Source organism: Actinoalloteichus caeruleus DSM 43889 (assembly GCF_000429185.2).
In the GTDB taxonomy this organism is placed as follows: Bacteria; Actinomycetota; Actinomycetes; order Mycobacteriales; family Pseudonocardiaceae; genus Actinoalloteichus_B; species Actinoalloteichus_B caeruleus.
This window is the reverse complement of record NZ_AUBJ02000001.1, coordinates 2,478,762-2,536,432: the sequence shown is the minus strand read 5'-3', so window position 1 is coordinate 2,536,432 and position 57,671 is coordinate 2,478,762. Positions and strand designations below refer to the sequence as shown.

Below are 57,671 nucleotides of genomic sequence, written 5' to 3'. Positions count from 1 at the left end.
CCACGTCGTGCAGAGCCACGACTCGGTGGTCCGCCGGCAGCTCACCTTCGGCTACACGGAGGAGGAGCTGCGGGTGCTGCTGACCCCGATGGCGGTGTCCGGCGCGGAGCCCCTCGGCTCGATGGGGTCCGACACGCCCGTCGCCGGCCTCTCGCAGCGCTCCCGGATGCTCTACGACTACTTCGTGCAGCACTTCGCGCAGGTGACCAACCCGCCGTTGGACGCCATCCGAGAGGAGGTCGTCACCTCCGTCGCCCGGGTGATGGGACCCGAGCACAACCTGCTCGACCCCTCGCCGGCCTCCTGCCGCCACGTGGTGCTGCCGCACCCGGTCATCGACAACGACGAGCTCGCCAAGCTCATCCACATCAACGACGACGGTGACCTGCCCGGCTTCTCCTGCACCGTCCTCTCCGGGCTGTACGAGGTCACCGGCGGCGGGCAGGCCCTCGCCGCCGCCGTCGAGCGGGTGCGGAAGGAGGCGTCCGAGGCGATCGCCGCCGGGGCCCGCGTCCTGGTCCTCTCCGACCGGGACTCCGACCACGACCACGCGCCGATCCCCGCGCTGCTGCTCGTCTCCGCCGTCCACCACCACCTGGTGCGGACCAAGGAGCGGCTCAAGGTCGCCCTGGTCGTGGAGACCGGCGACGCCCGCGAGGTCCACCACATCGCCCTGCTGCTCGGCTTCGGTGCCGCCGCGGTGAACCCCTACCTGGCCTTCGAGACGATCGAGGACATGGTGGGCACCGGGGAGATCACCGGCATCGAGGCGCACCGGGCGGTCACCAACTACGTCAGGGCGCTGGTCAAGGGCGTGCTGAAGGTGATGTCGAAGATGGGCATCTCCACCGTCGGCGCTTACACTGCGGCGCAGGTCTTCGAGGCGGTCGGCCTGGACCGGGAGGTCGTCTCGGAGTACTTCAGCGGCACCGAGTCCCGGCTCGGCGGGGTCGACCTGGACGTGCTGGCCGAGGAGGTCGCCGTCCGCCACCGCCGTGCCTACCCGGACAACCCGACCGACCGGGCCCACCGGCGGCTCGAGGTGGGCGGCGAGTACGCGTACCGGCGGGAGGGCGAACTGCACCTGTTCTCCCCGGAGACGGTGTTCCTGCTCCAACACGCCACCCGCACCCGGCAGGCCGAGGTGTACCGCAGGTACACCGAGGAGGTGGACCGGCTCAGCCGGGCCGGCGGCACGCTGCGCGGCCTGTTCCGGTTCCGCTCCGAGGAGCGCCCGCCGGTGCCGCTCGACGAGGTCGAGCCCGCCTCGGAGATCGTGAAGCGGTTCAACACCGGCGCGATGTCCTACGGCTCCATCTCCAAGGAGTCCCACGAGACCCTCGCGATCGCGATGAACCGCCTGGGTGGCCGGTCCAACAGCGGTGAGGGCGGGGAGGACCCCGAGCGGTTGTACGACCCGGAGCGCCGGTCGGCGATCAAGCAGGTCGCCTCGGGCCGGTTCGGCGTCACGAGCGAGTACCTGGTCAACGCCAGCGACATCCAGATCAAGATGGCGCAGGGCGCGAAGCCGGGGGAGGGTGGGCAGCTCCCCGGGTACAAGGTGTACCCGTGGATCGCCCGCACCCGGCACTCCACGCCGGGGGTCGGCCTGATCTCCCCACCGCCGCACCACGACATCTACTCGATCGAGGATCTCGCCCAGCTGATCCACGACCTGAAGAACGCCAACGAACGGGCCAGGATCCACGTCAAGCTCGTCAGCGAGGTCGGCGTGGGTACCGTCGCCGCCGGGGTCGCCAAGGCCCACGCCGACGTGGTGCTGATCTCCGGCCACGACGGGGGAACGGGCGCCGCCGCCCTGACCTCCCTCAAGCACGCGGGCACGCCCTGGGAGATCGGCCTGGCGGAGGCGCAGCAGACGCTGCTGCTCAACGGGCTGCGCGACCGGATCACCGTGCAGGTCGACGGCGCGATGAAGACCGGACGTGACGTGGTCGTCGCCGCGTTGCTGGGGGCCGAGGAGTACGGGTTCGCCACCGCTCCGCTGGTGGTCGCCGGCTGCGTCATGATGCGGGTGTGCCACCTCGACACCTGCCCGGTCGGCATCGCGACCCAGAACCCGGAGCTGCGCCGCAGGTACACCGGCAAGCCCGAGTTCGTGGAGAACTTCTTCCACTTCGTCGCCGAGGAGGTGCGTGAGCACCTGGCCGCCCTCGGCTTCCGGACCCTCGACGAGGCGATCGGCCACGCGGAGGTGCTCGACACCGACGAGGCCGTCGAGCACTGGAAGAGCCGGGGCCTGGACCTCTCGCCGGTGCTCACCGTGCCCGCCGGGGTGCGGGACGGCACGGCCCCCTACGGCGTCGTGCGCCGCCGGGTCCGCGCGCAGGACCACGGGCTGGAGCACGCGCTGGACCGCACTCTCATCCAGCTCGCCGAGGCGGCGCTGGAGGACGCCCACGCGGTGCGCCTCGAACTGCCGGTGCGCAACGTCAACCGGACGGTGGGCACGCTGCTGGGCTCGGAGGTGACCCGCCGCTACGGCAGCGACGGGCTGCCGGACGGCACGATCTCGGTGACCCTCACCGGGTCCGCCGGGCAGTCGCTTGGCGCCTTCCTCCCGCGCGGGGTCGCGCTGGAGATGGTCGGCGACGCCAACGACTACGTGGGCAAGGGGCTCTCGGGCGGGCGGATCGTCGTCCGTCCGCACCCCGACGCGCCGTTCGTCGCCGAGGACCAGGTGATCGCCGGGAACGTGATCGGCTACGGCGCCACCGGCGGCGAGATCTTCCTGCGCGGCCAGGTCGGTGAGCGGTTCTGCGTCCGCAACTCCGGTGCGGTCGCGGTGGCCGAGGGGGTGGGCGACCACGCCTTCGAGTACATGACCGGGGGCCGCGCCGTCGTGCTCGGCCCGACCGGGCGGAACCTGGCCGCCGGCATGTCCGGGGGCATCGCCTACGTCCTCGACCTCGACCCGGTGCGGGTCAACCAGGACATGGTGCGGCTCCAACGCCCGGACGCCGAGGACCTGCGGTGGTTGCGCCGCACCGTGGAACGCCACCACGAGCTGACCGGGTCCCGCCTGGCCTCCTCGCTGCTGGGCGACTGGCCACGGCGCTCCACCGGGTTCACCAAGGTGATGCCAGCCGACTACCAGCGGGTGATGGAGGCGGTGCGGATAGCGCGGTCGGAGGGCCGTGACGAGGACGAGGCGATCATGGAGGCATCCCGTGGCTGACCCGCATGGTTTCCTCAAGCACGCCAGGCAGGAGCCGGCGAAGCGACCGGTGGACGAGCGCCTCGGCGACTGGGACGAGGTCTACGCGGCGCTCGACGGCGGGGAACGCGAGCAGCAGGTGCGGACGCAGGCGGCGCGCTGCATGGACTGCGGTGTGCCCTTCTGCCACTCCAGCAGCGCGGGCTGCCCGCTGGGCAACCTGATCCCGGAGTGGAACGACCTCGTGCGGCGGGGGCGCTGGGACGAGGCGGGTGAACGCCTGCACGCCACGAACAACTTCCCGGAGTTCACCGGCCGGCTCTGCCCGGCCCCGTGCGAGGCCGGTTGCGTCGTCGCGCTCTCCCCGAGGGCGGGTGGCGCCGTCGCGATCAAGCGGGTGGAGCAGACCATCGCCGACATCGGCTGGGAACGGGGCAGCGTGGTGCCGGTGACGGCCACCGCCCCCACCGGTCGCTCGGTGGCCGTGGTCGGGTCGGGTCCGGCGGGGCTCGCGGCGGCCCAACAGCTCACCCGGGCGGGGCACGAGGTCACCGTCTACGAACGGGACGACCGGCTCGGCGGCCTGCTCCGGTACGGGATCCCCGAGTTCAAAATGGAGAAGAAGGTCCTCGACCGGCGGCTCGTGCAGATGCGTGCCGAGGGGACCCGGTTCGTGACCGGCTGCGAGGTCGGCGTGGACCTCACCGTCGATGAGCTGCGGTCCCGGCACGACGCGGTGGTGCTGGCGGTCGGCGCCCTGCGCGGCCGTGACGCCGACGTCCCCGGGCGGGAGCTGACCGGGGTGCACCTGGCGATGGAGCACCTGGTGCAGGCCAACCGCGAGTGCGAGGGCGACGGCCCGGCCGTGATCACCGCCGCCGGGAAGCACGTGGTCATCATCGGCGGTGGCGACACCGGTGCCGACTGCCTCGGCACCGCGCACCGGCAGGGCGCCGCGAGCGTCCTCCAGCTCGACCAGTACCCGGAGCCGCCGGGCGAGCGGGACGAGGCCAGGTCTCCCTGGCCGACCTGGCCGTTGATCCTGCGCACCTACCCGGCGCACGACGAGGGCGGCGAGCGCCGTTACGAGGTCGCGGTCGAGGAGTTCGTCGGGGACGAGGACGGGCACGTGCGGGCGGTCCGCCTGCGCCGGGTCCAGGTCGGACGCGACGCGGACGGCCGGCGCCAGGTGGTCCCGGTCGGTGACGAGGTCGAGGAGTTCCCCTGCGACCTCGCGCTGTTCGCCATCGGTTTCGAGGGGGTCGAGCGGATGCCCCTGCTCGACGGTCTCGGCCTGACCCTGTCCCCGCGCGGGAGCATCGGCTGTGGTGCGGACTGGCAGACCAGCCAGCCGGGCGTGTTCGTCTGCGGTGACGCCCACCGGGGTGCCTCGCTGGTGGTGTGGGCGATCGCGGAGGGGCGCTCGGTGGCCGCTGCCGTCGACGCCCACCTCACGGGCGGCTCGCAGCTGCCCGCCCCGGTCCACCCGACGGCCCTGCCGCTCGCGGTGGTCTGACCGGCCCGCACCGGGCGCGGTGGTCCGTCGCCGGACCACTCGACTTCTGGCCGGGGCACAACGGCGTGCCGCCGGCCGGGGCGACAGGGGGACGGCTCCCACGGGAGCCGTCCCCCTTACTTGTCCCGGTCCGTTGCCCCGTTCCTGACATCGAGGTCGCGGTCCGCCGCCGTCGGGCAGATACCGCCGAGGTGGGCGGCCGAACGCCGTGGGGGCCGACGACCCGGGGGCGCTTGCCGCTCGCTGGTCGGCGGTCCCCGGCACCTGCCGGGCGGACCACGGAACCGGATCGGTCCGGGCCGGTCGCGGGGCAGCGGGTGCGGGGAGGCTCACGGCGGGGACGGTCCGGCTGAACGGTGCCGACGGTGCTGGTCCTTCGGCGCCGGAACGCGTCGCTCCCGGACTGGTGGGCCCGAACTCCGGGTGCACCCGGTCCCGAACGCCGACCGGTGGCTCCCTGACGCGCCGAGGTACCAGGGAGCACCGCTCGCGGTGACCAAGGCTGGTTCGAGGTCCCCCGTGACCCGAGGACGGGTGGCGGTCGGCCGTTCGCGTCGGACGGGGCGAGCGGCCTCTTCCGGCCAGCGCACCCGGTCGCGACGCGAGTTCCCGCGCCGACGGCTCCCGCCACACCTGGGGTGCCGGCTCGTGCGGAGGGGCGGATGAGGCGAGCCGTGCCCGAGGTCGGCCGGGTCGGGGTTGCCGGTGCGGTCCGGGTGGCCGCGCGCCCGGGACGGGCCACCGTGCCCGGGGGAGCCGGCGCCCGGGTTCCCTGTTCCGCCTTTCGTCCCGGTCCCTGGCCCTGTCCGGCTTCCTGACCGGCGGGAACCGTCATCCGATGTCGGGCGGCGGCTCGGGGGGCGAACGCGGCGGGGTGGTCGACCGCGCATCCGGTTCCCGCCCCCGTCCTCGGTGGAAGCGGCCGCCCTCCGGCCGTGTCTTCCGGCTGGGTTCACCGTGGGACCCCGTAGGTGGATCGCCTCCACACTGGATCACCCGACAGGGGACGCGAAGGACACCGATCGGGAATCATTTCGAGATCTCTGCCACTTGTTCATCACAGAAACCACACGTAATCTCCGGAATCAGCGAAGCGCGCTTCACACGTTGTGGTGAATCAGTTACGGAACGAAATCGCCGTGTTCCGTTGCTGCCCTGGACAAAGGAGTGGCTGGATGTCCGCGTTCAAGCGCCGTGATCTGTTGGGTGGAGCCCTCGCGCTCGCCGCCTTCGCCTCGGTCGGGCTGTCATCGCAGGCGATGGCCGCCACCAACCGGCACCGGACCGGCGCCCCGGGCGCGCCCAACCTGACCCCGGGGGACAAGGCCATCGCCGCGCGGGTGGACGCCCGGCGCGCGCTCGAGCACATCCGCCACCTCAGCGAGGACATCGGTCCCAGGATCGGCGGCACCGAGTCCGAGCACAGGGCCGCGAACTACGCCGCGCGGGTGTTCGAGGACCTCGGCTACCAGGTCACCCAACAGCCCTTCGCGGTGGCGGACAAGTACCTGGCCGACGTGGTCCTGCCCGACGGGGAGCGCTGGCAGACCAGCGCCTCGGCGCAGGGACCGCTGGACGTCGAGGTCGAGGGGGGCGTCGTCGACGTCGGTGCGGGCACCGAGGCCGACTACCCCGCCGGGTTCACCGGCGGCCTGGTCCTCGTGGACCACACCACGGCCAACCGGGAGGCCCAGGTCCGGACCGCCGTGGAGCGGGGCGCGACCGGTGTGTTGCTGGTGGCGGCCTCGGCCACGCCCGACCGCAAGGCCGGCTGCTTCGTGCCCAGCCTCGCCAACCAGGTGCCCATCCCGGTGCTGGGACTCGCCCAGGCCCACGGCGAGTGGTTGCGGCAGCGGCTGGCGGCGGGCCCGGTGCGGCTGCGCGCGGTGTTGACCCGGCACTCCGACCTCACCTCGTACAACGTCCTCGCCGAGCGGCCGGCGACGATCGGTTCTCCCGCCACCGCGCCGGTGGTGATGGTCACCGCCCACTACGACAGCGTGCCCGGATCGCCGGGCGCCAACGACGACGGCAGCGGTACCGCGCTCTGCCTGGAACTCGCCAGGGTCTTCCGCAGCCTGCCCACTCAGCACACCGTCCGGTTCGCGCTCTGGGGCTCCGAGGAGCAGGGGCTCATCGGTTCCCGCTACTACGTCAACCAGCTCAGCGACGCCGAGGCGGCCAGGATCAGCGGGTGCTTCCAGAACGACATGGTGGCCACCAGCCACGACCCGGCCAACCGCTACTGGTTGCTGTCAGTCGACGGTGAGGACAACCTGACGACCCAGGGGGTCGCCGAGGCGGCCGCCCGCCTCGGCTACGTCCCCCACGTGTCCGGGCCCACCGCGCGCGGATCGAGCGACCACGTGCCGTTCCACGAGCGGGGCATCGCGGCGGCGAACTTCAGCTGGCGAGGCGAGGCGGGGCCGGCGCTGCTGGAGCCCATCTACCACACGCCCGAGGACACCATCGACCGCAACATCTCGCTGGAGCGGTTGCGGGTGTCCCTGGAGCTGGTCGGCGCCGCCACCTACGAGGTGGCCCGCTACCGGCGCTGACACACCGACCCGGGCGGCCCCCGAGGAGGGGGCCGCCCGGGATCCGTGTCGTTCAGGCGCGGTCGGCGCCGGCACCGTCCTCCGCCGGGTGCGCGGCCGCCAGGTCCCCACCCGCCGGCCTCCTCGGGCCGAACAGGAGGAACACCCCCGCCCCGAGCGCGATACCGGCGAGGTTGGCCAGCGCGTCCGCCCAGTCCGCGCTCCGCCCCAGGGGCAACAGCCCCTGGAGGACCTCCGCGACGAAGGCGTAGCAGAGGAGACCGAGCAGGAGCAGGCGGCGCGGGCCGCGCCCCCGGTGGGTGGGGGACGCGTCCCGCCGGTCCGGCGCGGGCCGAGGACTCCGCGCCCCGGCCACCATCAGGAGCCCCGTGACGGTGAGCAGCACGAACACCCCCACGTGGACCACCTTGTCGGTTCCCGGGGGCGCTGAGGGGACGCCGGAGGCCGGCGTGAGGAACACCACGAGGCTGACCAGGACGGCCAGCGGGAAGGGGATCGCGGACGGGCGCACGGCGTGGAACCTCCGGAAGGGGGTGGGACGGACGTCCATCGTCCCGTGCCGGCCATCCCCACCGCCGACGGCCGGAACCGGACAGCGTCGGTGGCACGGGCCCGTGCCACGACCGGCGGTCGCCGGGGTGCGGTCTCCGAGGGGCCTCGACCCGCTGTTCGCAGCACACCTCGCGTAGTCCCCGGACGGGGGGTGATCCCGGCTCCACCGGAAATCCACCTAGCGGGGAGTAGGCACAGCGGCGCGACAACCGGGCGAATCGCCCCGATCGAGCGACACGCCCCGCAAATCTGCTTCCGCCGTGCGGAATCGTGCCCACCAGCGGGATAGGCTGCGCAGACGTGAGCAGACGAGCGAAGATCGTATGCACGATGGGACCGGCGACGGCGAGTCCCGACAGGATCAGGCAGCTGGTGGGCGCCGGCATGGACGTGGCGCGGATGAACTTCAGCCACGGCGACCACGCCGACCACAAGCGCATCTACGAGCTGGTCCGCCAGGAGGCGGAGGCGAGCGGTCGCGCGGTCGGCATCCTCGCCGACCTCCAGGGACCCAAGATCAGGCTGGGGCGGTTCGCCAGCGGCCCGGTGCAGTGGGACACCGGGGAGACGGTCCGGGTGACCGTCGAGGACGTGCCCGGCACCCACGACCGGGTCTCGACCACCTACCGGGGGCTGGCCGAGGACGCCAAGGTCGGTGACCGCGTCCTCGTCGACGACGGCAAGGTCGGCCTGGTGGTCACGGCCATCGAGGGCTCGGACGTGGTGTGCGAGGTCACCGAGGGAGGCCCGGTCAGTGACAACAAGGGGCTGTCGCTGCCGGGGATGAACGTGAGCGTCCCGGCCCTGTCCGAGAAGGACATCCGCGACCTGGAGTTCGCCCTCAGCCTCGGTGTGGACTTCATCGCGATGTCCTTCGTCCGGTCTCCCGCCGACATCGACCAGGCGCACCAGGTCATGGACCGGGTCGGTTCCGGCCGGCTTCCGGTGGTGGCCAAGCTGGAGAAGCCGGAGGCGGTCGACAACCTGGAGGCGATCGTCCTCGCCTTCGACGGCGTGATGGTCGCCCGGGGCGACCTCGGCGTCGAACTGCCGTTGGAGCAGGTCCCCCTCGTGCAGAAGCGGGCCATCCAGATCGCCAGGGAGAACGCCAAGCCGGTCATCGTGGCGACCCAGATGCTGGACTCGATGATCAGCAACTCCCGGCCCACCCGGGCGGAGACCTCGGACGTCGCCAACGCCGTGCTCGACGGCACCGATGCGGTGATGCTCTCGGGCGAGACCAGCGTGGGGCGCTACCCGGTCCAGACGGTCGAGACGATGGCCAGGATCGTCCGCGCGGTGGAACACGAGTCGACCGCCGTGCCGCCGCTGTCGCACGTGCCCAGGACCAAGCGGGGCGTCATCTCCTACGCGGCTCGGGACATCGGTGAGCGGCTCAACGCCAAGGCGCTTGTCGCCTTCACCCAGTCCGGTGACACGGTGCGCCGGCTGGCCCGGTTGCACACCCACCTCCCGCTGCTCGCCTTCACCCCGGAGGAGGCCGTGCGTCGGCAGCTGAGCATGACCTGGGGCACCGAGACCTTCCTGGTGCCGAAGGTGGACTCGACCGACCGGATGGTGAAGCAGGTCGACCAGGCGATGCTGTCGCTCGGTCGGTATCAGCGGGGCGACCTGGTCGTGATCGTCGCCGGCTCCCCTCCCGGCACGGTCGGTTCGACGAACCTGATTCGAGTCCACCGACTGGGCGAGGAAGACCATGCGTGAGTAGGCTCACTGGTAGCTGAGTGTGCTCAGAATCCTTGTCGCTGCCCGCGTCATCGTAGGGTTGGTGGATGACCGAGATGGCGCGCGCAGCGGCGGAGGACCCCGCCGGTACCACCGCGGGGGCGGTGCCCCTCGATCCGGACGGGGTGCCCTACGGGCAGCCCGTCCTCGACCGGGTGGTGGCGTTGCTGGACCTGGAGCGCATCGAGGAGAACCTGTTCCGGGGCGTGAGCCCGGCCGAGTCACCCGTCCGGGTCTTCGGGGGCCAGGTCGCCGGGCAGGCCCTCGTCGCGGCCAGCAGGACCGTGCCCGCCGATCGCGGGGTGCACTCGCTGCACGCCTACTTCATCCGGGGCGGCGATCCCCGCGTTCCGATCGTCTACGAGGTGGACCGCATCCGGGACGGCCGCTCGTTCACCACCCGCCGGGTGGTCGCCATCCAGCACGGCAAGGCGATCTTCTCGCTGTCGGCCTCCTTCCAGGTCCGGGAGGACGGGATCGAGCACGCCGACGAGATGCCGGCTGGCGTCCCGGAGCCGGAGTCGCTGCCGACCCTCGCCGAGCGGGTGGCGCCCTACCGGGGCCGCATCGGCATCCACGGCCAGGCTCCCCGGCCCTTCGACATCCGCTACGTCACCGACCCGCCCTGGGTGTCGCGGGAGACCGGACCGCGCACCGCCGACAACCGGGTGTGGATGCGGGCGCACGGTCAGCTGCCCGACGACCAGGTGCTGCACGTCTGCCTGCTGGCCTACGTGTCCGACCTCACCCTGTTGGACTCGGTACTGGCCCGCCACGGCGTGTACTGGAGCCTGGACGAGGTCGCGGGGGCCAGCCTGGACCACGCCATGTGGTTCCACCGCCCCTTCCGGGCGGATGACTGGCTGCTGTACGACTGCGCCTCCCCGAGCGCCTCCGGCGCTCGGGGCCTGGCCACCGGGCGGTTCTTCGACCGGTCGGGCAACCTCGTGTGCACGGTCGTGCAGGAGGGGCTGCTGCGGGTCGCCGAGTAACCCGGACGTGGAGGTGGGCGGATTCCGCGCGGTGATCCGGCACGCGGAGTGACGAAAGTCCCGCGAACGAGCCGGTTCGGGGTGTTCCGCACCGGCTCGACGTCGCGATGATCGTCCTACCGGGTGTCTGGAGTGTCCAGGGAACCGTTACCGTTTCAGACGTGTCCGCACACAGCTGGAAGCAGACCCCGCTCAACCTCGCCCGCGGTGCCGCCATCGGAACGGTGGAGGTGGTGCCAGGGGTCAGCGGCGGGACGGTGGCGCTGGTCGTCGGTGTCTACGAACGCCTCATCGACGCCGCCGGCCACCTCATGAGCGCGGTCAAGCTCGCGGCCAGCGATCTTCCCCGGGGGCGGGGTGGGCAACGGGCCAAGGAGGAGGCGGCGCGCATCGACGTGCCGCTGGTCGTCGGCATCCTCGCCGGCATGGTCCTCGCGCTGCTCACCGCGGCTCGGGTCGTGCCCGGGCTGATCGAGGACTACCCGGTGGGGGCCAGGGCGCTGTTCATCGGGATGGTCGGGGCCTCGGTGGCGATCCCGATCCTCGCGATGGGCGGTATCCGCCGCCCGCTGGACTGGGCGCTGCTGCCGCTGGGGATCGCCGTCGGGTGGATCGTCACGGGGCTGCCCGCCGGCACCCAGACGTCCCCCCCGCTGTGGCTGGTCGGACTGGCCGCGGCGATCGCGATCTGCGGCCTGGTGATGCCCGGCCTCTCCGGTGCCTTCCTGCTGATGATCTTCGGGCTCTACGAGCCGACGCTCGAGGCGTTGAACGCCCGGGACCTGCCCTACGTCGGGACCTTCATGCTGGGCGCGATCCTGGGCCTCGGGGTCTTCGTGAAGACGCTCCAGTACCTGTTGAAGCACCGCCACCAGGCCACCCTCGCCGTGATGACCGGCGTGATGATCGGGGCGCTGCGGGCGCTGTGGCCGTGGCAGGACGAGGACCGCGCCATGCTGGCACCCGACGCCGACTGGTTGGGGGTGGTACCGGTCACCCTCCTCGGTGCCGGGATGGTCGTCGCGCTGATCCTGGTCGACCGGCACTTCACGAAGAAGCGTCAGGAGCGGGAGGGCTCGACGCCCGACGGCGGCCCCGACGGCGGGAACCCCGAGGACGCCGAGACCGTGGTGATGAACCGGGTCACCGACGACACCATCCGCATCCGCTGACCCTGGCCACGGCGGTCCGTCAGGTCGGCGCCGCCTCCGCCCCCGACTCCGCCTCCGCGGCGGCGATCGGCTCGGCCCACCTGGTGTCGATGTGGGCGTGCTCGGTCAGCTCCCCACCGATCGCCACGCGGATCAGGTAGCGCCCCCTCCGGTGGCGCGCGTGACGATGGCGCGCCGCGGCGCCCACCCCGAACACCTCGTCGAGGCCCCTCGACGTGATGTGACTCGGCGGATCACGCGAAGGGCCGGGTGGAGTCGGTACGGTAACGCGCTCGGCGGCCGGGTCGGACCGCTCGCCCCGACCCCGGAGGTGGTCCAGTGGCCCGCCGGTCGACCGTCGCTCCGCCGCCATGCGGGTCGGAGCGACCACCCCCCATCCGACCCGCCCCCGGACCCGACGCCCGCCTGACCCGGGTGATCGTCGTCGCTGGTGTCCCGGACCCTCGGGGGCAGCGGGACGGCGATGCGGGGTCAGGTGCTGGAGTCGTCCCGGAGGGTCGTCCTCTGGCGCGGGACGCTCGTCGCCGCCGTCCGCACCGAGCGACCCCACGCCGCGACGCCCTGGGTCGGGCCACGCACCTCCGTCCGCCTGGCCGTGGATCCCGTGACGCCGAGGCGTGCCCCGAGCTCTCGAGCGACGTCGAAGCCCGGCCCCGACAGGCTCGTCCGCTCCACGTGCGACGCGCGCACCACGCCCGCGCCATCCACGGCGGCTCTCGGCTCACCGGACTCGTGACGTGACGGGGGCCCGCTGACGACGCGAGCCCACCGGGGCGATCAACCACCTCACCCGACTGGAGACCCCATGACCACCACGCCCGACGACGCTGTGATGAGGCTGGCCCGCGAAGAACTCGCCGACGCCAACCGGGCGCCGTACGACGCCGCCACCCGTGCCGCGAAGCTGCGGAGGACCCACCTCGCCCTGTCCGCTGCGGCCGCCGGCGCATCCTGGCTGTCCCTCGACCACGCGCCCACCGCGCCGCTCGCCACCCTCACCCTCGTCGCCGCGTCCGCCGTCGGCGTCCTCGTCTACGCGGGGCTCCTGTGGATCACCGCGCCCCGCCTGCGCACCACCGCGCCCGTTGGTTGGTTACGGCTGGTGCGGGAGACGCCGGAGGAGACGATCGCTCGCTGGCAGGCCACGGTGAGCGATCCGGTGCGGCATATCGCCGAGAAGGCCGCCGTCCGCGCCCGCATCGGCGTCGCCAGGTACCGCCTGCTCCGCGCGGCGACGGTCGCCGTCGCCGTGCAGCTGGCCCTCATCGTCACCGGCACCGCGCTCGCCACCCTCTGACCAGGGGCCGGTCGCTCTCGGCGGCCGGGCCGATCCGCCCATCGAATGGCCTCCTCCCCGAGCCCTCCACCGTGCCCCACTGCCCGACCGCCTCCACGCGGTCCTACGAAGCCGTCCTGGACCAGTTCACGACCGTCCCCAGCGTCGGAGCATCAGGCGTCGAGGTCTCCTCGTGGTGGGGCACCACCACAGCACACCAGCACGGTCACCTGGGCGATGCCGATGCCAGCGGCCGACCACGGCGTCCCCACGTGGTCGGCCCGGCGCTGCCGGCGGGCGCACCACCACCATCAGCGTCCCCGCCGAGGCCCTGACCGTGCCCGGCCCTCTCACCGTCGCAGTCATCGAGTGGAGCTGCCCGTCCGCGCCGACACGTTCCCGGAGCGCCGCACGCGGCGGGCCGCACCGGTCCCCGCCGGGCCTGGGCTCGGGCCCTGCGCTCCGCGTGTTCTCGACGGGGTCACCCCGCGCGGTCGTGGGCGTCCTGGTCGTGGGGTGGGCCCGGGTGTCAGGGTGTGCGCACCCACTCCACCCGCAGTTCGTCCTGGGTGGCGAACCGGACGAGATGATCGCCGACGACGCGTTCGACGGTCGCGAGCCCGTCGGCGCCGGGGGCGGTGGCCACCATGCGCAGCCCACCCTCCTCCGCGGTGAGGACCGCGACGCCGCCCTCGCCGAAACGCACCGTCCCCACCGGTTCGTTCCACTCCGCGTCGACCCGGTGGCCGAAGTGGTTGGTGAGTTGTTTGGCGTACCGGGCGGCGCGGTGGGTGGGCACGAACGCCCGCGACTCGCGCCCGCCGTGGTCCGAGGTCTGTTCCGTCATGAGGTGAGGCTAACCTTCCCCGCTGGCGGTGTGGTGCGTTCGGGGGTGTGAGCTTCGCCCACCCGCGCGCTCCCAGCGGGCGGGACGGCCGCAACGTGCCGTTGGCGTGGTCGCACGGCTGCGTGCGGGCGGACGAGGGTGCAGGCTGGTGGGCATGGCAGACGACACTCGCGGGACCGCGGCCATCGGAGTGACCGGGCTGGCGACAATGGGCGGCAACCTCGCGCGCAACCTGGCGCGCAACGGGTACCCGGTCGCCGTGCACAACCGGACCTCGGCCCGGACGGAGGCGCTGGTCTCCGAACACGGCGACGAGGGGGTGTTCGTGCCCGCCGGCACCCTGGCGGAACTGGTGGACAGCCTCCAGCGACCGCGCCAGGTGATCATCATGGTGAAGGCGGGAGGCGCCACCGACGCGGTGATCGACGAACTCGCCGGGCTCCTCGAACCCGGTGACATCATCCTCGACGGGGGGAACGCGCACTTCGCGGACACCCGGCGCCGGGAGGCGGCCCTGCGGGAACGGGGCCTCCACTTCGTCGGCACGGGCATCTCCGGCGGGGAGGAGGGCGCCCTGCTCGGCCCCAGCATCATGCCCGGCGGTTCCGTCGAGGCCTACCGGCAGGTCGGCCCGGTCCTGGAGAACATCGCGGCCGAGGTCGACGGTGCCCCCTGCTGCGTGCACGTGGGGCCGGACGGCGCGGGGCACTTCGTCAAGATGGTGCACAACGGCATCGAGTACGCCGACATGCAGCTGATCGCCGAGTCCTACGACCTGCTCCGCGCCGTCGCGGGGCTCGCTCCGGCCGAGATCGCCGAGGTGTTCCGGACCTGGAACCAGGGCGACCTGGAGTCCTACCTGATCGAGATCACCGCCGAGGTGCTCGGGCACACCGACCCGGAGACCGGCGCGCCCTTCGTCGACGTGGTCGCCGACCGGGCCGAGCAGAAGGGCACCGGCCGGTGGACGGTGCGGGAGGCCCTCGAACTCGGAGACCCGGTTCCCGGTATCGCCGAGGCCGTCTTCGCCCGTGCCCTGTCCGGCGCGGTGCGCCAGCGCGAGGTGTGCGCGTCCCTCCCCGGGCCCACCGAGCCGCCGGGTGAGGTCCGGTCGGGGTTCGTCGACGACCTGCGGGAGGCGCTCTACGGGGCCAAGCTCGCCGCGTACGCCCAGGGCTTCAGCATGATCTCCGCGGCGAGCGAGCAGTACGGGTGGAACGTCGACCTCGCCGGCACCGCGCGCATCTGGCGGGGCGGCTGCATCATCCGGGCCCGTTTCCTCGACAGGATCGCCGAGGCGTACCGGACGCGGCCCGAGCTGCTGAACCTGCTCGCGGACGACTACTTCGCCGAGCAGGTCAGCCGTTCCCAGCAGGCGTGGCGACGGGTCGTGGGGACGGCCGCCGCCGCCGGTGTCCCCGCTCCCGGGCTGTCCTCAGGACTGGCCTACTACGACACGCTGCGGGCCAGCCGGCTGCCGGCGGCCCTGGTCCAGGGCCTGCGGGACTACTTCGGGGCGCACACCTACCAGCGGGTCGATCGCGACGGCTACTTCCACACCCTGTGGTCGGGCGACCGCTCCGAGACCGCGTCCTGAGGCCGCCGGAGGCACCGGGGGAACCGGGACCGGTGCCTCCGCCCGCCGGCTCTGGCGGTTCCCCACCGGCGGCCCATCCCGGTTGGATAGGGTTGTTGGGGTGTCCTACGAACTGGAGTTAGCGGGAACGAACGCGACCTGGGTCTTCGAGGCGGAGGGCATCCGCATCCGGTTCGTCGGTGGCCGGCGGGCCAATCCGCTGCACAGGGCGCTGGGGGAGCTGGTCGTCCCGAACGAGGCGCTGTCGGGTGTGATCGTCGAGCCGGGCAAGCGGCGCACCGACCTCGTGCTGCGGCTGCGCCCCGGAGCTGACGCGTTCGGCCCCGTCCTCGCCGGCCGGTTGCCCGAGGCGGCGGACCCCTACCGGCTCTCCCTCCCCGGCAAGCAACCCGACCTGGCGCAGTACCACGCGACGCAGCTGCGCGACCGCATCTCGCTCAACCCCCGCGCCCTCGAACCCACCGACGGTTTCCTGGTGGTGCTGCCACCCGCTCCCCGGTCCATCAAGGGCTTGGACGGGGAGGTGGCCTTCGACGGTGAGACGCTGACCTTCACCTGGGGGTGGATGGCGGAGACGGTGAAGGAGCAGCTCGGCCCGCAGCGCGTCCCGCTGGAGAACATCAGCGTGGTCGAGTGGTCCCCGCCGACCGCCCTGGGAGGTTTCTTCCGGATCACGTTGAGCGACGGAACCGGGCTCTCGGCGCGCAAGCCGGACAACCCGGCCATGCGGGGCATGCCGGACAAGGACCCCTACGCCCTCGCCTACGGACTCGGTGACGGCAGCGTGGCGGACCTCCTGTTCGCCGCCGAGCTGCACACCCGGATCGTCGCGGCCCGGCAACGGGCGGAGCTCCTGCCGGCGGAGCCGGCGGCCCCCGTCTCGGAGACGGCCACGATCGCGGACCGCGCGGACGACGTGGTGGAGGCCATCAGGAAGCTCGGCGGCCTCCACGAGGCCGGGCTGCTGACCGACGAGGAGTTCAGCCAGAAGAAGGCCGAGCTGCTCGACCGGCTCTGACCACCCCGGTCCCGTCCCGCCCGTCCACCCGGCCAGGCGGTGACGACCCGCGAACCCCGGGTGCGCGGCACGCGCCCGGGGATCGTCCACCTACTCCGCGGCCTCGCGCAGACGGGCGAGGGTGCGGCTGAGCAGCCGCGAGACGTGCATCTGCGAGACACCGATGCGCTTGGCGATCTGGGTCTGCGTCAGGTTCCCGAAGAACCTCAGCAGCAGGATCTGGCGGTCCCGCTCCGGGAGCTGGGCGAGCAACGGCTGCAGGGTCTCGCGGTACTCCACGATCTCCAGCTCGGGTTCCTCCCGCCCGATGGAGTCGCCGAGCGAGACCGTCTCGTCGTCGAGCAACATCTCGTCCAGCGACGCGCTCCGGTAGGCGTTGCTCGCTGCCAGGCCCTCGAAGACCTGCTCCAACGGGACCTCGAGCCGTTCGGCGAGCTCCCGGGGGGTGGGGGCCCGGCCGAGGCTCTGCGAGAGCTCGCTGGTCGCCGAACTGATCGCCAGGTGCATCTCCTGGAGCCGGCGGGGCACCCGCACCGCCCACCCGGTGTCGCGGAAGTGGCGGCGGACCTCGCCCATGATGGTCGGGACCGCGAAGGACAGGAAGTCCGCGCCGTGGGTGGGGTCGAACCGGTCCACGGCCTTGATCAGGCCCAGGGTCGCCACCTGGGTGAGGTCCTCCTGGGACTCCCCTCGGTTGCCGAACCTCCTGGCGATGTGCTTCGCCACCGGGAGGTGCCTGGTCACCAGCGTCTCGCGCAGTTTCGCGTGCTCCGGGTCGTCCGGGCTGAGCGCGGCCAGCTCGTGGAACAGCGGGGTCAGGTGCTCGTAACGCTCGCCGTTGCCGTCGGAGCCCGGGTGCTGGTTGGGGGCCTCGGTCACTCGGCTACCGCCGTTCCTCGCTGTTTCACCAGCTCAACCTGTACCACACTGAGCCCGTCGTCGCGCGTCTCGACGGTGCTGTCGATCGAACTGGTCAGCGTCGTCAGCACCCGCCACCCGAAGGTGTCGGTACGCGGTCCCGTCGAGCTGGCCGACACCACCGAGGCGACGACCCGAAGCGCGGATTCCGCCACGTCGTACCGGCACACCAGCGTGGCGTCCGGCATGGCGAGGCGGATCAGCGTCGAGCACACCTCGTCCACCGCCAACCGCAGGTCCTCGATCGAGTCGAGGTCGAAGTCCTCCCGCATCGCGATGTCCCCCGCGATGCCGCGCAGCACCGGTAGCTGGTGCGGCAGCGCGGCCACCCGCACCTCCACCGAGTGGGGGGCGAGGGCCGCGCTTCCGTTCTGTTGTGTTGGCGACTGAGCGCTCACGTACCTACCTCATCGTCGCGTTCGGGTTGTGACCGGTGGGGCGTCCCGCCGCGGGCGCACGCCCGACCGCCGTCCGTCCTGCCGGCGGACCCGCTGATCATCGTGTCACCGTGGGCCACGGGTGTCACCCGAGACCCCCGCCCTCACCACGCTGCGGCTCCCGTGGCACGTCACCACGCCAACCCCCGGTCTCCGAGCCGCGCTGCTCGATGAAGTCCTTGAAACGGTTCAGGTCACCCCGAACCCGGGAACCGACCATCCCGAGCGCCGAGCCGGCCTTCTCCGCCAGCCCCGAGGGCTGGTAGTCCATCTGGAGGGTGACGCGCGTGGTCTGGTCGTCGATCCGGTGGAACGTGACCACGCCGGACTGGTCCGGCCCGTCGGTCGCCCGCCAGGCCACCCTCTCGTCGGGGTGCTGCTCGGTGATCTCGGCGTCGAACTCGCGGTGGGCGCCGGCGATGGACGTCTCCCAGTGCGTCAGGGTGTCGTTCACCTGGACGACCCGATCGACACCCTCCATGAACTGCGGGAAGCTCTCGAACTGGGTCCACTGGTTGTACGCGGCCTGCACCGGAACCTCGACGTCGACCGTCTCGGTAAAGGACGTCATGGCACATCACTCCTCAACGAACCGGGTTGCTCACTCCCGCCGGTTACCCACTCCCGCCGGAACCACACCTGTGGGCGATGGATCCGGGCCGAGCCGGGGCCGCCTTCCGGACGAACCGCCTACGCCGGTCGCCGAGCACGGAGGGCCGAGCAGGGACAGCCGAGCACGGAGGAGGCTGATCAGGGACAGCCGAGCACGCGACCGGCCCGCGTCCGGGAGGAGGTGTGCGGCGGCGGGCACTGGGTCGGACACCGGGACCCGGTGCGACCGGGACGGCTGGGGGAGTCCGCGCGCGGTGCTGGGTCAGTCCTCCCGGACCCGCGCCGGCTCGGTGAGCCGTTCTCCGGACTCGGAGTAGAGGACGCAGTACACCCGGGAGGTCCCGGCGGGGGTGAGATCCTCGTTGGCGACCGACCGCACTTTCTCCTCCCAGGACTCCCGGGTGGGAACGAGCGCTCGGAACCGGATGTCCTGCCGCTCCCCGAGGTCCACCAGCTCGGAGTCGAAGTACAGCCCGCAGGCCCCGACGGCCATGCGGACCAGGGTGTCCTCGCCAGGGTAGGCGGGGAACGCCGGCTCCCGTTCGTAGGAGGAGAAGAGGTTCCAGCTGGTGAAGACCTCGACATCGTGCGGGGTGTCGCACTCCACGGCCTCACCGTACTGCTGGCCGGCCCGCAGTTCTCCCGTCGAACAGGACGACCCCTCGTCCGCGGTCAGGTCGAAGACCGGGATCTCGCCGTCGCGGCCGTAACTCATCGGGGCGTCCATCGCCGGGTGCGGTGGGGTTGGTTCCCGCTCGGTCAGCAACCAGCGGTCGGTGAGCAGGCCAGCGGCGAACACCATCCCGGCGGCCAGCAGCGAGATGCCGGTCCGCTTCCAGGACCAGCCCGGGCGTGCCGGGGCCAGCGGGCCGGAGTGCTGGCCGAACGGATGGGTGGAGGGCCCCGGCTGTCCTGCCGGGAGGTGCGGTGTCGGCCCGGGGCCGCCCTGCGGCCCGGTCCCGCCGGCGGCCGTGTCGAGCAGCCCACCCACCTGCCGGGGTCCCAGCCGTCCCTCCGGGTTCCCCACGAGCAGCCCGGAGATCGCCGAGGCCAGTGGGCCCTGGCACCGGGTGAGGAAGGGGACCTCCGTCATGATCGCGTGCAGGGTGGACGCCGTCGTGGGGCGTTCGAAGGGCGCACGTCCCTCGACGGCGAAGAAGAGCGTGGCGCCCAGTGCCCACAGGTCGGACCCAGGGGTGGCGGCGCTGTCCCGGATGCGCTCGGGCGCCATGTACGCCATCGAACCGATCAGGGTGCCGCTCGTCGTCAGCCTCGGGTCCTCGGCCGCCTGGGCGATGCCGAAGTCCGTCAGCTTCACCCGACCGTCCGGCAACAGCATGATGTTGCTGGGTTTGACGTCGCGGTGCACGACCCCGGCCTGGTGGGCCGTGTTCAGCGCGGCGAGCAGTTGCCTGCCCATCGAGACGACCTGGTGGGGCGGGAGCGGACCCTGCCCCTGCACCACCTGGGACAGCGTCGGGGCCGCGATCAGCTCCATGACGATCATCGTCATGCCCTCGTCGGAGACCACGTCGTAGACGGTCACCACGGCCGGGTCGTTCAACCGGCCAGCGGTGCGGGCCTCCCGCAGCACCCGCTCCTCGAACACCCCGCGCTCCTCCGGGGGGATGCCCTCGGGAAGCCGCAGTTCCTTGATCGCCACTTGGCGGCCGATCACCCGGTCCTCGGCGCGCCAGACGATCCCCATCCCGCCTCGGCCCAGTTCGTCCAGCAGCTGGTACCGGCCCGCCACGATCCGGTTCCGGACCGCGTCCTCCTGGTGGGTCACCGACTACCTCCGGCCGTCCGCGCACCGGGGAGGGCACCGAACGACGTCGTCTCGTGAGTGGATCGAACCGCGTCCCGGGGAATCGCCGGACGACGCGGGAACATGCTACTGAGAGTCGGGAACGCGCTGATCGGTTCCCGCAACCGAGGGGAGATGACCCGTCCAGGGGAGCGAGGCGGTGACTGATCTCGCGGTGGTCGTTGGTTGTCGTCACCCGTGGGGAACCACGGGTGGGCCCGCCGAGCGCTGGTACCCGTCGGGAGCACGCCCTTCCGGAATCGTCGCCGGTCCGGCGGTCGACGATCAGCCGGAATGCGAGGCGGTGCCGACTCCTGGTCCTCCGGTGCCCGTCCGCGGTCCACGAAGGATTCCGCGGCGCCGGCAATTCCTGGCCCGTGGCGGGAACTTCGACCGGAAGTGATGGGGAAGGGGCCCGGAATCGTCGTGGAGACGGCGGATCCCGTTCCTCCCCAGCCCACCAGCCGGGCTCCACCCGGGTACGGGCCTGCCTCAACCCCGGAACGGGCCGGCCCCCGGGTGGGGACCGACCCGTTCGTCGACCGGAGCGGTGGGACTACGCCTTGCCGCTGGCCGGCTTGGGCTCGGTCGAGGAGGCGGAGGCGCCCTCGTCGGAGCGGTCCGGCTCCTCGATGTAGCCGTCCTCGATCAGCGTCTGCGAGATGTGCTCGGTGAGCTCCTCGCGCTGCCGCTTGCGCCGGGCCCGCAGCCAGGACTCGCGTTCCTCGTGGAACTGGCGCCAGGTCGCCACGCACATCCCGATCATGATGATGCTGAAGGGGAACGCGATGACGATCGCCGTGGTCTGCAACGCGGCGAGCCCGCTGTCTCCGCCCACCACCAGCAGCGCGATGGCGACCAGGCCCTCCACCACCGACCAGAACACCCGGCTCCAGGTCGGCGGCTCCGGGTTGCCACCCGAGGTCAGCATGTCGACCACGAGGGAGCCGGAGTCGGAGGAAGTCACGAAGAACAGCACGATCAGCACGATCGCGAAGACGGACACGATCATGCCGCCGGGCAGGTCACCGAGAACCCCGAACAGCGCGCCCTCGGTGTTCACGGCCCCGTCGACGACCAGGCCCCCCTCACCGAACAGTTCGCGGTAGAGGCCGGTGCCGCCGAAGATGGTGAACCACAGGAAGGTGATGACCGTGGGCACCAGCAGGACGCCGGCGACGAACTCGCGGACGGTGCGGCCCCGGGAGATGCGGGCGATGAAGATGCCGACGAAGGGTGCCCAGGAGATCCACCAGCCCCAGTAGAAGGTGGCCCAGGCCGCCTGCCAGGCCGCGCCCTCCTCACCCTGCATGGCGCTGACGTCGAAGCTCATCTGGAGCAGGTTCTGCAGGTACAGGCCGATGGACTGGACGAACTCCCGCAGCAGGAACAGCGTCGGGCCGGCGATCAGCACGAACAGCATGAGGATGGCGGCCATGCTCATGTTGATGTTCGACAGCCACTTGACGCCCTTCTTGACACCGCTGACCACCGAGAAGATGGCCATCGCGGTGATCCCGCCGATCAGCAGGATCAGCGCTGGCGTGCTGTCCGCCACCCCGTCGATGCCGACGAAGTCCAGTCCGGCGGCGACCTGGAGCACACCGAAGCCGAGCGAGGTCGCGACGCCGAACAGGGTGCCGACCACGGCGACGACGTCGATCACGTCGCCCCAGCGCCCCTTGACCCTGTCGCCAAGCAGCGGCTCCAGCGCCCAGCGGATCGACACCGGGCGGCCCTTGCGGTGCACCGCGTAGGCGATGGCCAGACCCACCACGACGTAGATCGCCCAGGGGTGCAGACCCCAGTGCAGGAACGTCTGCACCAGCGACTGCTGGCCGACCTGCTCGGGCGTGCCCTCCACACCGGGTTTGGGCGACGCGAAGTGGTTCAGCGGTTCGGCGACGCCCCAGAACACCAGCCCGATGCCCATGCCGGCCGCGAAGAGCATCGCGAGCCAGGAGGCGAGGCTGAACTCGGGCTCCTCGTCGTCCTTGCCCAGCTTGATGTCCCCGAAGTGGCCGATACCGACCCAGAGGGAGAAGACCACGAAGCCGGAGACGAGCGCGACGTAGTACCAGCCGAAGCCGTCCACGATGCTGCCCTGGACCGTGCCGATGATCTCCTCCGCCTGGGACGGGAAGATCACCGTCAGGGCCACGAAGGCCAGGATGATGGCGGCCGAGGGGTAGAAGACGCGCGGGGCGATGTGCCCCTTGCCTGTCTTCCCGCCGGGCTCGATCTTCTGGTCCGTTGGTGGCGAATCTGCTGAGGTGGCCACGAGTGGGCGCCTCCCAATGGTTGGCTGCTCAGTGTCCAGGGCCTTCCCGAACACGCGGAGAAACAACATAGTGCAGTCGTCGAGTGCCGCACGAGGTCACATCGTCGTGAAGTGATCCGAATGCTATCTACGCGTGGTAGCCGGAAAAACACCCACGGCATTACCGCTTCGTTATGCCCCTATCCGCAAAGCGTTATCCGTTGGGCGAATCCTCGGCGCGTACGAGACCGCACAACCCGAGCCGCCCGCCCACTGTTCCCGGATGCGGCCCGAATCACGCGAAATTCCACACTCGGGGTATTCGTTCCGGCGCGCAGCGTGACAATTCTGGTTGTCCGGGTCACAATGCGAGGTGGCTCGCTCACCCGTTTTCCGCGCCGGGCGGTCCCACCCGTGCGCCGGGCGGATCAGCTCGTGCGCCGGCCGGGTGACCCGTCGGGTACCTTCGCGCTGTGTCCATGCTGCCCGCCGAACCCACTCCGCCGCCGACCGGGTCCGACCTCGCGGCCCGCGTCGAGCGGAGCCTGCGCGAGTACCCCGACTTCCCCCAGCCCGGCGTCCTGTTCCGGGACCTCGGGGGGCTCTACGCGGACCCGGGCCTCTTCCGGGACGTCGTCGACGAGTTCGGGACGACCTTCGGCGGGGACGTCGACCTCGTCCTCGGGCTGGAGGCACGGGGCTTCGTCCTCGGAGCGGCGCTGGCCAACAGCTTGGGCATACCCCTGGTGCTGGCCCGCAAGCCCGGCAGGTTGCCCGGCGACGTCCACCGCGCCGGGTACTCGCTCGAGTACGGCGAGAACGTGCTGGAGATCCAGCGGGACGCCGTCGTCGGTGGGCACCGCGTACTGGTCGTCGACGATGTCCTCGCCACCGGGGGCACCCTCGCCGCAGCGGCCCGGCTCGTCACCGAGGCGGGCGGGACGGTCGCGGGCATGGGCGTGATCGTGGGTCTCGACGGGCTCGGCGGTGAGCAGGTGCTGCGCGAGCACCGCCTGCGGCTGCTGTGCACGGTGCCGGCGGGCGCCTGACCGGCGCGTCCACCGGCACCGCGCTGGGACGGCGACCTCGTCAGGCGGTCATCACGGCCTCCAGTCGACGCAGGCTCGCCTTGATCGCCCGCAGGTTCCGCTGGGGGATGCGGGCGAACTCCAACGCCTTCGGGGCGCGGGACGTGGACCAGTCGAACGTCTCGGTCACGTCCGTCGTGCCGTCACCGTTGTCCCGTAGCTCCCAACGCCACCGGTGGCCCCCGGCGTGCCGCCAGGCGATCAGTTCGTTCTCCCGGAACTCCACCACCGTGTTGGTGATGCGGTACGAGAGCCCCAGGCGCATGGACATCCCGAAGGTGCTGCCCAGGGAGAGCCGCTCCGGCCCGCCGGAGCGGGCCGAGAGCACGGTGCCCGAGCCGTCGACCAGGGCGTGCCGCCCGGGGTCGGCGAGCAGGTTGAAGATCCGTTCCGGCTTCGCCGAGATCGTCCTGGTCAGCGAGATCCGTTGTTCCGCCACAGGTCCTCCCCTGTCGGTCTGGTCGTTCGCGGGTGCTCGTCGGTGCGGGCCGGGACGCCCCAGCCGGGCCGGTCAGGCCGGCCGGTCCCGGAGCACGCAGGTCAGTCGGGCGGTGCAGCTGCGCCGGCCGGCCTCGTCCCGGACGATGATCTCGTAGGTGGCGGTCGTCCGGCCCCGGTGCACCGGGGTCGCCACCCCGGTGACCGTTCCCTCGGTCACCGCGCGGTGGTGGGTGCAGGAGAGCTCCAGGCCCACGGCGAGCCGGGTCGGACCGGCGTACAGGGACGCCGCGACGGAGCCGAGGGTCTCCGCGAGCACCGCGTTGGCCCCGCCGTGCAGCAGGCCGAACGGCTGCCGGTTGCCGGCCACCGGCATGGTGGCCTCCACCGACTCCTCCTCCCACCGGGTGATGTGGATCCCCATTCGGTCGATCAGCTGCTCGTCGGGGAACGCCAGCGGAGGCAGGCCCGCGGCGGCTCCGTCCCGCGCCAACGACGAGCTTTCCTGGTGCGGACGGGACTGCGTACTGCGCTCCACCGGGGCCTCCTGGGCGAGACGTCGCACAAAGGTGTCGTCTTGGCACCCTAGACTCGGCGGCCGTGCCTGTGACTGACGGTGCCAGCCAGCACCCGAACCAACTGCTCCTGCTCGACGGCCACTCCCTGGCCTACCGCGCGTTCTACGCCCTGCCCGCGGAGAACTTCCGGACGGGTGCCGGGCAGACCACCAACGCGGTCTACGGCTTCACGTCGATGTTGATCAACCTGCTGCGGGACGAGCAGCCGACCCACCTCGCGGTGGCCTTCGACGTCTCCAGGAAGACCTTCCGAACCGAGAGCTTCCCCGAGTACAAGGCGAACCGGTCCGCGACGCCCGACGACTTCAAGGGCCAGGTCGACCTGATCAAGCAGGTGCTCGAGGCCCTGGGCATCGTCACCCTCGCCGTCGAGGGGTACGAGGCGGACGACATCATCGCCACCCTGACCACCCAGGCGACGGCCGAAGGGGTCCGGGTGCTGATCTGCACCGGCGACCGGGACGCCCTGCAGCTGGTCAACGACGAGGTCACCGTGCTCTACCCCAAGCGCGGGGTGTCGGAACTGACCCGCTTCACCCCCGAGGCGGTGGAGGAGAAGTACGGCCTGCGGCCCGCCCAGTACCCGGACTTCGCGGCTCTCCGGGGCGATCCCTCCGACAACCTCCCCGGCATCCCCGGGGTGGGGGAGAAGACGGCGACGAAGTGGATCAGGGAGTTCGGCTCCCTCGCCGCCCTCGTCGACCGGGTCGACGAGGTGAAGGGCAAGGCTGGCGACAACCTGCGGGAGCGGGTGGCCACCGTGCTGCTCAACCGGCAGCTCACCGAGCTCGCCAGGGACGTCGACCTCGGTGTCGAACCTGACGACCTCGCGATGCGCCCCTGGGACAGGGACGCTGTGCACCGCCTCTTCGACGACCTCGAGTTCCGCGTCCTCCGCGACCGCCTGTTCAACACCCTGTCCAGCGCCGAGCCAGAGGCCGACGAGGGGTTCGAGGTCCGGGGCGGCCGGCTCCAGCCGGGAGCGGTCCGCGACTGGCTCGCGGAGCACACCTCCCCTGGGGACCGGGTGGGCCTCGCCGTACGCGGCTCCTGGGCGAGGGGGGCCGGAGACGTGGAGGGCCTCGCCGTGGCCACCGGCACCGGCGAGGGCGCCTACCTGGTCACCGAGGACCTCACCGAGGACGACGAACGGGCGCTCGCGGACTGGCTCGCGGACGCGTCGCGCCCCAAGGCGATGCACGACGCCAAGGGAGCGCTGCACGGCCTCCGGGGACGTGGCTGGACCCTCGAGGGCCTGACCAGCGACACGGCCCTCGCCGCCTACCTGGTCCGCCCCGGGCAACGGTCCTTCGAGCTCAGCGATCTCGTCCTCCGGCACCTCGGCCGCGAACTCCGCAGGGAGGAACCCGAGACGGGAGCCCAGCTCTCCCTCCTCGGCGACCCGGACGAGGAGGAGGGAGCCGTGGCTCGGGACACCATCGTCATCGCCAGGGCCACCGGTGAGCTCGCCGACGCCCTTGACGCGGTGCTGCGGTGGGGATCAGCCGCGGAGGGGACGGGTCCGGCCGGGGGAGGTCCCGTCCGGGACGGGGTGTCCCTGCTCGGTGAGCTCGAACTCCCGCTGCTCGCGGTGCTCGCCGAGCTGGAGTCCGCCGGCATCGCCGTCGACGCCGACCGGCTCGCCGGCCTGGAGGCCGACTTCGCCGCGAAGGTGCGGCAGGCGGCGCGGGACGCCTACGGTGAGATCGGCAAGGAGATCAACCTCGGCTCGCCCAAGCAGCTCCAGGTCGTCCTGTTCGACGAACTGGGGATGCCCAAGACCAAGCGCACGAAGACGGGCTACACGACCGACGCCGAGGCGCTCCAGAACCTGCACGCCACCACCGGCCACCCGTTCCTGGCGCACCTGCTGGCCCACCGCGACGCCACCCGTCTGCGCACCACGGTCGAGGGCCTGATCAAGGCGATCGCGGACGACGGGCGGATCCACACCACCTTCAACCAGACGATCGCCGCGACCGGCCGCCTCTCGTCCACCGAGCCCAACCTCCAGAACATCCCCATCCGCAGCGAGGAGGGGCGGCGCATCCGGGAGGCGTTCGTCGTCGGCTCCGGCTTCCAGGAGTTGATGACCGCCGACTACAGCCAGATCGAGATGCGCATCATGGCGCACCTCTCCGGTGACGAGGGTCTCCTCACGGCGTTCCGCGAGGGTGAGGACCTGCACACCTACGTCGCCTCCCGAGCCTTCGACGTCGCTCCGACCGAGGTGAGCGCCGAGTTGCGCCGGCGGGTCAAGGCGATGTCCTACGGACTCGCCTACGGGCTCTCGGTGTACGGTCTGGCTCAGCAACTGCGCATCTCGGCCGACGAGGCCAAGGCTCAGATGGAGGCGTACTTCGCGCGGTTCGGCGCGGTCAGGGACTACCTCCAGGCCGTCGTCGAGCGGGCGAGGAAGGACGGCTACACCGAGACCGTGCTGGGTCGCCGCCGCTACCTGCCGGATCTGACGAGCGACAACCGCCAGCGCCGGGAGATGGCGGAGCGGATGGCGCTCAACGCTCCCATCCAGGGCAGCGCGGCCGACATCATCAAGGTCGCGATGCTCGGCGTCCACCGCGCGCTCGTCGCCGCCGGACTCCGGTCGAGGATGCTGCTACAGGTGCACGACGAACTCGTGCTCGAGATCGCCGAGGGCGAGCGGGAAGCGGTGGAGGAACTGGTCCGGGCCGAGATGGGCAGTGCGTACCAACTGGACGTGCCGCTGGAGGTCTCGGTCGGCGTGGGCGCCTCCTGGGACGCCGCGGCACACTGACCGGGAGGTCACGTTGTTCAAGGTGGAGCGGTTCGATCACATAGTGATGACCGTCAACGACATGGACCGGACGGTCGCGTTCTACCGCGACGTGCTCGGCATGCAACCGGTCACCTACGCGGAGGGGCGCCAGGGCCTGGCGTTCGGGGTGCAGCGGATCAACCTGCACCCCGCCTCGCAGGAGATCGGGCCGTCCGCGACCTACCCGTTGCCCGGTTCGGTGGACCTCTGCCTCATCACCACCACCCCCATCGCCGAGGTGAAGGACCACCTGTGGGCCTGTGACGTGCGGATCGAGGAGGGGCCGGTCTCGCGGCAGGGCGCGCTCGGCCCGATGATCTCGCTGTACTTCCGCGATCCGGACGGCAACCTCGTCGAGGTCGCGAGGTACGAGGAGCTCTGAGCCGGGGTGGGGACCGGCCGGGTGCGGTCGATCCCCACCCGGTGCGGCGCGAGGCGGTGCCGGAGGAGCGAGCGGGTGGCGGGAACCGCCCGGTCGCGGGGGACGGGGCCGGGCTGGCGAGCGCGTCCGGCGTCGGGACCCCGCGATGGCCGTGGGCTGGCGCCATCACGGAGGTGCCCCGACCACCCTCGGGCGCTCCCGTGCGCTGCCGCCGGGGGCGACGCCCCGTGCCCGACGGGCCAGGCCCTACCGCCGACCCGGTCGGTGGCGTCGACCGCCCCCTGGGGCGTCCCTGGGCGGCGTGGCCGGGGGCGTTCGCGCAGGCGTGGCCCCCTCACCCGGGCGCGACGGCGGTGCCGCCGCTGTCCTCGAGCGGGGCGCGGCTCCGCCGGTGGGACGTGGTTCGCCAACGCCTCCGCCGTACCGGCCCTCCGTGGAGGCCGGTGGCGGGGGAGCCGGGCCGGACGAGGATCCGCCGTGCCGGCGGGACGAGCCACCCCCGTGACCGGGTCGGGGCCGGGTGCCCGGGCGCTGACCCGCCCCCAGCCACCGGCGTGGAGCGACCGGGGGTGTCGTCGGTCCGGTGTTCCCACCCCGGGTTCACCGCGGTGGCGGGGTCGGGCGTCCCCGCCACGCGCCGCCCCGGTCGCCGGACACGGCTCCGGGGCGCTCGCGGCTGGCCTGGCACGCGCCAGCGCGCCCGAACCGCGCCGGGCGGCGGGAGGACCGCCACGCGCCCGCCGCCGGGTGGTCGGTGCCGGCGGCCGTCGATGGCCGTCGGTGGCCGACTCCCTTCGGCGCGGGCGGCGGACCGGGCCGGCCCGTGACGACCGGCCCGGCGGGTTGGGCCGAGCCCCTGGGCGGCTCTCTCAGCGGCGGCTTCCGCCGACGAGCAGGACGGAGCCGTCCGGCTCCGTGCCGCAGTCGAACTCGCCGATCACGGTGTTCGTGGTCAGGTCGATGGTGCTCACCGTGCTCGTCTCGAACTGCGGGATCAGGGCGATGTCCTCGTCGGGGTGGAGGATCGCCGACGCGGGGATGCCCCGCATCGTGATCGACGCGATGTGCCGGTAGTCCCGGGTGTACAGGTGGACCTGGTTGTTCTGGATGTCCGTGATCAGCAGCCGGTTCTTCCTGATCGCGTACACCCGCAGCGGGTCCCCGTCGATGGGGAAGGACCGGCGCAGCCGCATCGAGGCGGTGTCGAACTCCAGCACCGCCGGGGTCTGCCGGGCACCCACGTAGAGGGTGCGCTCGTCCTCGCTGAGCGAGCAGCCCTCCGGCAGCGCCCCGGCACCCACCACCCGGGGCCCGACGGAGGCGACCCACGGGCGGACCACGGAGACCGAGTTCGATTCCAGGCCGGTGGCGAAGGCGCGCTCGCCGTCGCGGGTCACCGCGACCATGTGGGTCTTGCGGCCCCCGGTCGGCAGGACGGCGGCCGGGCGGGTGTCGGTGAGCGGGTCGTCGAAGACCAGCAGGGTGTTCGTGCCCTCGCTCAACACGAAGAGCCGGTCCTGGCGGTCGACGGCCAGTCCGTGGATGCGGTTGTGGGATCCCGTGCTGATGGTGCGCACGAGGCGGCGCCGTTGGAGGTCGACGACGAGGACGGAGTTCCCGCCCTGGCCCTCGTCGCCGGACATCCGCACCCCGTAGTGGCCGATGAAGGCGTAACGCTTGCGCCGGTCGGAGACCATCTCGTGCGGGTAGTCGGGCAGCCCGATCGTCGTCTGGCGCTCGCCGCTCGCGGTGTCGAAGAAGCTCAGCTGGTGGCTGCCCTTCTCGACCAGGGCGAGGATGTCGCCGGTGCGTCCACTGCCCGGTCGGGGGCGGTGGCCCCCGGCGAGCGCGCTCCCCGCGCCGGCCAGCCCCAGGCCGCCGGCCACTCCGCCCGCCGCCACGAGCTTGAGCATCGAACGTCTGTCCACCATCTCGTCTCCTCCTCGACCGAGGTACCACCACCCGACCCGCGGGGGGAGGTTCGCCCCCGCAGGTTGCTTGCGCAATCAACTGTGGAGTGAACAGGGGCGCGAAGTGAGCAGTCAATGGCTGGCTACCCCGATCGGCGGGGTGTTCGGCGGCCGAATGTCACACCGGGAATGCGACCGACGACGCAACGGTGACTGGGCTGGCCGGGTCAGGGGCGGGGAGCGGCCCCGGGTGACGGCCCCCGGCCCGGTCGCGCCGCGCCCTCGGCCAGCCGCCTCGGCGGTTCCGCCGGCGGTGGCGGTGGGCGCCAGTGGACGCGAGGTGGGGCGTCGCGTCGCAGGTCACGCTGGGTGTGCGCCGTCGGGGGTCGTGCCGGGCACGGGATGCGCGGGCTGGCGGGGTAGACGACTGGGGGGCCGCTGTTCCGTGGTCTCCACCGCTGGTCAACTCGATCCGGGGGAAACGTCACTCTCGTGAGATAACCATGTGGTAACTATTATTGTCCGATTTCGGAGTGACGCTGTGTCATCACGGGCCGTGACGCAGTCCGGTGGCGGGACGGGATTCCCAGATGGTCCAGAGCGGCCGGTAGCCCTGTCGTGGCCAGAACACCGAGCTGAGCGGGTTGGGCGGGTTGTAGTACAGGTAGGTGGCCCGCGCCCCCGCCGTGTCGAACTCCTCGTGCGCCCGGGCCATCAACAGCTGACCCACGCCCAGCCCTCGGGCTCCGGAGGCCACCGACACGCAGTTGACGTACCCGAGGAGGCCGGTGGGGAGGCGGGTCGACCCCGGGCTGCCCTCCGCCACGGGGCTCCACGCGCCCTCGGCGAGGCCGATCACCAGTCCGTCCACCTCCGCCAGCCAGACGGGGTGGTCCCCCGCCAGTCTCGTCCGCAGGGTCTCCGCCTTCAGGTCACGGGCGTCCGGGCGCAGGACGGTCCCGCCGACCAGCGCGGAGTACTCCAACTCCGCCATCGCCAGGTCCAGGACCTCCGTCAGGTCCGAGGGCCCGCCCCGGCGCACCCGGACCCGGTCGTCGACCGGTGCCGGCCGGGACGGGGCGGCGGTGGTCCTGATCGCGAGCACGCTCAGCGGCACGAAGCCGTGGTCGAGCAGCACCCGCGTCGCCTCGGCGTCCCGGCTGGGCCAGATCACCTCGACCGCCGAGTCCGGTTCGGCCGCCAGCCCGTCCACCAGTACCGGGCGGGCCGCGGCGAGGAGTTCGGCCAGTCCCTCCGCCCCCACCGAGCCGAGCAGGGGCGTCAGCTCGCGGCAGTACCGGGCCGACCACAGGCTGGACACGGTGCCGGGAGGGTGGTGGTGGAAGGCGACCACGCCCCCGACCACCCTGCCGTCGGGCAGGGCGGCGACCACCGGTTCTCCCACGGGCGCGACCCGCTGGGCCGGGATCACGGGGTCCAGTCGGGCGAAGCGCGCCGACTGCTCGGCGAGGAGGTTGCGGGTGGTGGTCATCGCTCGTTCCTGTCGCGGCTCGGGGGTGGCACCGGCCCAGCGTGGCAGCCCGTCCCGACGGCGCCGACCGTCAGCCGTCCGCCTTCTCCGCGCGGAAGATGGCGGTGCCCGGGAACAGCCGACCGCGCAGCGGGCTCCACTGCCCCCACACCCGGTCGTGCCCCGCCGGCCACTCCGGCTCCACCAGGTCGACGAGCCGAAGCCCCGCACCGACCAGGGCGCGGACGTGGTCGCCGATCGTCCGGTGGTACTCCACGTAGGTCGGCACCCCGTCCTCGTCGACCTCGACGTAGGGCGTCCGGTCGAAGTACGACTGGCGGACCGTCAGGCCCGCGGGGCCGGGATCGTCCGGGAAGATCCACCGCATCGGGTGAGTCACGGCGAAGACCCACCGTCCGCCGGGCCGGAGGACCCGGGCAACCTCGGAGGTCAACCGGTCGAGGTCGGAGACGAACGGGACCGCGCCGAACGCCGAGCACGCGAGGTCGAAGCTCTCCGAGGCGAACGGGAGCGCGTCCGCGCTCGCCAGCACCAGGGGGACGTCGACGCCGGACTCGGCGGCGCCCAGCGCGGCGTGGCGCAACATGCCGGCGGAAAGGTCCATGGCGACCGGGTGGGCGCCCCGCGTCCGAAGCCAGCGGGAGCAGCTCGCGGACCCGCAGCCGACCTCCAGGACGCTGGCTCCTCGCACCTCGCCGAGGAGCCCGAGGTCGCCTTCGGTGACGCCCTCCGGGGCCCACCGGAACTCGGTCAGCCCGAGGAAGTCTCCGTGTTCGCGCTGGTAGTCGTCGGCGTCGGCGTCCCACCACGCGCGGCTGGCGGCGCGGGCGGCGGCCGGCCCGGGTGTGGTGCGGGACACCCCGCTGGTGCCGAGGGTGTCCTCCGCGTGCCGGAACCTCGGGTCGCCGGTCGTCCCGGGTGCTGGCGACCCCGCACCCGGCTGGGGACTGTTCGTCACTCGTCCACCGACCCGTCTACCTGCGTTGATCAACTTCTTCGGATCGCATCCGGGTTTGCCCAGGGATCACCTGGGCGCGTACGATACCTCTGCGTTGTCAGACTGTTCCGCACCCGTCAGGGCCGCGAGTCGCGTGGACGCCGGAGTGGATCCGGGCCCGCGGGGGTCGTGCCACCGATCGGTGGCGAGCTACCGGCCCGTCGCGCGGAGGCCTACGATGGCGTCCAGAGCAGACAAGTGAAGCAAGTCGCCCGCTACCTCGAATCCATACCGGAGCCACCTACCTAATGTCCACCGACACCACCACTGTCCCGGCTGCCAACTCGTCGAAGCAGCAGGTTGCCGTCAACGATATCGGGACGGAGGAGGACTTCCTCGCGGCCATCGACGAAACCATCAAGTACTTCAACGATGGCGACATCGTTGAAGGCACCATCGTCAAGGTCGATCGTGACGAGGTGCTGCTCGACATCGGCTACAAGACCGAAGGCGTCATTCCTTCGCGCGAGCTGTCGATCAAGCACGACGTCGATCCGGCCGAGGTGGTCACCGTCGGTGACCACGTCGAGGCCCTTGTCCTCCAGAAGGAGGACAAAGAAGGTCGGCTGATCCTGTCCAAGAAGCGCGCCCAGTACGAGCGCGCCTGGGGCACCATCGAGGCGCTCAAGGAGAAGGACGAGCCGGTCAAGGGCACCGTCATCGAGGTCGTCAAGGGCGGCCTGATCCTCGACATCGGCCTCCGGGGCTTCCTCCCCGCCTCCCTCGTCGAGATGCGCCGCGTCCGGGACCTCCAGCCCTACGTCAGCCGCGAGCTCGAGGCGAAGATCATCGAGCTGGACAAGAACCGCAACAACGTGGTCCTGTCCCGGCGCGCCTGGCTGGAGCAGACCCAGTCCGAGGTGCGGAGCGAGTTCCTCAACCAGCTCCAGAAGGGGCAGGTCCGCAAGGGCGTCGTCTCCTCGATCGTCAACTTCGGTGCCTTCGTCGACCTCGGCGGGGTGGACGGTCTGGTGCACGTCTCCGAGCTCTCCTGGAAGCACATCGACCACCCGAGCGAGGTCGTCGAGGTGGGCCAGGAGGTCACCGTCGAGGTGCTCGACGTGGACATGGAGCGCGAGCGCGTGTCGCTGTCGCTCAAGGCCACCCAGGAAGACCCGTGGCGCCAGTTCGCCAGGACGCACGCCATCGGCCAGATCGTGCCCGGCAAGGTCACCAAGCTGGTCCCCTTCGGCGCGTTCGTCCGGGTGGACGAGGGCATCGAGGGTCTGGTCCACATCTCGGAGCTGGCCGAGCGCCACGTCGAGGTGCCGGAGCAGGTCGTGCAGGTCGGCAACGAGGTCATGGTCAAGGTCATCGACATCGACCTCGAGCGTCGCCGCATCTCGCTGTCGCTGAAGCAGGCCAACGAGGGCTTCACTCCCGAGATGGAGTTCGACCCGACCCAGTACGGCATGGCCGCCGAGTACGACAACGAGGGCAACTACATCTACCCCGAGGGCTTCGACCCGGAGACCCAGGAGTGGATGGAGGGCTACGACTCGCAGCGCGAGGAGTGGGAGGGCCAGTACGCCGAGGCCCAGCGCCGCTACGAGCAGCACAAGAAGCAGGTCACCAAGGCTGCCGAGGAGGGCGTGGACGTGGAGCCGGTCGGCGACCAGAGCTACTCGTCCGACACCCCGCGTACCGACTCCAGCGGTTCGCTCGCCAGCGACGAGCAGCTCGCCGCCCTGCGGGAGAAGCTGTCCGGCGGCGCGTGAGCGCGATCAGCCCGGATCTTTGATCCGCGCTGAGTGAGCCAGTACGGTCGTCAGAGCCCGCACCTCCCGAGGTGCGGGCTCTGACGCGTTTCGGGAGGGGTCGCTGTGCTGCGTATCGGACTGACCGGGGGCATCGGTGCGGGGAAGTCCACCGTCGCGCGGCGGCTGGCCGAGCACGGGGCCGTCGTGGTCGACGCGGACGAACTGGCCAGGCGGGTGGTGGCGCCCGGTAGCGAGGGGCTGCGGGAGGTCGTCGCCGCGTTCGGCGTCGGGGTGCTGACCCCGGAGGGGGCCCTGGACCGCCCGGAGGTGGCGCGGCGTGTCTTCTCGGACGAGGCGGAGCGGGCCCGCTTGAACTCGATCCTGCACCCCCGGGTGGCGGAGTTGGCCGCCGCGGCGTTCGAGGCCGCTCCCCCGGACGCGGTCGTCGTCCACGACATCCCGCTCCTGGTCGAGAAGGGGATGAGTTCCCAGTACCACCTGGCGGTGGTGGTGATGGCCCCCGAGCGGGTCCGGGTGGATCGGTTGCGTCGGACCCGGGGGATGACCGAGTCCGAGGCCCGGGGTCGCATCGGCAGCCAGGCGACGGACGAGGACCGTCGGGCGGCGGCGGACGTCCTGCTGGACAACACGGCGTCCCGGCGGGTGTTGCTGGCCGAGGTGGACGCCCTGTGGCGTGACCGCCTGGTCCCCTTCGAGCGCAACGTGCGACTGGTCCGCTCGGGTCGGGACGCCACCGCCCCGGTGCTGGTCGACCACGACCCGGACTGGGCGGCGCAGGCCGCGCGGATCGTCGAGCGGGTGCGCCGCGTGGCCGGGCCCGACGCGCTGCGCGTCGACCACGTCGGTTCCACCTCCGTTCCCCACCTGCCGGCGAAGGACGTCCTCGACCTCCAGCTGACGGTGGCGGACCTCGCGACGGCGGACGCCCTGGCCGCCCCGCTCGCCGCTGCCGGGTTCCCGCGTTTCGAGGGCATCGACTCCGACGCCCCGCAGCCGTGGGACCCGGACCCGGACCAGTGGCGCAAGCGCGTGCACACCTCGGCGGACCCGGGACGCGCGGTGAACCTGCACGTGCGGGTCGTCGGGACCGAGGGGTGGCGGTACGCGCTGCTGTTCCCGGCATGGTTGCGGGCGGATGAGGCGGCGCGGGCGGACTACGCCAGCCTCAAGCGCGCGACGGCCGAGAGGTTCGGCCGAGACCGCGACGCGGCGGCGTACACGGCCGGCAAGGAGCCCTGGTTCACGGAACGGTTGCCAGCGGCCGACCGGTGGGCCGCGCGGGTGGGGTGGCGGGCCGGGGACGAGACCGGCCGGACCTAGTCGGGGGACCAGACGGGGGCGGTTGCTCGAACCGGGGCGTGTGCGACCCCCGGGACCGGCTGGTCCCGGCGGGCCGGGCTGGTCGTCGGGGTCGGTAACGGCGCACCCACCGCCGACCCCGACGCGCTCAGCCCCCGGGCAGGGACCGGGTGATGCCGAGTCCCAACAGCCAGCTGCCCAGGTCGTGGTGGTACTCGCTGATCTCCTCCAGCGTGCGGTGCACGGTCCGCAGCGCCAGTTCGGCGTCGGCCGCGCGGAGGACGCGGCCGGTCACCGCCGCCGCGAACTCGGCCGAGTTCACGATGCGGGGAGTCCGCCGACCCTGGAGGGCGAGCCCCAGGAGGAGGTCGGTGGTCCGCCAGGAGCGGTGGTCGTGGGTGACCCTGATGGCCGTCAGCAGGGTCGGTCCGCTTCTGGCGTGCCGCGACCGGGGTCGGCGGCGCTGGATCCTGATGCCCTGGGCGGGCAGGACCCAGCTGACCTCGGAGCTGGTGAACGGATCGTCGGGTGTCGCGCTCTCGGTGCGTAAGCCCCAGTGCTCGACCCGACAGGTGGTGAGATGGTGACGTGTTCCGGACGGGTAGTTCCGGACCGAGGTGATCGTGTCGACCACATCGATCAACTGCGGTGTGACAACGGCGCCCACAAGCTCAGAGGGTAGCCATTTCGCCCCACTTTGTGATGAGGGGAACATCGTCTTTCTGTTACGAATCCGGCATTGTCGATCAGTGACTCCGTTCCGTTCCCGAATCGCGGGGAAGAACGACCCGGACAGCGGTTGACGAATTCCTCGTCAGCTGTCGGCGGAGTCGGTTGGCTCTCGCCAGGTGATCGTGACGCCGGTGGACGCGAGCCAGGCGGTGACGTCGTAGCCGTGCGCCGCGATGCCGCCGACGGCGTGGTGCGCCGCGGTCATGGCGCGTTCCGCGCTGTCAGCGGAGAGCAGGTCGGCCCGGACGGCCGCGATGAGCTCGTCGGAGTCCACCACCTCCACGCCGCGTCCGGTGCGGACGAGGATGTCGAGGTAGCAGTCGCGGGTCCGCCACCGCGCGGGGTCCTCCGGGGAACGGGTGATCTCGGCGACGTCGAGGTAGAAGTCGTAGTCGGCCTCCTCGCCGGGCCACCACGTCCACCGACTCAACCGAATGCGGTGTTCCGGCAACAGCCACGATTCCAGGTAGCGGAAGCGGTGGTGGTCCACCACCTCCCTGGCGAGGTACAGACCGAACTCCTCGCGCCGGTACTCGTCGACGGTGCGGCGGAATCCCTTCGGATCGGTGTTGGTCATGGTTCTGGTGTCGAAGAGCTCGATCTTGGGCGCGTGGATGTGCGGGGCGGCGGTGGTGGTCTCGACGCTCATGCACCAATAGTGCACATCCGGGGAAGGGGGCGGAGGCGCCCTCGCCGTCCGCGTGGTCGGGTGCTCACCCAGGATGAACTGGCCGGCCGGCCTGCCCGGGCCGTGGGGGCCCCTTCCTCCTCCGTCAGTGCGAACAGGGCGTCCCCGGGGTGCTGGGGTAGGCGGCTTTTTGATTACAGCGTCCCCCGCATGGGTGAAAATGCGCTGGACTGTGCTCCCCGGCGCGGGAGGGACCCGCGACGGTCGTGGAGGGACACGTGTTCGGGATTCTTCGGCCCTGCCAGCACACCCTGCCCCCGGCGCTGCGCACCGCCTGGATGGGGCACCTGTGCGGTCTGTGCCTCGCGCTCCGTGACGCGCACGGGCACCTGGCGAGGGTCGCGACGAGCTACGACGGGCTGCTGCTGTCGGTCCTGTTCACCGCCCAGCTGCCACCGGAGGGGACGCGCGCGGCCCAACGGGCCGCCGGGCCCTGCGCGTTGCGCGGCTTCCGGGGTGCCTCGGTGGCGGTGGGCGCGGGGGCCAGACTGGCGGCCACGGTGTCCCTCGCGCTGGCCTCCGCCCGAATCCGGGACCACGTGCTCGACGGCGACGGCCACTACGCGCGCCGGCCGGTGCGCTCGGTCGCCGGTCGGGTGGCCGACCGCTGGGCACGTCAGGTCTCCGCCGCCGGCCGGGGCCTGCGGCTGGACACCGACTCCCTGCTGGCGGTCGTCGCCCACCAGGACGAGGTGGAACGGGACGCTCGACCGGGCTCCGACGTCCGCGTGGTGACGGCACCGACCGAGTCGGCGACCGCCCAGGCCTTCGCCCACACCGCGGTGCTGGCCGGGATGCCGGGGAACGCCGACCCGCTGCGCGAGGCGGGCCGGATGTTCGGCCGGCTGGGGCACCTCCTGGACGCGGTCCAGGACCTGCCGTCGGACACCGCCAGCGGGGCGTGGAACCCGCTGACCGCCACCGCGACGAGCCTGGACCGGGCCCGTGAGCTCTGCGCGGAGGCGCTCGACGACCTGCTCGCCGCGCTGCGCCGGGTGACCCTCACCGACTCCCGCCTCGCGCACGCACTGCTCGCCCACCAGCTGCCCCGCTCGGTGCGCCACGCCTTCCGGGGGCACGTCGACGGGCCCCCGGCGGGACGCGAGGGGCAGGGCCACGGCCACCAGGGACGCACCACCCTGCCGGGGCTCCGGCACCTTCCTCCCGACCACGGTCATGACCGGCCGTACCAGGAGTACCCGGGGCAGGGACCGGGGCCCACCGATCCGCCCGACACCGGTGGCCCCGGCGGGCCGGGGGAGCGGTCGGGTGGTGGGGGTGGGAGCCGGTGCGGCTGCCCCCCGGTGCGGAATCCTCCCGTGCCCCGGGGTGTGCTCGCCGGATGCGGGTTGGCGCTGTGGATGACCTGCACCTGCCAGGTCTGCTGCCGTGACTCGTTCCCGGGCCCGTGGAGCGGCCAGCCCCGGACCGGTCTGTGCGAGAGCTGCGGTCCCTGCTGCGAGGCCTGCTCCTGCTGCGGCAACGGCTGCTCCTGCTGCGGGAGCTGCTCCTGCTGCTCCGACTGAGGCCGGGGTGGGGAGACCCACCCTCCTCGTGGCGGCGGCCACCGCGTCCGGACCCGCCGACGGGGTGAGTTGGCCCACCTGGTGGCGGAGGCCGCGCCCGGCCCAGCCCCCGGCGGGCCACCCCCGTCGGTGTTCCGGCCTACCCTCGTGGACGTGGGACACGCACCGATTACCGCCTCCTCCGCGTTCCGTCCGGTCAGCGACATCCCTCGCGCGGACGGGCGCTTCCGCGTCGTGAGCGACTACGAGCCCGCGGGTGACCAGCCGCAGGCCATCGCCGAGTTGGAACGGCGCATCCGGGCGGGCGAGAAGGACGTGGTCCTGCTGGGGGCCACGGGAACCGGCAAGTCCGCCACGGCGGCGTGGCTGATCGAGAAGGTCCAGCGCCCGACGCTGCTGCTCGCGCCCAACAAGACCCTGGCGGCTCAGCTGGCGAACGAGCTGCGCGGGTTCTTCCCGGAGAACGCCGTCGAGTACTTCGTCAGCTACTACGACTACTACCAGCCCGAGGCCTACGTCCCGCAGACCGACACCTACATCGAGAAGGACTCGTCGATCAACGACGACGTCGAACGGCTCCGCCACTCGGCGACGATGAGCCTGCTCACCCGGCGGGATGTCGTCGTGGTGGCCTCGGTGTCGTGCATCTACGGCCTCGGGACCCCGCAGTCGTACCTCGACAGGTCGATCCCGTTGCGGCTCAACGAGGAGGTCGACCGGGACGTGCTGCTGCGGGCGTTGGTCGACGTGCAGTACACCCGCAACGACCTGGCCTTCAACCGGGGCACCTTCCGGGTACGCGGGGACACCGTGGAGGTGATCCCCGCCTACGAGGAGCTCGCCATCCGCATCGAGTTCTTCGGCGACGAGATCGACCGGCTCCACTACCTGCACCCGCTCACCGGAGAGGTGGTCCGCGAGGTCGACGAACTCCGCATCTTCCCCGCGACCCACTACGTGGCCGGGCCGGACCGCATGGAACGGGCGATCGGTGAGATCGAGGCCGAGCTGGCCACCCAGCTGGAGTCGATGGAGCGGCGCGGGAAGCTGCTGGAGGCCCAGCGGCTGCGGATGCGGACCTCCTACGACATCGAGATGATGCGGCAGGTCGGGTTCTGCTCCGGCATCGAGAACTACTCGCGGTTCATCGACGACAGGCCTGCCGGCTCCGCCCCGGCCACCCTGATCGACTACTTCCCGGACGACTTCCTGCTCATCATCGACGAGTCGCACGTCACCGTCCCCCAGATCGGGGGGATGTTCGAGGGGGACGCCTCCCGGAAACGCACCCTGGTCGAGCACGGGTTCCGGCTGCCCAGCGCCCTGGACAACCGGCCGTTGAACTGGGAGGAGTTCGCCGACCGGATCGGGCAGACCGTCTACCTCTCGGCGACTCCGGGGCCGTTCGAGATGGGGCAGACCGGCGGCGAGTTCGTCGAACAGGTCATCCGCCCGACGGGGCTGGTCGATCCGGAGGTGCACGTCAAGCCCACCGAGGGCCAGATCGACGACCTGGTGCACGAGATCCGGTTGCGCACCGAGGCCGACGAGCGGGTGCTGGTGACGACGCTGACGAAGAAGATGGCGGAGGACCTCACCGACTACCTGTTGGAGCTGGGGATCAGGGTCCGGTACCTCCACTCGGAGGTGGACACGCTCCGCCGGGTCGAGCTGCTGCGGCAGCTCCGGATCGGTGAGTTCGACGTGCTGGTCGGCATCAACCTGCTCCGGGAGGGCCTCGACCTGCCCGAGGTGTCGCTGGTGGCCATCCTGGACGCGGACAAGGAGGGCTTCCTGCGCTCGGGCACCAGCCTGATCCAGACGATCGGCCGGGCCGCCCGGAACGTCTCCGGACAGGTGCACATGTACGCCGACACGGTCACCGACTCGATGCGGCGGGCCATCGACGAGACGAACCGGCGTCGGGCGAAGCAGGTCGCCTACAACGAGGAGCACGGCATCGACCCGCAGCCGTTGCGCAAGAAGATCGCCGACATCCTCGACCGCGTCCACTCGGAGGCGGAGGACTCCGAGGATGTCGTCCCGGTCGGTGGCTCGGGTCGGAACGCGTCCCGGGGCAAGAAGCCCGGGGGTGGCGGCCCCGGGTCCTCCAGCGCCGGCGTGCTGGAGGACCGCGATGTGCGGTCGATGCCGAGGGCGGAGCTCGCCGACCTCGTCGCCCAGCTCACCGACCAGATGATGCGGGCCGCGCGGGACCTCCAGTTCGAGGTGGCGGCCCGGCTGCGGGACGAGATCTCCGACCTGAAGAAGGAGCTCCGGGGCATGGACGCGGCCGGTCTCCAGTGAACTGACCGCGCCGTGCGACCCGGGGGAGCGGGCGGGCCGGTCAGGCCGGGGCCGGCCCCAGCGGGACGTCCTCCCACAGTGCGCGGCGGGCCGGATCCGTGGCCGGGACGGACCGTGGCTCGCCACCCCAGACCTCCACCGGGCCCGTGCCGCCGTGGAACGGGGTCCAGCCCGGGTCCCCGTGCGCGGCGAAGCGGAGGACCGCGGCGCCGACGTGCCGCGCCAACCGGTGCTCGTCGGTGCCCACCGCGCCGATCAGGAAGTCCGCGCCGGGGGCGTCCAGGGTGCCGAAGACGAAGGGCACGTCGGCGTGGTGCCAGGCCCGGACCCGTTGCCCGCTGGCGTCCCGCCGGCGGTCGAACAGGGCCAGCCAGGCGGCACCCCCGGCCGCCACCTGGCTCTCCACCAGCCGCGTCGCGTACTCGCCGTACCGGAGGTCCCCGAAGATCGTCAACCAGAGTTCCTCGACGGTCGCGTTGGGCAGCAGTCGCCGGTAGCCGGCGGGCAGGGCCGCCGGCAGTCCCAGATCGTCGGCGAACCGCGCGAGTTCGCCTTCGGTGCGCACCGGGTTCAACCCGCCCACCGCGTGGAACAGCCAGTACTCCTCCGTGGTGTGGGTGACCAGCAGGGGTGTCCCGGCGGCCGCCCCCTGGGCCAGTGACGGCGCCGGGTCGGCCCGGAGGAGTTCGCCGTCGACCACCGGCCCGTACAGCACCGGGTCGTGCCGCCACCGCCCCGGCCAGCGGCCCGCCGAGTGGTCACCTGCGACGAGGTCGGCGGCCCTGACCAGTGCCTCGGGTGGCGCCGAGCCGAGGTCCGCCGGTCGCACCCCCGCCGCCGTGGCGATGCGGTCGGCGACGGTGGCGGCCTCGGCGGGGGAGCGGAAGCCCTGTGGCGGGCTGTGCAGGATGGCGCGGTGGAACGGTGTGGCCCGGTCCGAGGCGGCCAGCGCCAGGACCGAACCGGCGCCCGCCGACTGCCCGGCGGCGGTCACCCTGTCCGGGTCACCACCGAACTCGGCGATGTTGGCGGCCACCCAGTCCAACGCGGCGAGCTGGTCCAGCAGGCCCCGGTTGTCCGGCGTCCCGGGCAGGTGACCGAACCCCTCGAAACCCAGCCGGTAGTTGACGGTGACCACGACCATGCCGGTGGCGGCGAGCCGTGCGCCGTCGAAGTCCGGCTGGGCGCTGGAACCGAAGGTGTAGGCCCCGCCGTGGAACCAGGTGAGCACCGGCCAGGGACCTCCCGATCCGGCGGGTGCCCACACGTTCAGGGTGAGGATGTCCTCCTCGTCCGCCGCCCAGACCGGCAGCCCGGTCAGTCGCGCGGACTGGGGCGCGACCGGGCCGAAGGTGACGCAGTCCCGGACGCCCGCCCAGGGCCGTCGGGGCCGGGGCGGGCGGAACCGGAGCGGTCCGAACGGCGGATCCGCGTAGGGGATGCCGAGGTGGGCCCGCACGCCGGGTGCGGCCTGACGGCCCCGGACCCGCCCCGAGGTCGTGGTGATCTCCCGCCGCACACGCGCTCCCGTCCTCGACCGGAACCAGTCGTGATCAGGATGCCAGCCGTGGCGGGGACCGGGTGGGTGCGGCCCGCCCGCCCTCCGCGGCGCGGGCGGGCGGCCTCAGCTGGTGATGTCCTTGCGGTCGAACACCTGGATGGCCAGCAGGACGAACACGGTGCCGTAGACGAACGAGGTCAGGACGCCCCTGGCCATCTCGTCCCAGCTGATGTCGGTGCTCAGCAGGTCGAACCAGTCGTAGCTGTAGTAGGTGGGGAGGAACTGGCGCAGGTCACCCAGGGCGGTGATCTGGTTGAGGATCTGGGACAGGATGCTGGCCATCAACGCTCCGCCCACCGCGCCCAACGGGGTGTTCGTGGCGACGGTGAGCAGCAGGGCGAGGCCGGCCACCCAGGTGTAGAAGAGCACCAGGTAGGCGATGATCATCAGCAGCACGACGACGCCCCGGCCCATCGACACCGATTCGCCGGTGGGGCTGATCAGGGGCCCGTTGCCGTAGGCGAGGACCCCGACGAGCAGGGACACCGCCGGGAGCAGCAGGAGAGCGAACACGGTGAGCAGGGCCGACACGATGGCCTTCTGCCGGAGCAGTCGGTGCCGGGGGATGGGCGCGGCCAGCAGGTACTTCAGGCTCGACCACGACGCCTCGCTGGCCACCGTGTCGCCGAAGAACAGGGCGACGACGACGACGAAGAGGAAGCTCACCGACACGAAGATGGAGAACAGCGCGAAGTTGACCCCGCTGCGGGTGGCGAGTTCCACCAGGCCGCCGCCGCTGACGTCGTCCTGACCGATCCGGAACGCCAGCAGCAGGACCACGGGCAGGGCGACCAGCAGGCCGAGGGTGAGTTGGGTGCGGCGCCGCAGCAGCTGGCGCCGCAGCTCGACCCTGATCGGCAGGGTGTGGTTCGCGCGGTACCCGGCGATCGACCCGTCGTGGGCCACCCGGCCGGCCGGATCGGCGTGCCGGCTGCGCTCCTCCAACACGGCGGCCGCCTCGGCGGACGGAACGCTCCCGCGTGCCGCCGGCTCCCCGGATGACGTGTTCCGATGTGGCTCGGTCACGGCGCCGACTCCTCTCCGACCATCTGGAGGAACGCGTCCTCCAACCGGCCGGTGGGCCCGGCCTGTTCGACCGCGATCCCGGCCCGCACCAGCTCGGTGACCGCCGCTCCCGGGCGCACCGGCCCGAGGAGGGCCTGCACGCTGCTGTCGTGGGCCTCGACCTCCGACACGCCGTCCATCGCGGCGAGCACCTCGGCCGCCCGCTCGGGCTGGTCGACGTGGAAGGTGTACCCGTGCCCGCCCGCGACGATGTCCCGGACCTCGCCGGTGGCCATGACCCGGCCCCGGTGCATCACGACCAGGTGGGTGCAGGTCTGCTCCACCTCGGCCAGCAGGTGGCTGGAGACGACGACGGTCCGTCCCCCCGAGGCGTAGCGGCGCAGCACCTCCCGCATCTGGTGGATCTGGGGCGGGTCGAGGCCGTTGGCTGGTTCGTCGAGGACGAGCAGGTCGGGGAGCCCGAGCATCGCCTGCGCGATGGCCAACCGCTGCCGCATCCCCTGGCTGTAGGTGGACACCTTCCGGTGCACCGCCGCGCCGAGGCCGGCGATCTCCAGGGCCTCCTCGAAGTGGGCGCTCTCCCGACCCCGACCGGTGGCCGCCCAGTACAGGCGCAGGTTCTCCATGCCCGAGAGGTGGGGGAGGAACCCGGAACCCTCCACGAAGGCGCCGATCCGGGACAGCACCGGCGCGCCGGGGCGCACCAGGTGCCCGAACACCCGCACCTGGCCGGCGGTGGGACGGATCAGCCCCATCAGCATCCGCAGCGTCGTGGTCTTGCCCGCGCCGTTCGGGCCGAGCAGCCCGAGGACCTGTCCCCGTTCGACCCGCAGGGAGATGCCGTCCACCGCGGTGAACCCGCTGGCGTAGCGCTTGCTGAGGCCCGAGATGACGATCGGCACGTCCTCCAGGTCGGGGACGAGGTCCGTCGAGTGCCGCCGGCGCCACGCCGAGACCAGCGCGAGGACCACGCCGAGGGCGACCACGCCACCAGCGCCGGCGAGCGCCCCCCACGGCACCGGGGAGGTGGCGTGCTCGCCCTGGGTCGTCGGGAGGGCCAGGTCGGTGTTCTCCGCGATGCCGACCACGTGGGTGACCGGCTCGGTGACGCTGGCGTAGGCCTGGTCGGTCGTGGAGATCGCGACCTCAAGCCGCTGGCCGCTGTCGACCGTGTAGGCGATGCCGGGCAGCGCGATGTCCACCTCCATCGGGGTGCCGTCGGCTGGTAGGCCGGTGACGCGGACCGGGGAGACGCCCTGTCCCGGCAGGGTGCGGGTGCCGTTGGGGCTGACCTCGTAGAGCTTGGCGAAGAGCACGGCGGTGCCGGAGGTGGCGGCGCCCGGCGCCTGGCTGACCTGGACGCGGACCCGGGGGGTTCCGGTGATCGTGACGGCCTCGGCCAGGGGCTCGGAGGTGAAGCGGGCCACCTGGCCGGGGACGTCCCGGTGGAGTCGGCCGGCGACGTCGGGCGAGCCGCCGAGCACGCCGGACAGCCCGGGCAGTCCGGTGATGGCGGCGGGCTGGCCCCCGGCCGGGGTGAGGACCGGCGTCGGGTCTCCGGTGATCCGGTGTCGTTGGAACTCGGTGGCCGCGGTGTCGACGAGGCCGGGGTACTCGGGAGCGGTCAGGGTGCGCACCCGGGTACCGCCACCGCCGGCGACGCTGCGCGGGATGCCGTACTCGAAGGTGGTTCCCGGGTCGGGTCCTCGGCCGGCGAGGTGGAAGTCGAACCACGCGCCGATCTGGTCCCGGACCTCGCCGGGTGTCCCGCTGCCGTCGTGGCCGCCGGCGAACCACACCACCTTGACCCGGCCGCCCGCCTCGGCGATCTCCCGGGCGTTGGCGTCGGCCTGGTCCAGGCCGAACAGGGTGTCCTGGCTGCCCTGCACGACCAGGCTGGGCACGGTGATGTTCTCGGTGAACCGCGCGGGGGAGAGGTCCGCGAGCAGGTCCACGGTCTCCTGGCTGGGTTCCCCGGTGGTGGCGAGTTCGACGTAGGCGGCGCAGAGCTCGGGGCTGAAGCGTCCGCAGCCGGGCGGGGTCGGCCCCGTGCCCCCGTCGGCGTCGCCGGTCCCGCCCTCCTCGGGAGTGGGGCGTGCGCCCTCGCTGCCCTCGTCGCCCTCGCCGTCCTCGTCGTCGGTGCCGAGTTCCGGCGAGGCGACCGGCGGTGCCTCCACGGAGGGGCTGCCGGCGGTGAACAGCAGACCCGCCCAGAACCGTTTGAAGACCCCGGGGTCGGGGAACGGGCTGGCGGCCGGGGTACCGGCCGAGGTGATCGGGGTGGCGTCCTCGGTGCCCGAGTTCGGGATGAGGGCCTTGACCAGGTCGTTGTAGGTGATGACCGGGGCGATCGCGTCCACCCGGTCGTCCGTGCCGGCCACCATGAGCGACAACGCGCCGCCGTAGGAGCCGCCGGTGACGCCCACCACCGGGTCCCCGTCCTCGGTGAGCACCTCGGGTTGCTCGGCCAGCCAGTCGATGAGGGCGGAGGCGTCCCGGACCTCGTGGTCCGGCGAGTTCAGCCCGATCAGCCCCTCGCTCTCGCCGAAGCCGCGCGCGGAGTAGGTCAGGACCACGAAGCCGCGGTCGGCCAGTTCCCGGGCGTCGCCGGAGACCTCGAGCTTGCTGCCGCCGAAGCCGTGTGCGAGCAGGACGGCCGGGGCGGGTGTGGTCTCGGGGAGGTAGACGGTGGCGTCGAGGCTGATGAGGCTGTCGGAGCCGGGCTCCTCGGGCACCTCCAGCCGGAACTCCCGCGACGGGATGTCGGAGGTGTCCTCGTCATCGGAGGGCCAGGCGATCGCGCCAGCCACGAGGAGCACGACCGCTCCGAGGGCGATCAGCCACCAACGATTCCGCGCGAGGAACGACACCAGTCGACAGTATGCGAAGTCGCGGGACCGGCCATGTCAGGGGTCACACTTTCGGGGACATTCCGGACAGTGCTCGTCAGGTGCGGAATCCAGCGTGGACGGCCGTCGTGCCTGGTGGTGGGGCATGTGGCGTGGTGCGTCGCGTGGTGGGCGGTGGTGGGCTCGAGGAGCCGCCCGACTCCCGCCCGAGGAGGTGTGGATCACGTCGCGGGTCCGGTGCGGCCGAGGATCGGGCGTCCACCGGGGACGGTGGGCGTGACCGCGCGTGCGTGTCGTCCCGGGGACGGTGGGCGTGGACCCCGGTGCGAGGTGCCGGTCTAGGGACGGTTGACCAGGGCGAGGAACTGGCTGAGCCGGTCGGTCAGGTACTCCTCGAGCGGGGTGTCCGCCTGGAAGGCCCACCAGGTCAGTGAGCCCTGCCAGTAGGTGGCGAGTGCGTGACCGGCTCCGGTCGGGGTTCCGGGGGCCGTCGAGAGCCGCGCGTCGAGCAAGGCGGTCAGTTCGGCCTCCCACGCGGTCCCTCGGCGGCGCAGGAGGGGGTCGCGGAGGTCCTCGCGCAGGATCAGCAGCCCGTTCGCGTAAGCCTCGGCGTCGGCGTACTGCCCTGACAGGCCCACCAGCAGTTCGACCGCTCCCCGGGGGGTCAGGGGGGTGCTCGCCGCGAGGGACCGCGTGGTGGCGTCGAGCTTCTCCCAGCCCTGGAGGAGGGCGCGCTGGATCAGCGTGGCCTTGTTCGTGAAGCGCTGGACCAGCGTCGCCGAGGAGAGACCGGACCGGGTGGCGAGCGCGGCGAAGGTCAGGTTCCCGACTCCGATGTCCCCGATCAGGGAGAGGGCGGTGTCCAGGACCTCCTCGTCGGTCCGGGTCTTGGTGCGTGCCATGCTATGAATATAAACGATCGATCGGTTATGTATGGCTGGGGAGGTTGGGCATGAGCCTGCGAGGAAGGGTCGCGTTGGTCGCGGGAGCGACGCGGGGCGCGGGGCGGGGCATCGCCGTCGAGCTCGGGGCGGCGGGAGCCACGGTGTACGTCACCGGCCGCACCACCAGGGATCGTGCCTCCGAGTACGGGCGGCCCGAGACGATCGAGGAGACCGCCGAGCTGGTCGAGCGCGCGGGCGGGGTCGGTGTTCCGGTCGCCGTCGACCACCTCGTGCCGGAGGAGGTGCGGGCGCTGGTGGACCGCATCCGCGAGGAACAGGGGCGCCTCGACGTCCTCGTCAACGACATCTGGGGTGGCGAGCTCCTCTTCGGGTGGGACACGCCGGTGTGGGAGCACGATCTCGACAACGGCCTGCGGCTGCTCCGGCTGGCGGTCGACACCCACCTCATCACCGCGCACCACGCCCTCCCCCTGCTGATCGAACGGCCGGGCGGTCTGCTCGTCGAGGTCACGGACGGGACCGTCGAGTACAACGAGCGGAACTACCGCGTCTCGCCCTTCTACGACCTCGCGAAGGTCGCGGTGAACCGCATGGCGTGGGCGCACGCGCGGGACCTGGTCAAGCACGAGGCGACGGCGGTGTCCCTGACACCGGGCTGGATGAGGTCGGAGATGATGCTCGACCACTACGGGGTGCGGGAGGAGAACTGGCGCGACGCGCTCCCCCGGGAACCACACTTCGCGATCTCCGAGACCCCTCGGTTCGTGGGACGTGCCGTGGCGGCTCTCGCGGCGGACCCCGACCTCGCCCGGTGGAACGGCCGGTCGCTGTCCAGCGGGGGTCTCGCCCAGGAGTACGGATTCACCGACCTGGACGGTTCGCGCCCCGATGCGTGGCGGTACGTCGTCGAGGTCCAGGACGCCGGGAAGCCCGCCGACACCACCGGATACCGCTGACCGGCGACGAGGCTGTCCCAGGGGAGTGGCTGGCGCCAGCCCCTGGGGCGCCGAGCGCGTTGGCCCCGGTAACCCGGTCGTCGCACCCCGGAACGGGAGCGCGGCGCGGTCGCCGGGGCAGGAGGGGTCTCCTCGACCCCGTGGGGGGTCGCTCCACCGCCGCCCTCGCCGAGGTCATCGGTTCCCGGCTGGCGGGGGGTCAGGGGTGGTGTGACCATGATCTCCCGGACCCCTGGCTGTTGGTGGGGGCCGCACATGGTGAACAATGGCGCTCGTACGTGGAGGGGAGTATTCCTTCGCGGCGGCATCGTCATCACGGCGCTCGACGCCCGGTGCCGTCGACCGGCCCACGGTCGGTGGAAGAGACCTCCGGTGGTCAGCTGTGCCTGCGCACCGGAGGAACGAAGTTCTATGGACATCCCCCACTGGTTGTGGTTCGTCACCATCGCGGCCCTCGTCCTGGTCGTGCTCCTCGACCTCCTCATCGTCGACCGCAAGCCGCACGAGGTCTCCATCAAGGAGGCCGCGATCTGGTCGGCCGTCTACGTGGTCGCGGCGATCGTGTTCGGCGTCGGCATCTGGTACTTCTCGGGCAGCACCTTCGCCGGGGAGTTCTTCGCGGGGTACGTGACCGAGAAGGCCCTCAGCGTCGACAACCTGTTCGTGTTCGTCATCATCATGTCCAGCTTCGCGGTGCCCGCCATCCACCAGCACCGGGTGCTGCTGATCGGCATCGTGATGGCGTTGATCATGCGCGGCGGTTTCATCGCGGCCGGTGCCGTCGTGATCGACCGCTTCGCCGCGGTCTTCTACCTCTTCGGCATCTTCCTCATCTACACCGCGTGGAAGCTGGTCAAGTCCGGCGACGACGACAGCTTCAGCGGCGACAACGCGGCCCTGCGGGCGGTGCGGAGGTTCCTGCCGGTCACCGAGAAGTACCACGGGTCGAAGAGCTTCGTGCGGATCGACGGCAAGCGGTGGGTCACGCCGATGTTCGTCGTGATGATCGCCATCGGCAGCGCCGACCTGCTCTTCGCGCTGGACTCGATCCCCGCGATCTTCGGGCTGACCCAGGAGCCCTACCTCGTCTTCACCGCCAACGCCTTCGCACTGATGGGGTTGCGGCAGCTCTACTTCCTCATCGGTGGCCTGCTGAACCGCCTCGTCTACCTCTCGATCGGTCTCTCGGTCATCCTGGGCTTCATCGGCGTGAAGCTGGTGCTGCACGCCCTGCACGAGAACAACCTGCCCTTCATCAACGGCGGTGAGGGCGTCCCGGTCCCCGAGGTGGGCATCGGGGTCTCGCTCACGGTCATCGGCATCGTCCTGGTCGTCACCACGGTGGCGAGCCTGATCAAGGTGCGTCGCGACCCGAGCGCCATCAAGCACGTGGAGAAGCCGCCGTCCGCTCCGGAGGCGGACGGCGAGGGCACCGCGCCCGCCGCTACCCCGACCGAGGACGTCGAGGACGGCGGCGCGAGCGGCGCCGGCCGCCCCGGTCGTTCGGAGGAGGGGGGCGGCGATCGGCGCTGACCGCTGGTCGCGTCCCCGCCGCAAGTCCCCGGAACCCTTAGTAAGTCTTGCTAAGCATCCGGTAGGTTGCCGCATGTGCGTCCAGACGACCTCTACCGACTGCGCTCCGCGCGCGGGGTGACCCTGCGCGAGGACCTGCTGATCGTCGCCACCGTGCGCCCCGACCGGGAGGAGAACTCCTACCTCGGCGGCCTGCACCGGCTCCCCCTCGACGGCGGGCCGCTCACCCCGTGGACCGAGTCGGAACGCGACCAGGCCGCGAGCATCTCGCCGGACGGGCGGTGGATCGCCTTCCTGCGGTCAGGAGACCCCTCGACGCGCGGCTGGGAGAAGGCGCCGCAGCTGTACGTGATGCCCGTCGGGGGTGGTGAGCCCCGACGGCTCACCCAGGCCCCCCTCGGCGCCGGAGCACCGGTCTGGAGCCCCGACTCGACCCGGCTCGCCTTCACCGCCCGCGTCCCCGAACCCGGCCGGTACGGCACCGACGAGGACGTCGCGCCCGACGAGGAGGCGCCCCGCCGGATCACGACCTTCCAGTACCGCCTCGACAACGTCGGGTTCGTGCTGGACCGGCGGCACCGCCTCTTCACCGTCGACGTCGAGGACCGCGCCGCCGAGGCGCGGGAGGTCGCCGGTGGCGACTCCTTCGACGTGCGGGACCCGGCGTGGACGCCGGACGGCCGGCGGCTGGTCTTCGCCGCGCAGCGCGACCTGAACGCGCGCGACACCCTGCACCACGACCTCTACCTCGTCCCGGCCGAGGGCGGCGAACCTCAGCTCGCCGTTCGGAGCAAGGGCAACGTCCACCTGCCCGTGGTCGGCGAGGACGGTGGCGTCCACTACTACGGCACCGAGTTCCAGGGTTTCGACTCGGTCGCCAGGAACACGGGCCTCTGGCACGCCGAACTCCCGGCCGCCGGCGAGGTCAGCGCCCCCACCCGGCTCACCGACCGCGAGACCGTCGACGTGCAGGGCCTCCGTCCCGCCGTGCCGACCTCGGAGGGCCTGCTGGTCGCGGTGCGCGTCCAGGGCTCCGTCCAGCTGCGCCTCGTGCCCCCGGACCCCGCCCCCACCCCCCTGGAGGGTCTGCGGCTGGTCGGCGACGCCGAGCAGGTGGTCACCGACTTCGACCACTGCCCCGCGTCCGGGCTGGTCGCCGCCGTGGTGTCCACCACGGAGCGACCAGGGGAGGTCGCGGTCCTGCGGCTGACCGAGGACGCCCCCGAACCCCAGCGGGTGCTCACCGACCTCGGCGCCGGGATCGGGGAGAGCGGCCTGGCCGCGGTGGAGGAACTGCGGGGCACGGGCGAGGACGGCTACCCGCTGCACGGGTGGCTCGTCCTGCCGGAGGGCCCCGGCCCCCACCCCGTGCTGCTCGTCATCCACGGCGGTCCCTTCCAGCACTACACCTGGGGCTTCTTCGACGAGGCGCAGGTGTACGCCTCCGCCGGCTACGCCGTGGTGCTCCCCAACCCCCGGGGCTCGGCCGGGTACGGCGAGAGCCACGGACGGGCGGTGGTCGGCGCGATGGGCACGGTTGACGCCGTCGACCTGCTCGGCCTGCTCGACCTGGCCCTGGCGCGCCCCGAGCTCGACGAGCGGCGGGTGGGGGTGATGGGCGGTTCCTACGGCGGCTTCATGACGGGCTGGCTGGCCGCCCACCACGGTGAGCGTTTCACCGCGGCCTGGAGCGAGCGGGCCGTGAACGCCTGGGACTCCTTCCACGGCTCCTCGGACATCGGCTGGATGTTCACCCACGGCTACATCGGTACCGACCCGGTGGTCTGGCGGGAGAAGAGCCCGCTCCACCACGCGGACCGGATCACGATGCCCTTCGCGGTCGTGCACTCCGAGCAGGACTGGCGGTGCCCGCTCGAACAGGCGCAGCGCATGTTCGTGACCCTGCTGGCCCAGGGCACCGAGACGGAGTTCCTGCTCTTCCCCGGGGAGGGGCACGAACTGAGCAGGTCCGGCCGGCCCAGGCATCGCGTCCAGCGGTTCGAGGCCGTCCTCGACTGGTGGGGCCGCTGGCTGCCGGTGACCCCTGGTGGGACGGGCTGAAAACCCTTCGCCGCTCCACCGCGCGGTGGGTGATGCTGAATCCATGACTGAGCGCGCAGTGCGTTGGACCGTTCGCCGAGCCACTCCCGACGACGCGTCCGACCTGGCCAGAATCAACGTCTCGGCGTGGCGGCGGTCCTACCGGGGCCTGCTGCCCGACGACTTCCTGGACGCCATGTCCCAGGACACCAGGGTCCCGGGCTGGGAACGTTGGCTCGCCGTCCCCGAGCCGGGCAGGGTGTTCGTCGCGGTGGATCGGCAGGGCCGGGTCGGCGCCTACTGCGGGGTCGCCCCGGTCCGGTGCGAACGTGACGCCCGGCCCGGCCTGCTGACCGCGGAACTGGTCGCGATGTACGCCGACCCCGAGGTGGCGGGTACCGGCGCCGGGCACGCCGTCCACGAGGCCGCCGTGAACTACCTGCACGCGCGGGGCTTCGAGCACGTCGTGTCGTGGGTCCTCGCCGGCAACGAGGAGGGCGCGCGTTTCTCCGAACGTCACGGTTGGCGGCCGGAGGGCGCGGAGATCGAGGCGGCGATCGGTGGCCGCCCCGTCACCGAGATCCGGTACGGGCGCGCCACCCGCCTCACCTGGCTGGGGGATCGGCACCACCCCCTGCCGGCCGCCGGCTGACCCGTCGTCCCGACCCGAGCCCGGCCCGCCGGCACCGGCGGGGCCCGTCCTCCCGACCTGGGCGCGGTGCGCGCACGCCGGGAGGGCGACCAGGTGGGGGCCGCGCGGAGCAGGCTCAGTGCGAGAGCGTGTAGTCCAGCTGGTGGCAGATCCGGCCCAGTGGCAGGTCCAGGCCGGGGTGGTCCAGCGGGATGAGCAGGTCGGGGTGTTCCGGGATGGCGCTGCCCGACGGCGGGTCCCAGAGGCAGACCGCCGGATTACCAGCATCCATCGAGGAGCGGTACCAGAGGCCGTCCAGGTCGTCGTAGGCCTCCCGGATCGCGCGGGCCCACGCCTGGGTCGCCTCCTTCGGGCCGCTGCTGATGGCCTGGGACGCGCCCGCCCTGGTCGGCCACAACCCGGCCACGTCCAGCAACTTCAGCGTTCGGCTCGGCCGCAGCACGACGAGCCGAGGGGAGCGCGTCCGCCGGTCCACGACCGAGGACGACTGGAACACCTCGGCCACGCACGTCCGGATCGACAGCGCGAAGTAGAGGACACCGTGACCCGAGTGGTCGGTGGGACGGCCGTTCGGGCTGAGCGGGTGGGAGTCGAAGCGGGCGTGCGGGAGCGGCCCGGTGGTCCGGAAGCCGTTCCAGGTCTGCGGGTGTCGCCCGGACGAGGTGTAGACGCGCACCAGCCGGGTGGCGTGGTGCACCGCGACGATGTCCTCCGACCTGCGCAGCAGCGCGCGCAGGGTCGCTGGTTCTGGCGGCTGGGGAAGCCGGGACATCCTGGCGCCGATTCCAGCTCGGCGCGGTCACACGGGACGGCCCAGCAGAGCAGCCAGCTCCGCCACGGCCTCGGGGGCACCGCCGGTGAGCAGCCATCGTCGTGGGGTGACCGGGTGGCCGTCCACCAGCAGCGTGGCCTGCGCGGTCATCATGAACCCGGCCACCACCAGGTCGGGCTGGTCGTCGGGCACCGCGTCCAACACCTCCGCGAGCCCTGGCAGGACGCCGATCTCGGTGAACTGCCAGGCGGGCAGCCGCCACCCCCCGCGCCCGCGCCACCCGGCGACCCGGCCGGCCGCGATCCTGGCCTCCACGTCGGCGATCCCGACGCGCAGCCGGTCGGCCGCCTCGGTCAGGGTCAACGCGGAGTCCAGCAGTACCGCTTCGGCGGCCACCGTGCCCGCTCGGTAGTCCGGTTCCCCCGGGTCCTGCGGACTCAGGTCCAGCCCCACCTCGGTGAGCACCCGCTGCTGGTCGGGGGACAGGAACGCCCCCGGGTCGGGGTGCGGGGGCGTCAAGCGGCGCGCGGCGTCCTCGACGTAGGCGAGGAACTCGCTCGCGTTCACCCGCAGCCCAGCCCGTGCGAGGGCCGCCTCCAACCCGGGAGTCATGCTGTTCAGGGTATCCCGCATACGGCTCATCGTCCGCGCCGAACCGACAGCCGCCGGGTAGCCGCGCCTGGACACACCCGGCGGAGCGGCGGGTTTCATCCGGTCGACTGGCGCGGGTGACCGTGCGCAGTGCGGGGCCGGGGCGCTCACCCCCGGGACCGGCCCCCGCACCGGCGATGGTCAAACCGACAGGTCACCGCTCGCGCCGGTGCGGATAGCATGCACCGGGCGGCCGGCAGGCCGCGTCAACCGGTCCGCCGGGGTCGTCGACCGCCGGCAGCAGCGATGGAGGAGTCACCGTGTCCCGACCGCAGGCCCCCGTTCCCGAGCCCACCCCGCTGGTCGTGGTGGCCGCCGGGACCACCGCGGGCAGCGCGGTGCGGGAAGCCGGTCTCCCCGGCAAGGGTCCCGACGCCGTCGTGGTCGTCCGCGACGCGGAGGGTCGGCTGCGTGACCTGTCCTGGGCTCCCGCCGAGGACACCGAGGTGGAGCCGGTCGCGGCCGACACCGAGGACGGCAGGTCCGTCATCCGCCACTCGGCGGCGCACGTGCTCGCCCAGGCCGTGCAGCAACTCTTCCCGGAGGCCAAGCTCGGGATCGGGCCCCCCGTGAAGGACGGCTTCTACTACGACTTCGACGTGGAGCGGCCCTTCACCCCCGAGGACCTGCGCGCGCTGGAGAAGCGCATGAAGCAGATCATCAAGGGCTCCCAGCGGTTCTCCCGGCGCGTGGTGGACTCGGTGGAGGCGGCCCGCGAGGAACTCGCCTCGGAGCCCTACAAGCTCGAACTGGTCGACCTCAAGAGCGAGGTCGACACCTCCGAGGTCATGGAGGTCGGCGGCGGCGAGCTCACCGTCTACGACAACCTCGACCCCCGGACCGGCGACCGGGTGTGGGGGGACCTGTGCCGGGGGCCGCACGTGCCCACCACCAGGCACATCCCCGCGTTCACCCTCACCAGGGTCGCCGCTGCCTACTGGCGGGGCAACGAGCGCAACCCCCAGCTCCAGCGCATCTACGGGACCGCGTGGGAGTCGACCGAGGCCCTGGACCGGCACCTGGAACTGCTCGCGGAGGCGGAGCGGCGGGACCACCGCCGGCTGGGTGCCGAGCTGGACCTGTTCAGCTTCCCGGACGAGGTCGGCTCCGGTCTGCCGGTGTTCCACCCCAAGGGGGGGCTGGTGCGCCGGGAACTGGAGGACTACTCGCGCCGGCGGCACGAGGAGGGCGGCTACGAGTTCGTCTACTCGCCGCACATCACCAAGGGCGCGCTGTTCGAGACCTCCGGTCACCTGGGCTGGTACCGGGACGGCATGTTCCCGGCCATGCACCTCGACGAGGAGCGGGACGAGAACGGTGTCGTGCGCCGGCAGGGGCAGGACTACTACCTCAAGCCGATGAACTGCCCGTTCCACAACCTGATCTACCGCTCGCGCGGGCGTTCCTACCGGGAGCTGCCGCTGCGGCTCTTCGAGTTCGGCTCCGTCTACCGCTACGAGAAGTCCGGTGTGGTGCACGGGCTGACCCGGGTGCGCGGGATGACGCAGGACGACGCGCACATCTACTGCACCCCCGACCAGCTGCAGGACGAGATCCGGTCGTTGTTGACCTTCGTGCTCGACCTGCTGCGCGACTACGGGCTGGACGACTTCTACCTCGAGCTGTCGACCAGGAACGAGGAGAAGTACGTCGGTTCGGACGAGGACTGGGAGCGGGCGACCGACGCCTTGCGGGCGGCGGCCGAGGCCTCCGGTCTGGAACTGGTCCTCGACCCGGGCGGCGCGGCGTTCTACGCGCCGAAGATCTCCGTGCAGGCCCGCGACGCCCTGGGTCGCACCTGGCAGATGTCGACGATCCAGGTGGACATGCAGCTGCCCGACCGCTTCGACCTGGAGTACACGGCGCCGGACGGGTCCCGGCAGCGCCCGGTGATGGTGCACCGCGCGCTGTTCGGGTCGATCGAGCGGTTCTTCGGGGTGCTCACCGAGCACTACGGGGGCGCCTTCCCCGCATGGCTCGCCCCCGTGCAGGTGGTGGGGATCCCGATCGCCTCCGACCACGTCGAGCACCTGCTCGGGGTGGCCAAGGAGCTGCGGAGCAGGGGCGTGCGGGTCGAGGTGGACACCTCCGACGACCGGATGCAGAAGAAGATCCGCAACCACACCACCCAGAAGGTGCCGTTCATGGTGCTGGCGGGAGCGAACGACGTCGAGAACGGCGCGGTGTCCTTCCGGTTCCGCGACGGTGGCCAGCTCAACGGGGTGCCGGTGGCGACCGCCGTCGCCGCCATCGCCGACTGGATCGGGCGCCGGGAGAACAGCTCCCCGACGGCCGAGACCTTCGAGCCGGCGGGGGCGGCTGGATGACCGAGTTCGAGGAGCAGCGGGGCGTCGGGGTCCCCGACCCGCTCCAGCGGCTGTGGACGCCGCACCGGATGAGCTACATCCGGGGCGCGGACAAACCCGGTGGTGATGACGAGGCCGGGTGCCCTTTCTGCCGGGTGCTCGGCCTGGCCGACGAGGACGGCCTGGTCATCGCGCGGGGGCGCACCGTGTTCGCCGTGCTCAACCTGTACCCGTACAACCCCGGGCACCTGATGGTGTTGCCCTACCGGCACATCCCGGACTACACGGACCTGGACTCGGCGGAGACGGTCGAGTTCGCGGAGTTCACCCAGCGGGCGATGCGGGTGGTGCGGGCGGCCTCGGCGCCCCACGGGTTCAACCTGGGCATGAACCAGGGGGCGGTCGCCGGTGCCGGCATCGCGGCCCACCTGCACCAGCACGTCGTTCCCCGGTGGGGAGGGGACGCCAACTTCATGCCGGTGGTGGGGCACACCAAGGTGCTCCCCCAACTGCTCGGTGAGACCCGGTCGCTGTTGGCGGAGGCCTGGCGGCGCACGGCCTGACCCCGGGGCAGCGTCCTCAGGGGCGGAGGATGACCTTCGTCCACCCTTCGTCGCGCCGGTCGAAGTGCTCGTAGGCCTCCGGTCCGCGCTGGAGCGGTAGTTCGTGGGACACCAGGAACGACGGCTTCGCCCGGCCCTCGTGGATCAGGGCGCGCAGCCGGCGGTTGTAGGCCTTCACGTTGGCCTGCCCGGTGCCGATCCGCTGTCCCTTGAACCAGAACTCGCCGAGGTCGAAGACGGCCTTGCCCTCCCTGCTCAGCTGGTCGGGTCCACCCGGGTCCTGGGGGAGGAACAGCCCGACCACGCCGATCGCCCCGGTGGCGCGGACGGATCCGACGAGGTCGTTCAGGGTGGAGGCGGGTTCCTCCCGGCCGTCGGGGTCGTGGGCCTGGTACCCGACGCACTCGCACCCCTTGTCCGCTCCGGTGCCGCCGGTCAGGTCGAGGACCTGCTCCACGGCGGGACCTCGGGAGTCGTCCACCGGGATGGCGCCGATGTCGGCGGCGAGCTGGAGGCGGTCCGGGTGGCGGTCCACGACCATGACCTTCGACGCGCCCCGCAGCAGCGCGGAGTAGGCGGCCATCAGGCCGACCGGGCCCGCCCCGAACACCACCACCGACTCGCCGACGGAGACGTCCGCCAGCTCGGTGGCGTGGTAGCCGGTGGGGAAGATGTCGGAGAGCATGGCGTAGTCGGCTTCCTTCTCCTCCGCGTCCGGGGGGAGCACCAGGCAGTTGAAGTCGCCGAAGGGGACCCGCAGGTACTCGGCCTGGCCGCCCTGGTAGGGCCCCATCCCGGCGTAGCCGTAGACGCCGCCCGCGGCACCGGGGTTGACCGTCAGGCAGTACGCGGTCCGGCCGTGCTCGCAGTTGGCGCAGAAGCCGCAGCCGATGTTGAACGGCAGGCAGACGCGGTCGCCGACCTGGACCCGGTCCACACCGGCTCCGACCTCCACCACCTCACCGAGGTTCTCGTGCCCGAGCACCCGGCCGGTCTCCAGGTCGGTGCGGCCCTCGTACATGTGCAGGTCGGAGCCGCAGATGTTGGTGCTGGTGATGCGCACCAGCACGTCGGTGGGCCGTTCCACCCGCGCGTCGGGGACGTCGGCGACCTTCACCTGCCGGGGTCCCTCGTACACCAGTGCCTTCACCTTGACCTCCCGGTCCCTCGGTGACGACCCGCTGGTGTCCCGCGGTCGGCGGGACGGGTGGGCGGGCCGTCGTGTGCGCGTGTCCTCCTCGTAGGGTGCCCGCCGTCACGGAACGCATGCCTCCTGGCCCGGGCTCGACCGGAGTGGGAGGCGCCGGTGCCGCTCGTCCTCGGGGCCGTCCTGTTCGATGGGTGGTCGTCCCCGCGCCGGTGCTGCTATATAGGGAGAGGTCTGCTGCCGATCGCTCGCCGAGGCCGGCTCGTTAG

The 57,671-nt window shown here is 72.0% G+C and carries 43 protein-coding genes (1 of these 43 only partly in view); 22 read left to right on the top strand and 21 right to left on the bottom strand.

The features are described 5' to 3' along the window. The 3 genes from gltB to G443_RS09135 all read left to right on the top strand — a co-directional run. On the top strand, window positions 1-3,199 hold the 3' portion of the coding sequence (gltB, locus tag G443_RS09145) for a glutamate synthase large subunit (protein ID WP_026418968.1). It extends 1,382 nt beyond the left edge of the window; 3,199 of the gene's 4,581 nt are visible here — the last part of the coding sequence; the start codon falls outside the window, past its left edge; its stop codon occupies window positions 3,197-3,199. Continuing rightward, entirely contained in the window at window positions 3,192-4,694 is a 1,503-nt protein-coding gene (locus tag G443_RS09140; RefSeq protein WP_026418967.1) for a glutamate synthase subunit beta, read from the top strand. Before gltB ends, G443_RS09140 begins: the two co-directional genes overlap by 8 nt. 1,175 nt (window positions 4,695-5,869) lie before the next feature. After that, on the top strand, window positions 5,870-7,252 hold the full coding sequence (locus G443_RS09135) for a M28 family metallopeptidase (RefSeq protein ID WP_026418966.1): 1,383 nt from the start codon (window positions 5,870-5,872) through the stop codon (window positions 7,250-7,252). Window positions 7,253-7,304: 52 nt separating this feature from the next. On the opposite strand, the gene G443_RS09130 is transcribed toward G443_RS09135, so the two are convergent. Beyond that, entirely contained in the window at window positions 7,305-7,763 is a 459-nt protein-coding gene (locus tag G443_RS09130) for a VanZ family protein (protein ID WP_211256600.1), read from the bottom strand. A 341-nt stretch (window positions 7,764-8,104) separates the two neighbouring features. Here G443_RS09130 and pyk point away from each other — a divergent pair, with 341 nt between their 5' ends. The 4 genes from pyk to G443_RS09110 all read left to right on the top strand — a co-directional run bounded on the left by pyk (window position 8,105) and on the right by G443_RS09110 (window position 13,011). Continuing rightward, entirely contained in the window at window positions 8,105-9,529 is a 1,425-nt protein-coding gene (gene pyk, locus G443_RS09125; RefSeq protein ID WP_026418965.1) for a pyruvate kinase, read from the top strand. Between the two features lie 68 nt (window positions 9,530-9,597). Continuing rightward, entirely contained in the window at window positions 9,598-10,542 is a 945-nt protein-coding gene (tesB, locus tag G443_RS09120) for an acyl-CoA thioesterase II (RefSeq protein ID WP_016700748.1), read from the top strand. 161 nt (window positions 10,543-10,703) lie between these two features. Then, window positions 10,704-11,714 carry a DUF368 domain-containing protein gene (locus G443_RS09115; protein WP_016700747.1) on the top strand — a complete coding sequence of 337 codons (1,011 nt, stop codon included), beginning with the start codon at window positions 10,704-10,706 and terminating at the stop codon, window positions 11,712-11,714. 805 nt (window positions 11,715-12,519) lie between these two features. Then, window positions 12,520-13,011: a Pycsar system effector family protein gene (locus tag G443_RS09110; protein ID WP_026418962.1), complete on the top strand. Its 492-nt coding sequence runs from the start codon at window positions 12,520-12,522 to the stop codon at window positions 13,009-13,011. Window positions 13,012-13,519: 508 nt separating this feature from the next. On the opposite strand, the gene G443_RS09105 is transcribed toward G443_RS09110, so the two are convergent. Next, window positions 13,520-13,837: a DUF2218 domain-containing protein gene (locus G443_RS09105; protein ID WP_030105798.1), complete on the bottom strand. Its 318-nt coding sequence runs from the start codon at window positions 13,835-13,837 to the stop codon at window positions 13,520-13,522. A gap of 154 nt (window positions 13,838-13,991) precedes the next feature. On the opposite strand from G443_RS09105, the gene gnd reads away from it, so the two are divergent. Further along, window positions 13,992-15,434 carry an NADP-dependent phosphogluconate dehydrogenase gene (gnd, locus tag G443_RS09100; RefSeq protein ID WP_030227804.1) on the top strand — a complete coding sequence of 481 codons (1,443 nt, stop codon included), beginning with the start codon at window positions 13,992-13,994 and terminating at the stop codon, window positions 15,432-15,434. Window positions 15,435-15,534: 100 nt separating this feature from the next. Then, window positions 15,535-16,452: a DUF4429 domain-containing protein gene (locus tag G443_RS09095; protein ID WP_026418959.1), complete on the top strand. Its 918-nt coding sequence runs from the start codon at window positions 15,535-15,537 to the stop codon at window positions 16,450-16,452. A gap of 90 nt (window positions 16,453-16,542) precedes the next feature. On the opposite strand, the gene G443_RS09090 is transcribed toward G443_RS09095, so the two are convergent. The 5 genes from G443_RS09090 to G443_RS09070 all read right to left on the bottom strand — a co-directional run bounded on the left by G443_RS09090 (window position 16,543) and on the right by G443_RS09070 (window position 22,507). After that, window positions 16,543-17,331 (bottom strand): RNA polymerase sigma factor SigF, encoded by a 789-nt coding sequence (locus G443_RS09090; RefSeq protein ID WP_026418958.1) that lies wholly within the window; start codon window positions 17,329-17,331, stop codon window positions 16,543-16,545. Further along, the gene (locus tag G443_RS09085; RefSeq protein ID WP_026418957.1) at window positions 17,328-17,768 is read right to left on the bottom strand and encodes an ATP-binding protein; all 441 of its coding nucleotides are present in this window, start codon (window positions 17,766-17,768) and stop codon (window positions 17,328-17,330) included. The genes G443_RS09090 and G443_RS09085 overlap by 4 nt, the downstream gene beginning before the upstream one ends. A 124-nt stretch (window positions 17,769-17,892) precedes the next feature. Beyond that, window positions 17,893-18,378 (bottom strand): SRPBCC family protein, encoded by a 486-nt coding sequence (locus tag G443_RS09080; RefSeq protein ID WP_026418956.1) that lies wholly within the window; start codon window positions 18,376-18,378, stop codon window positions 17,893-17,895. Window positions 18,379-18,681: 303 nt separating this feature from the next. Beyond that, a complete protein-coding gene (locus G443_RS09075) occupies window positions 18,682-20,208 on the bottom strand; it encodes a serine/threonine-protein kinase (RefSeq protein WP_026418955.1) in 1,527 nt (508 codons plus the stop codon). A 574-nt stretch (window positions 20,209-20,782) separates the two neighbouring features. Continuing rightward, window positions 20,783-22,507, bottom strand: coding sequence for a BCCT family transporter (locus tag G443_RS09070; RefSeq protein WP_051313969.1), 1,725 nt, complete (start codon window positions 22,505-22,507; stop codon window positions 20,783-20,785). Window positions 22,508-22,965: 458 nt separating this feature from the next. Here G443_RS09070 and G443_RS09065 point away from each other — a divergent pair, with 458 nt between their 5' ends. After that, entirely contained in the window at window positions 22,966-23,535 is a 570-nt protein-coding gene (locus G443_RS09065; protein ID WP_030105792.1) for an adenine phosphoribosyltransferase, read from the top strand. 40 nt (window positions 23,536-23,575) lie between these two features. Here G443_RS09065 and G443_RS09060 read toward each other — a convergent pair whose 3' ends face one another. Both G443_RS09060 and G443_RS09055 read right to left on the bottom strand, forming a co-directional pair. Continuing rightward, a complete protein-coding gene (locus G443_RS09060) occupies window positions 23,576-24,013 on the bottom strand; it encodes an SRPBCC family protein (protein ID WP_026418953.1) in 438 nt (145 codons plus the stop codon). A 72-nt stretch (window positions 24,014-24,085) separates the two neighbouring features. Further along, complete coding sequence (locus G443_RS09055) at window positions 24,086-24,550, bottom strand: hotdog fold thioesterase (protein WP_026418952.1); 465 nt, start codon at window positions 24,548-24,550, stop codon at window positions 24,086-24,088. Between the two features lie 62 nt (window positions 24,551-24,612). Between G443_RS09055 and polA the strand changes: the two genes are divergently transcribed. Next, a complete protein-coding gene (polA, locus tag G443_RS09050) occupies window positions 24,613-27,366 on the top strand; it encodes a DNA polymerase I (protein ID WP_051313967.1) in 2,754 nt (917 codons plus the stop codon). A 22-nt stretch (window positions 27,367-27,388) separates the two neighbouring features. After that, window positions 27,389-27,769, top strand: coding sequence for a VOC family protein (locus tag G443_RS09045; protein WP_308208845.1), 381 nt, complete (start codon window positions 27,389-27,391; stop codon window positions 27,767-27,769). A gap of 869 nt (window positions 27,770-28,638) precedes the next feature. Here the strand turns inward: G443_RS09045 and G443_RS09040 are convergent. The 3 genes from G443_RS09040 to G443_RS09030 form a co-directional block, all read right to left on the bottom strand. Further along, entirely contained in the window at window positions 28,639-29,700 is a 1,062-nt protein-coding gene (locus G443_RS09040) for a YncE family protein (RefSeq protein WP_026418948.1), read from the bottom strand. A 526-nt stretch (window positions 29,701-30,226) separates the two neighbouring features. Continuing rightward, window positions 30,227-31,171 (bottom strand): GNAT family N-acetyltransferase, encoded by a 945-nt coding sequence (locus tag G443_RS09035; RefSeq protein WP_026418947.1) that lies wholly within the window; start codon window positions 31,169-31,171, stop codon window positions 30,227-30,229. Window positions 31,172-31,241: 70 nt separating this feature from the next. Then, complete coding sequence (locus G443_RS09030; RefSeq protein ID WP_026418946.1) at window positions 31,242-32,129, bottom strand: class I SAM-dependent methyltransferase; 888 nt, start codon at window positions 32,127-32,129, stop codon at window positions 31,242-31,244. Window positions 32,130-32,416: 287 nt separating this feature from the next. Here G443_RS09030 and rpsA point away from each other — a divergent pair, with 287 nt between their 5' ends. Then, window positions 32,417-33,886: a 30S ribosomal protein S1 gene (gene rpsA / locus G443_RS09025; RefSeq protein WP_026418945.1), complete on the top strand. Its 1,470-nt coding sequence runs from the start codon at window positions 32,417-32,419 to the stop codon at window positions 33,884-33,886. Between the two features lie 105 nt (window positions 33,887-33,991). Continuing rightward, on the top strand, window positions 33,992-35,209 hold the full coding sequence (coaE, locus tag G443_RS09020; RefSeq protein ID WP_026418944.1) for a dephospho-CoA kinase: 1,218 nt from the start codon (window positions 33,992-33,994) through the stop codon (window positions 35,207-35,209). Window positions 35,210-35,336: 127 nt separating this feature from the next. Here coaE and G443_RS09015 read toward each other — a convergent pair whose 3' ends face one another. Next, window positions 35,337-35,855, bottom strand: a complete 519-nt coding sequence (locus G443_RS09015; protein ID WP_026418943.1) for a hypothetical protein — start codon at window positions 35,853-35,855, stop codon at window positions 35,337-35,339. 147 nt (window positions 35,856-36,002) lie between these two features. After that, window positions 36,003-36,569, bottom strand: a complete 567-nt coding sequence (locus G443_RS09010) for a ribonuclease FAU-1 family protein (RefSeq protein ID WP_026418942.1) — start codon at window positions 36,567-36,569, stop codon at window positions 36,003-36,005. Window positions 36,570-36,826: 257 nt separating this feature from the next. On the opposite strand from G443_RS09010, the gene G443_RS09005 reads away from it, so the two are divergent. Both G443_RS09005 and uvrB read left to right on the top strand, forming a co-directional pair. After that, complete coding sequence (locus G443_RS09005) at window positions 36,827-38,134, top strand: DUF5685 family protein (RefSeq protein ID WP_026418941.1); 1,308 nt, start codon at window positions 36,827-36,829, stop codon at window positions 38,132-38,134. Window positions 38,135-38,287: 153 nt separating this feature from the next. Next, window positions 38,288-40,441, top strand: a complete 2,154-nt coding sequence (gene uvrB / locus G443_RS09000) for an excinuclease ABC subunit UvrB (RefSeq protein ID WP_026418940.1) — start codon at window positions 38,288-38,290, stop codon at window positions 40,439-40,441. 40 nt (window positions 40,442-40,481) lie between these two features. Here uvrB and G443_RS08995 read toward each other — a convergent pair whose 3' ends face one another. The 4 genes from G443_RS08995 to G443_RS08980 all read right to left on the bottom strand — a co-directional run bounded on the left by G443_RS08995 (window position 40,482) and on the right by G443_RS08980 (window position 46,779). Then, the gene (locus G443_RS08995; RefSeq protein WP_155886134.1) at window positions 40,482-41,960 is read right to left on the bottom strand and encodes a carboxylesterase/lipase family protein; all 1,479 of its coding nucleotides are present in this window, start codon (window positions 41,958-41,960) and stop codon (window positions 40,482-40,484) included. Between the two features lie 105 nt (window positions 41,961-42,065). Beyond that, window positions 42,066-43,028, bottom strand: a complete 963-nt coding sequence (locus tag G443_RS08990) for an ABC transporter permease (RefSeq protein ID WP_026418939.1) — start codon at window positions 43,026-43,028, stop codon at window positions 42,066-42,068. Continuing rightward, a complete protein-coding gene (locus G443_RS08985) occupies window positions 43,025-45,898 on the bottom strand; it encodes an alpha/beta fold hydrolase (RefSeq protein WP_026418938.1) in 2,874 nt (957 codons plus the stop codon). Before G443_RS08985 ends, G443_RS08990 begins: the two co-directional genes overlap by 4 nt. Before the next feature lie 317 nt (window positions 45,899-46,215). Continuing rightward, a complete protein-coding gene (locus G443_RS08980) occupies window positions 46,216-46,779 on the bottom strand; it encodes a TetR family transcriptional regulator (protein WP_026418937.1) in 564 nt (187 codons plus the stop codon). Between the two features lie 50 nt (window positions 46,780-46,829). Between G443_RS08980 and G443_RS08975 the strand changes: the two genes are divergently transcribed. From G443_RS08975 to G443_RS08960, 4 genes are all read left to right on the top strand, one after another. Continuing rightward, a complete protein-coding gene (locus G443_RS08975) occupies window positions 46,830-47,738 on the top strand; it encodes an SDR family oxidoreductase (protein ID WP_026418936.1) in 909 nt (302 codons plus the stop codon). Window positions 47,739-48,149: 411 nt separating this feature from the next. Beyond that, complete coding sequence (locus G443_RS08970; RefSeq protein WP_026418935.1) at window positions 48,150-49,271, top strand: TerC family protein; 1,122 nt, start codon at window positions 48,150-48,152, stop codon at window positions 49,269-49,271. A gap of 75 nt (window positions 49,272-49,346) precedes the next feature. Further along, window positions 49,347-51,332 carry a S9 family peptidase gene (locus tag G443_RS08965; protein ID WP_026418934.1) on the top strand — a complete coding sequence of 662 codons (1,986 nt, stop codon included), beginning with the start codon at window positions 49,347-49,349 and terminating at the stop codon, window positions 51,330-51,332. Window positions 51,333-51,375: 43 nt separating this feature from the next. Next, complete coding sequence (locus G443_RS08960; protein WP_245588807.1) at window positions 51,376-51,963, top strand: GNAT family N-acetyltransferase; 588 nt, start codon at window positions 51,376-51,378, stop codon at window positions 51,961-51,963. A gap of 115 nt (window positions 51,964-52,078) precedes the next feature. Here G443_RS08960 and G443_RS08955 read toward each other — a convergent pair whose 3' ends face one another. After that, entirely contained in the window at window positions 52,079-52,735 is a 657-nt protein-coding gene (locus G443_RS08955; RefSeq protein ID WP_026418933.1) for an RES family NAD+ phosphorylase, read from the bottom strand. Between the two features lie 27 nt (window positions 52,736-52,762). Then, window positions 52,763-53,347 (bottom strand): hypothetical protein, encoded by a 585-nt coding sequence (locus G443_RS08950; protein WP_026418932.1) that lies wholly within the window; start codon window positions 53,345-53,347, stop codon window positions 52,763-52,765. A 299-nt stretch (window positions 53,348-53,646) separates the two neighbouring features. On the opposite strand from G443_RS08950, the gene thrS reads away from it, so the two are divergent. Both thrS and G443_RS08940 read left to right on the top strand, forming a co-directional pair. Next, window positions 53,647-55,713 carry a threonine--tRNA ligase gene (gene thrS, locus G443_RS08945; RefSeq protein WP_026418931.1) on the top strand — a complete coding sequence of 689 codons (2,067 nt, stop codon included), beginning with the start codon at window positions 53,647-53,649 and terminating at the stop codon, window positions 55,711-55,713. Next, window positions 55,710-56,255: an HIT family protein gene (locus tag G443_RS08940; RefSeq protein ID WP_026418930.1), complete on the top strand. Its 546-nt coding sequence runs from the start codon at window positions 55,710-55,712 to the stop codon at window positions 56,253-56,255. The genes thrS and G443_RS08940 overlap by 4 nt, the downstream gene beginning before the upstream one ends. Before the next feature lie 16 nt (window positions 56,256-56,271). Here the strand turns inward: G443_RS08940 and G443_RS08935 are convergent, their stop codons facing one another. After that, entirely contained in the window at window positions 56,272-57,405 is a 1,134-nt protein-coding gene (locus G443_RS08935) for a glutathione-independent formaldehyde dehydrogenase (protein ID WP_026418929.1), read from the bottom strand. Between the last annotated feature and the right edge of the window lie 266 nt (window positions 57,406-57,671).

What these genes read in the sequence shown, in the direction of transcription:
- G443_RS09035 (WP_026418947.1), bottom strand. Translation starts at nt 31,171, where the DNA reads ATGACCACCACCCGCAACCTCCTCGCCGAGCAGTCGGCGCGCTTCGCC.
- G443_RS09080 (WP_026418956.1), bottom strand. Translation starts at nt 18,378, where the DNA reads ATGACGTCCTTTACCGAGACGGTCGACGTCGAGGTTCCGGTGCAGGCC.
- G443_RS09065 (WP_030105792.1), top strand. Translation starts at nt 22,966, where the DNA reads ATGCTGCCCGCCGAACCCACTCCGCCGCCGACCGGGTCCGACCTCGCG.
- G443_RS09040 (WP_026418948.1), bottom strand. Translation starts at nt 29,700, where the DNA reads ATGGTGGACAGACGTTCGATGCTCAAGCTCGTGGCGGCGGGCGGAGTG.
- G443_RS08975 (WP_026418936.1), top strand. Translation starts at nt 46,830, where the DNA reads ATGAGCCTGCGAGGAAGGGTCGCGTTGGTCGCGGGAGCGACGCGGGGC.
- gnd (WP_030227804.1), top strand. Translation starts at nt 13,992, where the DNA reads ATGGCAGACGACACTCGCGGGACCGCGGCCATCGGAGTGACCGGGCTG.
- G443_RS08950 (WP_026418932.1), bottom strand. Translation starts at nt 53,347, where the DNA reads ATGACTCCCGGGTTGGAGGCGGCCCTCGCACGGGCTGGGCTGCGGGTG.
- tesB (WP_016700748.1), top strand. Translation starts at nt 9,598, where the DNA reads ATGACCGAGATGGCGCGCGCAGCGGCGGAGGACCCCGCCGGTACCACC.
- G443_RS08970 (WP_026418935.1), top strand. Translation starts at nt 48,150, where the DNA reads ATGGACATCCCCCACTGGTTGTGGTTCGTCACCATCGCGGCCCTCGTC.
- G443_RS09135 (WP_026418966.1), top strand. Translation starts at nt 5,870, where the DNA reads ATGTCCGCGTTCAAGCGCCGTGATCTGTTGGGTGGAGCCCTCGCGCTC.
- G443_RS09010 (WP_026418942.1), bottom strand. Translation starts at nt 36,569, where the DNA reads ATGAGCGTCGAGACCACCACCGCCGCCCCGCACATCCACGCGCCCAAG.
- G443_RS08955 (WP_026418933.1), bottom strand. Translation starts at nt 52,735, where the DNA reads ATGTCCCGGCTTCCCCAGCCGCCAGAACCAGCGACCCTGCGCGCGCTG.
- G443_RS09110 (WP_026418962.1), top strand. Translation starts at nt 12,520, where the DNA reads ATGACCACCACGCCCGACGACGCTGTGATGAGGCTGGCCCGCGAAGAA.
- G443_RS08960 (WP_245588807.1), top strand. Translation starts at nt 51,376, where the DNA reads ATGACTGAGCGCGCAGTGCGTTGGACCGTTCGCCGAGCCACTCCCGAC.
- G443_RS08940 (WP_026418930.1), top strand. Translation starts at nt 55,710, where the DNA reads ATGACCGAGTTCGAGGAGCAGCGGGGCGTCGGGGTCCCCGACCCGCTC.
- rpsA (WP_026418945.1), top strand. Translation starts at nt 32,417, where the DNA reads ATGTCCACCGACACCACCACTGTCCCGGCTGCCAACTCGTCGAAGCAG.
- G443_RS09105 (WP_030105798.1), bottom strand. Translation starts at nt 13,837, where the DNA reads ATGACGGAACAGACCTCGGACCACGGCGGGCGCGAGTCGCGGGCGTTC.
- G443_RS08980 (WP_026418937.1), bottom strand. Translation starts at nt 46,779, where the DNA reads ATGGCACGCACCAAGACCCGGACCGACGAGGAGGTCCTGGACACCGCC.